This is a genomic window from Mesorhizobium sp. M1423 (assembly GCF_040317575.1).
Classification (GTDB): domain Bacteria; phylum Pseudomonadota; class Alphaproteobacteria; order Rhizobiales; family Rhizobiaceae; genus Mesorhizobium.
This window is the reverse complement of the sequence record NZ_JAMYKU010000012.1, coordinates 1-57671: the sequence shown is the minus strand read 5'-3', so window position 1 is coordinate 57671 and position 57671 is coordinate 1. Positions and strand designations below refer to the sequence as shown.

Annotated in this window: 53 protein-coding genes and 5 pseudogenes (1 of these 58 running past the window's edge); 22 read left to right on the top strand and 36 right to left on the bottom strand. The window is 61.4% G+C overall.

The features are described 5' to 3' along the window. From nodI to NKG95_RS16685, 6 genes and pseudogenes are all read right to left on the bottom strand, one after another. On the bottom strand, positions 1 to 668 hold the 5' portion of the coding sequence (gene nodI / locus NKG95_RS16710; RefSeq protein ID WP_023719311.1) for a nodulation factor ABC transporter ATP-binding protein NodI. The gene continues 244 nt to the left of window position 1, outside the view; only the first 668 of its 912 coding nucleotides appear in the window; the start codon lies at positions 666 to 668; its stop codon lies off the left edge, out of view. Between the two features lie 43 nt (positions 669 to 711). Next, positions 712 to 957 (bottom strand): annotated as a pseudogene (locus NKG95_RS16705) (carbamoyltransferase N-terminal domain-containing protein); the annotation flags it as partial. Between the two features lie 35 nt (positions 958 to 992). Further along, positions 993 to 1589, bottom strand: coding sequence for a nodulation methyltransferase NodS (gene nodS / locus NKG95_RS16700; protein WP_031194123.1), 597 nt, complete (start codon positions 1587 to 1589; stop codon positions 993 to 995). Between the two features lie 80 nt (positions 1590 to 1669). Beyond that, positions 1670 to 2995 carry a chitooligosaccharide synthase NodC gene (gene nodC, locus NKG95_RS16695; protein WP_352683291.1) on the bottom strand — a complete coding sequence of 442 codons (1326 nt, stop codon included), beginning with the start codon at positions 2993 to 2995 and terminating at the stop codon, positions 1670 to 1672. Between the two features lie 14 nt (positions 2996 to 3009). Continuing rightward, the gene (gene nodB, locus NKG95_RS16690) at positions 3010 to 3669 is read right to left on the bottom strand and encodes a chitooligosaccharide deacetylase NodB (RefSeq protein WP_352457035.1); all 660 of its coding nucleotides are present in this window, start codon (positions 3667 to 3669) and stop codon (positions 3010 to 3012) included. Further along, positions 3666 to 4259, bottom strand: coding sequence for a NodA family N-acyltransferase (locus tag NKG95_RS16685; RefSeq protein WP_352483781.1), 594 nt, complete (start codon positions 4257 to 4259; stop codon positions 3666 to 3668). The genes nodB and NKG95_RS16685 overlap by 4 nt, the downstream gene beginning before the upstream one ends. Positions 4260 to 4528: 269 nt before the next feature. Here NKG95_RS16685 and NKG95_RS16680 point away from each other — a divergent pair, with 269 nt between their 5' ends. Then, entirely contained in the window at positions 4529 to 5458 is a 930-nt protein-coding gene (locus NKG95_RS16680; RefSeq protein WP_352457033.1) for a LysR family transcriptional regulator, read from the top strand. Between the two features lie 579 nt (positions 5459 to 6037). Here NKG95_RS16680 and NKG95_RS16675 read toward each other — a convergent pair. The 3 genes from NKG95_RS16675 to NKG95_RS16665 all read right to left on the bottom strand — a co-directional run bounded on the left by NKG95_RS16675 (position 6038) and on the right by NKG95_RS16665 (position 8964). Beyond that, positions 6038 to 7069: a LacI family DNA-binding transcriptional regulator gene (locus NKG95_RS16675; protein ID WP_352466665.1), complete on the bottom strand. Its 1032-nt coding sequence runs from the start codon at positions 7067 to 7069 to the stop codon at positions 6038 to 6040. Between the two features lie 302 nt (positions 7070 to 7371). Continuing rightward, complete coding sequence (locus tag NKG95_RS16670; protein ID WP_352615322.1) at positions 7372 to 8700, bottom strand: dicarboxylate/amino acid:cation symporter; 1329 nt, start codon at positions 8698 to 8700, stop codon at positions 7372 to 7374. Between the two features lie 54 nt (positions 8701 to 8754). Then, positions 8755 to 8964, bottom strand: coding sequence for a hypothetical protein (locus tag NKG95_RS16665; protein ID WP_156937379.1), 210 nt, complete (start codon positions 8962 to 8964; stop codon positions 8755 to 8757). Between the two features lie 736 nt (positions 8965 to 9700). Between NKG95_RS16665 and nifA (NKG95_RS16660) the strand changes: the two genes are divergently transcribed. From nifA (NKG95_RS16660) to NKG95_RS16650, 3 genes are all read left to right on the top strand, one after another. Then, positions 9701 to 11473 carry a nif-specific transcriptional activator NifA gene (gene nifA / locus NKG95_RS16660; protein WP_353041552.1) on the top strand — a complete coding sequence of 591 codons (1773 nt, stop codon included), beginning with the start codon at positions 9701 to 9703 and terminating at the stop codon, positions 11471 to 11473. A 235-nt stretch (positions 11474 to 11708) separates the two neighbouring features. Continuing rightward, positions 11709 to 12848 (top strand): histidinol-phosphate transaminase, encoded by a 1140-nt coding sequence (gene hisC, locus NKG95_RS16655; RefSeq protein WP_023678255.1) that lies wholly within the window; start codon positions 11709 to 11711, stop codon positions 12846 to 12848. Between the two features lie 91 nt (positions 12849 to 12939). After that, positions 12940 to 13980 carry an LLM class flavin-dependent oxidoreductase gene (locus NKG95_RS16650; protein ID WP_023719302.1) on the top strand — a complete coding sequence of 347 codons (1041 nt, stop codon included), beginning with the start codon at positions 12940 to 12942 and terminating at the stop codon, positions 13978 to 13980. Positions 13981 to 14226: 246 nt separating this feature from the next. On the opposite strand, the gene NKG95_RS16645 is transcribed toward NKG95_RS16650, so the two are convergent. The 18 genes from NKG95_RS16645 to NKG95_RS16560 all read right to left on the bottom strand — a co-directional run bounded on the left by NKG95_RS16645 (position 14227) and on the right by NKG95_RS16560 (position 31238). Further along, positions 14227 to 14430 (bottom strand): hypothetical protein, encoded by a 204-nt coding sequence (locus NKG95_RS16645; RefSeq protein ID WP_352457028.1) that lies wholly within the window; start codon positions 14428 to 14430, stop codon positions 14227 to 14229. A 159-nt stretch (positions 14431 to 14589) separates the two neighbouring features. After that, the gene (locus tag NKG95_RS16640; RefSeq protein ID WP_352466661.1) at positions 14590 to 16485 is read right to left on the bottom strand and encodes an ABC transporter ATP-binding protein; all 1896 of its coding nucleotides are present in this window, start codon (positions 16483 to 16485) and stop codon (positions 14590 to 14592) included. Further along, positions 16485 to 18353 carry an ABC transporter ATP-binding protein gene (locus tag NKG95_RS16635; RefSeq protein WP_353041549.1) on the bottom strand — a complete coding sequence of 623 codons (1869 nt, stop codon included), beginning with the start codon at positions 18351 to 18353 and terminating at the stop codon, positions 16485 to 16487. Before NKG95_RS16635 ends, NKG95_RS16640 begins: the two co-directional genes overlap by 1 nt. A gap of 73 nt (positions 18354 to 18426) precedes the next feature. Beyond that, positions 18427 to 19332, bottom strand: coding sequence for an SIR2 family NAD-dependent protein deacylase (locus tag NKG95_RS16630; protein WP_353041547.1), 906 nt, complete (start codon positions 19330 to 19332; stop codon positions 18427 to 18429). Between the two features lie 36 nt (positions 19333 to 19368). Then, positions 19369 to 19581, bottom strand: coding sequence for a putative nitrogen fixation protein NifT (gene nifT, locus NKG95_RS16625; protein WP_023678250.1), 213 nt, complete (start codon positions 19579 to 19581; stop codon positions 19369 to 19371). After that, positions 19578 to 19898, bottom strand: a complete 321-nt coding sequence (locus tag NKG95_RS16620) for a nitrogen fixation protein NifZ (RefSeq protein WP_352772749.1) — start codon at positions 19896 to 19898, stop codon at positions 19578 to 19580. The genes nifT and NKG95_RS16620 overlap by 4 nt, the downstream gene beginning before the upstream one ends. Before the next feature lie 99 nt (positions 19899 to 19997). Beyond that, positions 19998 to 20192, bottom strand: a complete 195-nt coding sequence (locus tag NKG95_RS16615) for a 4Fe-4S dicluster domain-containing protein (RefSeq protein WP_352457023.1) — start codon at positions 20190 to 20192, stop codon at positions 19998 to 20000. A gap of 31 nt (positions 20193 to 20223) precedes the next feature. Beyond that, positions 20224 to 21702, bottom strand: coding sequence for a nitrogenase cofactor biosynthesis protein NifB (gene nifB, locus NKG95_RS16610; RefSeq protein ID WP_353041545.1), 1479 nt, complete (start codon positions 21700 to 21702; stop codon positions 20224 to 20226). A 238-nt stretch (positions 21703 to 21940) separates the two neighbouring features. Then, entirely contained in the window at positions 21941 to 23704 is a 1764-nt protein-coding gene (gene nifA / locus NKG95_RS16605) for a nif-specific transcriptional activator NifA (protein ID WP_353041543.1), read from the bottom strand. A 182-nt stretch (positions 23705 to 23886) separates the two neighbouring features. Continuing rightward, on the bottom strand, positions 23887 to 24186 hold the full coding sequence (locus NKG95_RS16600) for a ferredoxin family protein (RefSeq protein ID WP_352480510.1): 300 nt from the start codon (positions 24184 to 24186) through the stop codon (positions 23887 to 23889). A gap of 11 nt (positions 24187 to 24197) precedes the next feature. Then, positions 24198 to 25505 (bottom strand): FAD-binding protein, encoded by a 1308-nt coding sequence (locus tag NKG95_RS16595; RefSeq protein WP_352646989.1) that lies wholly within the window; start codon positions 25503 to 25505, stop codon positions 24198 to 24200. Positions 25506 to 25514: 9 nt separating this feature from the next. Then, positions 25515 to 26624 (bottom strand): electron transfer flavoprotein subunit alpha/FixB family protein, encoded by a 1110-nt coding sequence (locus NKG95_RS16590; protein ID WP_352646930.1) that lies wholly within the window; start codon positions 26622 to 26624, stop codon positions 25515 to 25517. 18 nt (positions 26625 to 26642) lie between these two features. Next, positions 26643 to 27494 carry an electron transfer flavoprotein subunit beta/FixA family protein gene (locus tag NKG95_RS16585; RefSeq protein WP_352646932.1) on the bottom strand — a complete coding sequence of 284 codons (852 nt, stop codon included), beginning with the start codon at positions 27492 to 27494 and terminating at the stop codon, positions 26643 to 26645. Positions 27495 to 27682: 188 nt separating this feature from the next. Further along, the gene (gene nifW, locus NKG95_RS16580; protein ID WP_352503026.1) at positions 27683 to 28063 is read right to left on the bottom strand and encodes a nitrogenase stabilizing/protective protein NifW; all 381 of its coding nucleotides are present in this window, start codon (positions 28061 to 28063) and stop codon (positions 27683 to 27685) included. Between the two features lie 14 nt (positions 28064 to 28077). Continuing rightward, positions 28078 to 29268: a homocitrate synthase gene (gene nifV / locus NKG95_RS16575; protein WP_353041540.1), complete on the bottom strand. Its 1191-nt coding sequence runs from the start codon at positions 29266 to 29268 to the stop codon at positions 28078 to 28080. Continuing rightward, a complete protein-coding gene (gene nifS / locus NKG95_RS16570) occupies positions 29265 to 30482 on the bottom strand; it encodes a cysteine desulfurase NifS (protein ID WP_353041538.1) in 1218 nt (405 codons plus the stop codon). The genes nifV and nifS overlap by 4 nt, the downstream gene beginning before the upstream one ends. Then, positions 30433 to 30678 (bottom strand): NifU family protein, encoded by a 246-nt coding sequence (locus tag NKG95_RS16565; RefSeq protein ID WP_352850716.1) that lies wholly within the window; start codon positions 30676 to 30678, stop codon positions 30433 to 30435. Before NKG95_RS16565 ends, nifS begins: the two co-directional genes overlap by 50 nt. A 239-nt stretch (positions 30679 to 30917) precedes the next feature. Next, positions 30918 to 31238 (bottom strand): HesB/IscA family protein, encoded by a 321-nt coding sequence (locus NKG95_RS16560; protein WP_023678237.1) that lies wholly within the window; start codon positions 31236 to 31238, stop codon positions 30918 to 30920. A gap of 588 nt (positions 31239 to 31826) precedes the next feature. On the opposite strand from NKG95_RS16560, the gene hemP reads away from it, so the two are divergent. After that, a complete protein-coding gene (gene hemP, locus NKG95_RS16555; RefSeq protein WP_353041536.1) occupies positions 31827 to 31931 on the top strand; it encodes a hemin uptake protein HemP in 105 nt (34 codons plus the stop codon). Positions 31932 to 31963: 32 nt separating this feature from the next. Beyond that, positions 31964 to 33031, top strand: coding sequence for a hemin-degrading factor (locus NKG95_RS16550; RefSeq protein ID WP_353041534.1), 1068 nt, complete (start codon positions 31964 to 31966; stop codon positions 33029 to 33031). A 125-nt stretch (positions 33032 to 33156) separates the two neighbouring features. Here NKG95_RS16550 and NKG95_RS34300 read toward each other — a convergent pair. Continuing rightward, positions 33157 to 33491, bottom strand: a pseudogene (locus tag NKG95_RS34300) (hypothetical protein); the annotation flags it as partial. A gap of 429 nt (positions 33492 to 33920) precedes the next feature. On the opposite strand from NKG95_RS34300, the gene NKG95_RS16545 reads away from it, so the two are divergent. The 4 genes and pseudogenes from NKG95_RS16545 to NKG95_RS16530 all read left to right on the top strand — a co-directional run. Next, positions 33921 to 35138, top strand: coding sequence for a cytochrome P450 (locus NKG95_RS16545; RefSeq protein WP_352905166.1), 1218 nt, complete (start codon positions 33921 to 33923; stop codon positions 35136 to 35138). Positions 35139 to 35178: 40 nt separating this feature from the next. After that, positions 35179 to 35370 (top strand): ferredoxin, encoded by a 192-nt coding sequence (locus tag NKG95_RS16540; protein WP_353041532.1) that lies wholly within the window; start codon positions 35179 to 35181, stop codon positions 35368 to 35370. Between the two features lie 343 nt (positions 35371 to 35713). Then, positions 35714 to 36334: a nitrogen fixation protein NifQ gene (locus NKG95_RS16535; protein ID WP_502912409.1), complete on the top strand. Its 621-nt coding sequence runs from the start codon at positions 35714 to 35716 to the stop codon at positions 36332 to 36334. Positions 36335 to 36600: 266 nt separating this feature from the next. Continuing rightward, positions 36601 to 36708 (top strand): annotated as a pseudogene (locus tag NKG95_RS16530) (ABC transporter permease); the annotation flags it as partial. A gap of 333 nt (positions 36709 to 37041) precedes the next feature. Here the strand turns inward: NKG95_RS16530 and NKG95_RS16525 are convergent. The 8 genes from NKG95_RS16525 to NKG95_RS16490 all read right to left on the bottom strand — a co-directional run bounded on the left by NKG95_RS16525 (position 37042) and on the right by NKG95_RS16490 (position 45569). After that, positions 37042 to 39585, bottom strand: coding sequence for an AAA family ATPase (locus NKG95_RS16525; RefSeq protein WP_353041530.1), 2544 nt, complete (start codon positions 39583 to 39585; stop codon positions 37042 to 37044). A gap of 115 nt (positions 39586 to 39700) precedes the next feature. Continuing rightward, entirely contained in the window at positions 39701 to 40054 is a 354-nt protein-coding gene (locus NKG95_RS34295; RefSeq protein WP_502900099.1) for a hypothetical protein, read from the bottom strand. Next, positions 39943 to 40872: a hypothetical protein gene (locus NKG95_RS16520; RefSeq protein WP_353041528.1), complete on the bottom strand. Its 930-nt coding sequence runs from the start codon at positions 40870 to 40872 to the stop codon at positions 39943 to 39945. The genes NKG95_RS34295 and NKG95_RS16520 overlap by 112 nt, the downstream gene beginning before the upstream one ends. 163 nt (positions 40873 to 41035) lie before the next feature. Then, entirely contained in the window at positions 41036 to 41431 is a 396-nt protein-coding gene (locus NKG95_RS16515) for an XRE family transcriptional regulator (RefSeq protein ID WP_023801991.1), read from the bottom strand. Next, positions 41431 to 41802 carry a type II toxin-antitoxin system RelE/ParE family toxin gene (locus NKG95_RS16510; RefSeq protein ID WP_352554126.1) on the bottom strand — a complete coding sequence of 124 codons (372 nt, stop codon included), beginning with the start codon at positions 41800 to 41802 and terminating at the stop codon, positions 41431 to 41433. The genes NKG95_RS16515 and NKG95_RS16510 overlap by 1 nt, the downstream gene beginning before the upstream one ends. Positions 41803 to 42253: 451 nt before the next feature. Next, a complete protein-coding gene (locus NKG95_RS16500; protein ID WP_353041526.1) occupies positions 42254 to 43471 on the bottom strand; it encodes an MFS transporter in 1218 nt (405 codons plus the stop codon). Positions 43472 to 43528: 57 nt separating this feature from the next. Beyond that, positions 43529 to 44965 (bottom strand): RNA polymerase factor sigma-54, encoded by a 1437-nt coding sequence (gene rpoN / locus NKG95_RS16495; protein ID WP_353041524.1) that lies wholly within the window; start codon positions 44963 to 44965, stop codon positions 43529 to 43531. Positions 44966 to 45035: 70 nt separating this feature from the next. Continuing rightward, positions 45036 to 45569: a peroxiredoxin gene (locus NKG95_RS16490; RefSeq protein ID WP_352466644.1), complete on the bottom strand. Its 534-nt coding sequence runs from the start codon at positions 45567 to 45569 to the stop codon at positions 45036 to 45038. Positions 45570 to 46304: 735 nt separating this feature from the next. On the opposite strand from NKG95_RS16490, the gene NKG95_RS16485 reads away from it, so the two are divergent. The 12 genes and pseudogenes from NKG95_RS16485 to NKG95_RS16430 form a co-directional block, all read left to right on the top strand. Continuing rightward, entirely contained in the window at positions 46305 to 46469 is a 165-nt protein-coding gene (locus NKG95_RS16485; RefSeq protein ID WP_352565982.1) for a hypothetical protein, read from the top strand. A gap of 388 nt (positions 46470 to 46857) precedes the next feature. Beyond that, positions 46858 to 47073, top strand: coding sequence for a hypothetical protein (locus tag NKG95_RS16480; RefSeq protein ID WP_353041522.1), 216 nt, complete (start codon positions 46858 to 46860; stop codon positions 47071 to 47073). 175 nt (positions 47074 to 47248) lie between these two features. Further along, on the top strand, positions 47249 to 48451 hold the full coding sequence (locus NKG95_RS16475) for a cytochrome P450 (protein WP_352509199.1): 1203 nt from the start codon (positions 47249 to 47251) through the stop codon (positions 48449 to 48451). A 94-nt stretch (positions 48452 to 48545) separates the two neighbouring features. After that, positions 48546 to 49835 carry a cytochrome P450 gene (locus NKG95_RS16470; RefSeq protein ID WP_353041520.1) on the top strand — a complete coding sequence of 430 codons (1290 nt, stop codon included), beginning with the start codon at positions 48546 to 48548 and terminating at the stop codon, positions 49833 to 49835. Continuing rightward, positions 49819 to 49962 (top strand): annotated as a pseudogene (locus NKG95_RS16465) (ferredoxin); the annotation flags it as partial. The gene NKG95_RS16470 and the pseudogene NKG95_RS16465, both read left to right, overlap by 17 nt. A 168-nt stretch (positions 49963 to 50130) precedes the next feature. Then, a complete protein-coding gene (locus NKG95_RS16460; protein ID WP_353041650.1) occupies positions 50131 to 50973 on the top strand; it encodes an SDR family oxidoreductase in 843 nt (280 codons plus the stop codon). Next, positions 50973 to 52316 (top strand): cytochrome P450, encoded by a 1344-nt coding sequence (locus NKG95_RS16455; RefSeq protein ID WP_353041518.1) that lies wholly within the window; start codon positions 50973 to 50975, stop codon positions 52314 to 52316. Before NKG95_RS16460 ends, NKG95_RS16455 begins: the two co-directional genes overlap by 1 nt. A 144-nt stretch (positions 52317 to 52460) precedes the next feature. Continuing rightward, a complete protein-coding gene (locus NKG95_RS16450) occupies positions 52461 to 53453 on the top strand; it encodes a polyprenyl synthetase family protein (protein ID WP_353041648.1) in 993 nt (330 codons plus the stop codon). 147 nt (positions 53454 to 53600) lie between these two features. Further along, the gene (locus tag NKG95_RS16445; protein WP_353041516.1) at positions 53601 to 55151 is read left to right on the top strand and encodes a hypothetical protein; all 1551 of its coding nucleotides are present in this window, start codon (positions 53601 to 53603) and stop codon (positions 55149 to 55151) included. Continuing rightward, a complete protein-coding gene (locus NKG95_RS16440) occupies positions 55148 to 56050 on the top strand; it encodes a terpene synthase family protein (protein ID WP_353041514.1) in 903 nt (300 codons plus the stop codon). Before NKG95_RS16445 ends, NKG95_RS16440 begins: the two co-directional genes overlap by 4 nt. Before the next feature lie 79 nt (positions 56051 to 56129). After that, a complete protein-coding gene (gene fni / locus NKG95_RS16435; protein WP_353041646.1) occupies positions 56130 to 57185 on the top strand; it encodes a type 2 isopentenyl-diphosphate Delta-isomerase in 1056 nt (351 codons plus the stop codon). A gap of 54 nt (positions 57186 to 57239) precedes the next feature. Continuing rightward, positions 57240 to 57671 (top strand): annotated as a pseudogene (locus NKG95_RS16430) (FAD-dependent oxidoreductase); the annotation flags it as partial.

Genomic DNA, 57671 nt, shown 5'->3' with positions numbered 1-57671 from the left:
ATGAGTGCGGACGGGCGGCCTTCGGCGATCTTGCGCCCCTCCTCCATAACGCACAGCCGATCGCACAGCCGCTCGGCCTCTTCCATGAAATGGGTAGTCAAAAGAATAGTCTTGCCCCGCGCCAGCAGCGATCGCAGCCGTTCCCAGATCAGGTGGCGGGCCTGCGGATCGAGGCCGGTGGTCGGCTCGTCCATCACCAGCAAGTGCGGGTCATTGATCAGCGCACGCGCGAGCGTCAGGCGCCGCTTCATGCCGCCGGACAGTTCGGCGACGCGCGCATCCGCTTTGTTCTCGAGGCGGGCGAACTCAAGCAGCGATGGTATGACCGCTTCGATCTGGCGTCTGCTCATCCGGAAGTAGCGCCCGAACACCAACAGGTTCTCGCGTACAGTGAACGCGGTATCAAGATTGTCGAACTGCGGGACCACGCCGATGCGCATACGTGCCAAACGCGCGCGCGCCGGCACTGGAGCGCCGAGCACAGTAATCTTCCCCGCATCAGGCGATGTCATGCCGAGGACCATACGCGCAATCGTGCTTTTGCCCGCACCGTTCGGTCCCAGGAGCCCGAAGCATTCCCCCGCCGCAACGCGGAACGACAGTCTGTCGACAACGAGCTTGTCATAAGTTTTGCTTACGTCAGTAAGATCGATCGCTACCATGGACATGGGTTCATTTTACCGAGAGGGACGCCAAGACTGGCGGTTGCTTGGTTGCCTGCCGGACCTGAAACTGTGACTCGTCTTCGCCATCCCAGCCGCCGATAACGAACTGATCGACATCACAAGGATTTAGCCCCTGTTCCGCCAAAGCGGCGACAATTGCGTCGAGATTATCGATGGTTTGATAACGCGGATTGTTGTGCCGCTTTTCCTGCTCAACGCAGAAGACGAGCCGTCCATCCTCGACAAGGGCGATCGCCCCATCATGGGTCAGCTTGGTACCACAGATGCGCATAGTGTCTCCACGTTAACGGCGATAGATTCGATTGATCAGGAAGCGGAAAGCGGGTTCCGGAAACGGACGAGCAAGCAGTCTTCGTTGACCGACTCGCCCCGACACTCAAGACGCTCTACCTCGATCAACGTTTCGTTCAGCATGGCGATGACCGGCTCAGCACCAGCGGCGTGACCCCAGCGACGGCAATTAGCATCCCTTGCCGATCCGAAGATCAGATGCCCGCCTGGCGCAAGCACCCGCACCAGGTTTTTGACGGCCGCGCGCATCTCGGCTATGTCTTCGAGGTAGTATAGGACCTCCGCCACAACGATCAGGTCAAACAACTCGTCGGTCGAAAACTGTTGAACATCGGAGACTATCCAGTTGATGCGCGACGGCTCCTTTATCCGTTGACGTGCTCGAGCAATCGCTTGCGCCACCACATCGATGACGGTGAGCCCTTGGCAGTTGGGAGCTAGTTTTTCCGTGAATGCGCCGGCAGCGCACCCGACTTCGAGGGCATTTGTAATGGAGCCTTGGGCAAGCGCCAGCTGGAGCATTTGCGTGTGGCGCTCCCGCTCGAACGGATTGCCGTCGAGGCGCCACGGATCGTCTGCGGCCAATTCCCGATCGAGCAACTGATGATTCATGTTCTGGGTCAAACTCGTCCACCTCTCGTCCACCTAGGTAATTAGCGATCACTCGTCGCCGCAGATGTTGCTCGACAGCGCTAATCCCGAAGAATCCGCGCAAGATTGAGCCTGCGAAGCGGAGCCGCATGCGGCGAGAATTCTGCCCTGCTTGATCCAGTGATCGGAGTTTGGGTGGGGGTCTGTCTTCCCCCAGTGTTCGATGTAGCGACAGCAGAGCTTCGCGACAGCCAATCGCTATTGCTCAATGTACACAGCGCGTAGGCCTTCAAGGGAAGTAAGAGAAAGATGTTGATGAACGTGTGCAGGGAAAAGCCCAGAAATCGAAACTGTCGAGCACGAAATGCTACCACGCTGCATCGGAGCATGGTCATGGACACAATCATCAGTCCTGTCCACCAAGGCACAGTGCCTGTCAGTGCGAAATGTGCGAGGCCCGTTAGTACCGATAGGGCGAGGAGTAGCGGCCCGAGATTCTGTCCGACCACGTCCAACGTGAGATAGCTATTGAGGCCGGGCAGCAAGCGCAGCCCAAGCAGCGTGTCCCGGAATGTGCTTCGTGCCCAACGGAGTTGTTGGCGCAGATACGGTCCGAGTCTGTTTGGAACGACTGTGGCCGCGATGGCGCCCGGAACGTACTCGGTTCGAAAGCCTGCTTTCAGCATGAGGATAGTGAGATGGCGATCCTCCCCGAAGTCGCTTGGCTTGCCCCGAAAAAATTGCGACTCGTACTGGTCCAGTAACAAAAGGAGCGCAGACCGGCGGTACATGGCACATGGGCCGCAACAGCACATAACGGCACCGAAGCGAGCCTGTGCCGCGCGCTCCTCGTTGCAAGCCAGCCAGTACTCCATGTCTATCAGCCTTGTCAGCCAGCTCTCGCTCCGGTTACTGGCAATCAACTGACCCATGACTGCGCCGACCGCTGGATCTCGCATCTTCGGTACAAGCTTGGTGATGACGTCGGACGCGAGTATCGTGTCTGAATCAACGTTAAGCACCAAATCCCCGGATGAGCGGCGTATCGCGGCGATCTGCGCCTTGCGCTTTCCAACATTCTCGGGAAGCAAAATGATGTCGAACCTAGGGTCGCGCGCGTAGGTTTCGTGGACAGTTCCTACGGCTTCGCGATTTCCAGAACCGTCATCAACCACATAGACCCGAAGTCTTCCGGCGTATTCTTGGTCTGCAATGGACGCCAGGCACTCTGAAAGCGTGCGCGGATCCTCGTTGAAGCAGGGGACGATGACATCCACGCTGGGCAGTTGATCGGAGCCGACGAGATCCTCCAACGCCGATGAGTCGTTTGTCGGCAGAGCATAAATCCCCTGCATGCTCTTATAAGCAGTCGAGAGCAGTGCATAAAGCGAAATGGCCACAGTGCTGGTTGTACCAAGAAGAGTCATGGGATCTCGTTTGTTCAGTGATGTTGAGGAAGTGAGCGGATTACAAATCCGCGCTCATGAAGTGCTGGAATCAGCCGGGACAGCGCCGTGACCGTCTGGTCGCGCAGACCGGCGTGAGCGCCCTGGCTCAACTCGCCGGGAGGGCATCCGTCGTGCAAGAGTACGATTGCGCCCGGCCGGACAGAGGCGAGCACGGTATCGATAATCGCGTCGACCCCAGGGCGAGACCAATCTCGAGGGTCGACGGACCAATGGAGGGCCGTCAGCCCGGCGATCTGTGACGCTGTGAAGACTTCTTCGCTCCAGGCCCCGTAGGGCGCGCGAATATAGCGCACCGAGGCCTGAGGGCACGCCCTCATGATGGCGCCGTTCGCTTCAAAGATCTCACGTTGCACTTCGCCGAAGCCGCATTTGTACAGATCCGGATGAGTCATCGTGTGGTTGCCTAGCTCGTGCCCTTCTGCAAACATTCGTTGGATTAGATCCGGGTGCTCTAAGGCGTAGGCGCCGATGACGAAGAAAGTGGCCGGCACCCGCTGCTCTGCCAGCACATCCAGAATCTCCGGTGTGAAAAGTGGATTGGGACCGTCGTCAAACGTCAGATAAACGCTGCGACGGCCGGTGCCGTCAGAGCACTCACGGCGCACTTCGTACAAGCAATCGGGACGGCTCATAGCTCTGGTCCGTTCCGATCGATCATCGTGCCCGTGGGCCATTCGCTGATCGGCCGTCCAACTGGCAGAACAATGGTGAGTGCGTCATCAATGCGTGTGGGCGGCAGGTCGAGGCGCGCCTCTGGTCGGGTGGAGCGCACGCGAATTCCCGACAAGACGGCCAAAGGGCTGTATCGCCGCCCGAACCTCTCAACATGATTCCGCAGCGCGTGCCGGACGGTTCCGAAAGCGAATGGAACGCCAAGCTCCTGCAGTATTGGAAGCACGACATGGATTGAATGGGCGATTCCGAGACTCTCAAGATCCGGACGTACCCCGTACAGGCCCAGCTCAGCCACCAACAGATCGACCGCGTCAACCTTGATGAAACGGCGCAGTATGCCCATGTGAGCCGCTACACCGTTCGAATCATAGGCGATTGCGCGGAGTTCAGGCCTGGCGCCGGCCCAGCTTCGACTACCTTCGAACGGTTCTGCGTTGGACGCCCCAGTCGGCCCGTAGGTATTACGAAAGAACTGGGCGAGCTCGACGTGGTCCGAGAGCTGCAACTCGTTTTCCCAGCACAATTTCCACTGCACCTGAGGGCGCATTCAGGACCTCTCTTCAAAATAGTTTCTTGCGGGCCGCATTACCCGGCCAAAGCGGCGGCGTTGTTGGCTGCACTCAACCGTTGTCGTTAGCGACGGTGAGCCAGCCGGTGGGGGCTCGCCAATGAGCTCTCTCGATGTTCCCGCCCGTGTGGCGGCGCCGTCGATTTGAGCTTGACGTCGGTCATTTACGTTCCTCTAATGCATGGTTCGTAAATTCGTAAAATTGATTGTTTAGATGATGCCCATCCACACGCTGGATAGATCAGGATATGCGGTTTAAGGGGCTGGATCTGAATCTCCTCGTTGTGCTGGACGCTCTGATCAGGGAGCGTAAAGTCACTGCCGCGGCCAACAGTATTAACCTGAGCCAGCCGGCCATGAGCGCCGCCGTCGCTCGGTTACGCGCCTACTTCAGCAATGAGCTATTTACGATGAACGGCCGCGAGCTCATTTTGACACCGCGCGCGGAGGGGCTTGCCCCAGCAGTCCGGGACGCATTGCTGCACATCCAGCTATCGATTATTTCCTCCGACGCCTTTAACCCAGCCCAATCGGATCGTCTCTTCCGAATCATGCTTTCCGATTACCTCACGCTCGTGCTTTTTAAGAGGATCGTAGAGCGTACTGCGCGGGAAGCTCCCGCCGTCCGCTTCGAATGTCTGCCTATTTGCGACGACCCCGAGGAGCTTCTCCGGCGCGGCGACGTTGATTTTCTGATTATGCCGGAAGTGTTCATGTCGAAACATCCTCGCGCAGCCCTGTTCGAAGATATGCTCGTATGCGTAGGCTGCGGCACGAACAAGCAGCTGTCAGAGCCACTTACATTCGAGCGATACTTGTCGATGGGGCATGTCGTGCTCAAATTCAGGCACACCCGGCAGCCCACCATGGAGGAGTGGTATTTGCTCGAGCACGGTTTCGAGAGACGTATCGAGGTCGTCGTACAGGGCTTTAGCCTGATCGCGCCCGTCCTATCAGGCACCAACCGCATCGGGACCATGCCCTTACGGCTGGCGCAGCATTTCGCAAAAACAACACCCCTGCGGATTGTCGGACTTCCGCCGCCACTTCCTCATCCCGCATTCACGGAGGCCGTCCAATGGCCCGCGCTTCACAATACTGATCCGGCAAGCCTGTGGATGCGGGAAATGATGTTGCAGGAGGCATCTCGCCTGGCGCCTTTGCTTGAAAGCTATTGAGCGTCTCGGGCTTCCTGGAGGCGGTCGCGATCGCGTAGGAGCGGTTGCCATTCGGGCGTCAGGCCTTTGGCTCGGCAGAGCGGCGCAGTTCCTTGCTGAGTACGAGGGCCAGGAACGAGCAGAACACATGCCCGGGTTGGTGCTGAGTTGACTGCCGCCTCCGATTTCGCGTGCGAAGTCCCAGAAGATGTCTAGCCCCACTCAATGCCAACTTTGCCGGCCTTGCCGCGGCTTTTCACGCGCGGCCTGGCGAGGAGATGCCGGTCGACGAGGTCAATCGCAATGGACTGTGCCGGCCTCGCTCGGCTACTGGCGTGAGGCATCCTTGACGACACCGCCCTGCACCGACAACGTCGAGATGTTGGCAATGAAGCCGGTCGCGATTGACGCTGCGGATGTAGGCAATTTACCTCGCGCTTCCGCCTGAACGCGTGGCCGATCCGTTCACCAATTGGCGCTTCATCCTGGGCCGCGGCTGAGGCCTGTGGGGTGCGGCTACCCCGCGTGGATGGGATCATCAATCAACTTTCTCTCATTTATGAAAGGAAACTTCCCCGCTTACGATAGAAGCCATCAGTTTCATATATTTTCCGGCAGATGAATGTCGAACGGCAGAAATGTCTGTCCTGGTGTTTCAGCAGTGCCGGTCTCGATAGCCCGCGTCATCAGCGTTATCAACTCCTGGGAAAGCCGGCGCATTGGCGTGGCGACCGCCATCGTGATGATGTTATCAGCGAGTGCCGCCCGAGATTCCGGCGTGATTTCATTCACGATCGCGACGAGATCGCGACTTTTACCCTCTTCCCGGACCGCGGAGATCGCGCCCTCCATGCCGCCCCCGGCGACATAGAAGCCGACGAGCTCGGGTTCCCGCTGCATGAGATCAAGCGTTGCCTCGTAGGTGACCTGCCGTTTCTCCAGGTTCACAAGCGGATCGAGCACCTCGAACGTCGGCGCGTTCTCACGGCAATAGGAGCGAAAGCCGACGTCACGGAGCTCGTGCCCCTGGAAACGATGGCTACCGACAAACACCGCCACCTTGCCGGGCCGTTTTGCGACCTTGGACACCATCCAAGCGGCCGTGCGCCCCACCTTTCGGTTGTTGAGGCCGATATAGCCCTGTCGCACGCCGGCGGCGAAGTCGGAAAGCAGCGAGAAAACCGGAATGCCTTTGGCCTTGAGGTCCTCAACCGCTGCTGTAATTTTTGGGTGGTCCGGTGCCACCATCGCGATCGCATGGCAGCGTGCGCCCAAATCCTTGAGCGGTGCGATTAGGTCGCTCGGCATATGTGACGGGGCGAATTGGATGAGCGGAATGCCGTGGAAGGACTGGGCCAAATTGACCGACGCTTCGACCTCGCGCGCAAAGTCTTGGTAGAAATGCTGGGCCGGTTTTCTCAAGATGAAGCCCAGACGGTAGCACGGTAGGTCTCGCCGCAAGCGCTGCTTGATGAGCCCGGCAGCATGATAGCCGATCGCGTGGGCGGCGTCGTGGACCCGCCGCGCGGTCTCCTCGCGCACCGGATGGCGGGCGTTCAGAACCCGATCGACCGTTGCTACGCTGACTCGGGCTTCGCGGGCGAGATCGGTAATTGTGGGGCGCTTGGTCATGGGTCCTATTCTGATTGGTTTTTGACGCAGGCTGGCTCTCTGTCACCTAGCGCGATTCGACAATGCTTTCGGGTGGGCAAAGTGAAGACGCCCGCATACTGAATGATCGACAGCGTATTGGACTACTCCAGACGTAGACCGGCCGGGTATAACGGAAGGTTCATTCGCTTAGGGCGGCGATGATTTGCACTCACACATTTAGCGCTTCTGATACATGGTCCGTGAGGCGCCGTTTAGAGCCTGCGAGTCGATCGTTCAGGTCATGTGACCAGCTTGGCGAAACCGGTCGCGGTGCGTCGCCCTTACTCGGCGGAGGATAGCCGGTTTGATGCCTCGGCAAGCTGATGACCGCAGAAGGCGGCTTTCATCTGCGCTTGGTCCAATTCTCCTTCCCAGCGGGCGACGACGAGGGATGCCACTGCGTTACCAACGCAATTCGTCAACGCCCGGCATTCGGACATGAAGCGGTCGATGCCGAGTATCAGGGCCATCCCAGCAACGGGAACACTCGGAACTACGGCGAGCGTAGCAGCCAGGGTGATGAAGCCCGCACCTGTCACACCTGCAGCGCCCTTGGAGGAAAGCATCGCAACGAGCAGCAGCAGCACCTGATCGCCGATTGACAGATCGGTGTTCGTCGCCTGCGCGATGAAGAGGGCCGCCAGGGTCATGTAGATATTCGTGCCGTCCAGATTGAACGAATATCCGGCCGGGATGACGAGACCCACAACCGAACGCCTGGCGCCCGCCTTCTCCATCTTCTGCATGAGCGAGGGGAGCGCGGCCTCCGAGGAGGACGTTGCGAGGACAAGCAGCAGCTCTTCCTTGATGTAGCGAATAAGAGAACAGATCGAAAAGCCGTTGTAGCGGCAGACCGCGCCGAGAACCCCGAACACGAAGAGGAAGGCGGTGAAATAAAACGTCGCGACCAGCATCGCGAGGTTGACGACCGAACCGATGCCATATCTTCCGATGGTGAAGGCCATTGCGCCGAAAGCGCCGATCGGCGCGGCTTTCATCAGAATGCCGACGAGCTTGAAGACAGGCGCGATGAGCGCCTGAAGGAAGGAAACGACAGGCTTGCCCGTCTCTCCGGCCATCGCGAGCGCCATGCCGAACAGAACCGAGAAGAACAGCACCTGCAGGATGTCGCCTTCCGCGAAGGCACCGACAATCGTTGGCGGGATGATGTTCATCAGGAAGCCGGTGACCGACTGCTCGTGGGCCTTTGCGGCATAGGTATTCACGGCCTGGACATCGAGCGAGGCCGGATCGATGTTGAGACCGGCGCCAGGCTGGACGACATTGGCGACGATGAGGCCGACGATCAGCGCCAGCGTCGAGAAGGTGAGGAAATAGACCATTGCCTTGCCGGCGACCCGGCCGACCTTGTGAAGATCGTTCATGCCGGCAATGCCGGTCGCAATTGTCAGGAAGATGACAGGCGCGATGATCATCTTGACCAGCTTGATGAAGGCATCACCCAGCGGCTTCAGGCTCTCGCCGGTCCCCGGATAGAAATAGCCAATTGCGACGCCTAGGGCGATGGCGGCAAGCACCTGCGCGTAAAGCTTGGCATAGAAGGGTTTGCGGGGCGCGGGACTCGCGCCGCGGACTTGTGCAGCTGACACTGTTTCTCTCTCCCTGACCGGATCGAGGTGGCGTGACTTCTCCCGGGCTTCTCCCTATCGCGGCGCTCCGGTCGAACGCTGCACCAACGCCGCCGCAATACCCATGCCAAATGGATCCGCATGACCTGAACTGACGTTGGGCTCGCCAATGATGGGATGAATGCGGTGGCACAAGACGGGAATGACAAGGCCGCCGTCCAGCACGCGCTTGATGTTCTCCGGCAGATTGCCGGTCGATCTCTCTGGCTTGCGGTTTTGCTGCACATCGTGGCGGGCTCCTCGGTTTGCCGACTTTGGGAAGGGCCGCATCGCTGGCACCAGGGCGCAGAATTGCCGTGTTCTTTGCCGCGCTCCCGCTGCAGCGACAGCTTGAAAGCGACGTCGAGACGTAGGGATTGACGCCGCTGGTGCTGACCGCGACGATGCGGTTCAGAAGTTCCGAGCACCGCCGAGAAAGCCGCGCTTCGACCGCCACCTTCGCGCCTTCACACGCGACGCCGCCGCCTTATCTGCGTCATCAATATCGAGGAAATGGCGGTTGCCGCGACCGACCAGTGTCGTCGGCAGTGATTATCGCTCCCGCCCCTGGTTCGCAGGCGCTGGTGACTGGCACGGCCCGGCAACTCGGCGCGGTCAGCCGCTCGGGCACCGCATCGCCGGCGCCGTATTTCTCTCGTTCAACATCGCCGACAAAAATTAGAACTGATGAATTCTATCATAGGCCGCGAGGTTTCCTTTCACGAATGAAAGAAAGCTCGATTGACTATCCCGCCTCGCTCCAGTCTTTTGAAAATCAACGTGTGGTTGCCCCCGTGCAAGCCGAGAACGTGGCCAAGCTTCGTGGAGGGAGAGCCAAGCGATGCGTCAGGGGTCGACCCGCTTTGTACTCGACCACACGGCGGTGGCACGAGTTCACGTCAGAGCATTTTCGCGCTTGCCCGCGACGTCGCGGGCGCACATGCCGCCGGCATGCATTTCATGGCGCGAGATCGAGGATCACATGCACCACAACATTCCCAAATCAGAACAAAATGCCAGCGAGTGCCGCATTTCGCTTCCGGATGCGAAAAGGGCTTACCCAAAGTCCGAGACGAACACCGCGGTCCCTTTTGTGCCATCGCACGAGCACGCGCTTATCGGCATCTTCGAAATATCGAAAGTACTCACCGACCCCGCCCGGCTCGAAGTCACGTTGGCCAAGGTCGTCGATCTCCTGCCCTCGTTTGTGCAGATGCGGCACGGCATCATCGCTCTCTTCGACGCTGAGGGCGCACTGGACATCACCGTAGTCACCGGCTGCGACGAGAACAGCGATGAGCGCTCCCGGATGCGCCTGCCGCGCAAGGCAATCGATCTGATTGTGACGACGGACACGCCGCTCGTCGCCGAGAACATAGCGGTGCATTCGGCCTTCACTGCCGCTGACATAGAGGTGCTTGGGGCCTCCGACCCCGTGTCGTTCATTGGCGTTCCCATTCGTGTTGATGGGAACGCCGTAGGCACGCTGACTATCGACCGCGCCTTGGACAGCAGGTCAACGTATCGGCTCGATTATGATGTCCGGCTGCTCACCATGATCGCCAACATGGTGGGACAGACAGTCAAGTTGCACCGCTTCTCCGCGGGCGACCGCGAACGACCGACAGAGGTGGAAGATCGGCTGCAAACGCAATTCTCTGGTGTCAAGCACCCTGCACCGCCGCGCAAGAAGGTTCACGTCAAGGGGATGATTGGCGATAGTCCGGCGCTAAGCGCGCTGCTCGAGAAGATCGCAGTGGTAGCTAAGGCAAAGACCACGGTTCTGTTGCGAGGCGAATCCGGTACCGGGAAGGAGCTGGTCGCCAAGGCAATTCACGAGTTGTCGCCGCGCGCCAAGCGGCCCTTCATCAAACTCAATTGTGCAGCGCTGCCAGAGACAGTCCTGGAATCCGAATTGTTCGGTCATGAGAAGGGTGCCTTCACAAGCGCGTTCAATTCCCGCAAGGGTCGCTTTGAGCTCGCCGACAAGGGGACGTTGTTTCTGGATGAGATCGGCGAGATCTCGGCCTCCTTCCAGGCAAAGCTACTGCGCGTGCTGCAGGAGCAGGAGTTTGAGCGCGTCGGCAGCAACCAGACCATCAAGGTCGACGTTCGCGTGATTGCCGCCACGAACAGGAACCTTGAAGAGGCGGTTGCAAGGAATGAGTTCCGTGCCGACCTATATTATCGCATCAACGTGGTTCCCTTGCTGGTGCCGGCATTACGCCAAAGGCGCAGCGATATTCCGCTCCTCGCAGCTGAGTTTCTCAAGAATTTCAACGATGAGAACGGCCGTACGCTGACCTTCGATGCGCGTGCGATTGAAGTACTGATGAAATGTGAATTTCCCGGCAACATTCGCGAGCTTGAAAATTGCGTGCACCGGACAGCGATCCTGGCGGAGGGACGATCAATCGGGAGAAACGACTTTGCGTGCTCCCACGACCAATGCTTTGCCGAGGCGCTGCGGAAGAGCAGATCGGGCAAGGCCGCGCTGCAACCAGCGCCAATCCTCCCAGAGGCAGTGAATCCGGCCACGCCGCCGGATGCGGCCGCTCGTTCGGCCGCCACCACAGTCCCGCCTGCCGGAGCAACCCACTCATTGGGCGCGAGGACCACCGACGCCGAGCGCGTCATTGCTGCCATGGAAAGATGTGGCTGGGTGCAGGCAAAGGCGGCGCGCCTGCTTGGACTGACCCCGCGCCAGATTGGCTACGTGCTGAGGAAATACGGCATCGAGGTCAAGCGTCTGTGAAAGCATGACTCAGGCGGATTAGCTGAGACCGCTTAGCGGCTTGGCCCGCGCAGGGATGCAGATCCGCGTCCGCGTCAAGTCGATTCGACCGAGGACAGCCTGGCCGAATTCCCGTGGCAGCCGGCGTTGCGACCATCTTGTGAAAGGCGACGCTGCCATCGTCAATCCGTCCGCCATGTTGCTCTCGTTGCGAGCTCATACGGATGCCCCTGTGCGACTGAAACGGAGATAAAATATGTCCGATGCAAAACTGCAAGCTGTGCTTTCGTCTCTTCCGCAAGGGACGCGACAGTTAGATGCTCTGCCGTCCAACGGACCAGCGCCGGACAAAAGTTTTGTCAAGCTGAATACGAATGAGAACCCGTTTCCGTTGCCGCCAATCATAATGCAAAGTGCAGTGGCGGCCCTCAATCGCCAGTATCTGTATCCGGACGACGATAACATCAGCTTGAGGGAAGCAGCGTCCAATACCTATGGCGTATCCACGGATCAGGTCATCGCAGGCAACGGGTCGTCTGAACTGCTCGGACTCATCTACAGAGCTTTCCTCGCCCCTGGCGACAAGGTGGCGATGATATCGCCAGGGTTTTCGTTCAACCGCAAACTTGCCATGTTGCATGGTGCTGAGTTTCTCGAGATCGGATGTCAAACTCATTCGCTGCCAATGGAGCAATTGCTTTCCGGTCCGGCAAAAGACGCCAAGTTCATTCTGGTGGCCAATCCAAACAATCCGACCGGAACATTCCTCTCGATAAGCAATATCGAACGCCTCGTGGCACAATCGGATCGCCTGGTCGTCCTTGATGAGGCCTATGTCGACTTTGCACCCGATCACGGGCTGCGCCTCATCAACCGTTATTCGAACCTTCTGATCTTGAGAACATTTTCGAAGAGCTATGCCGCCGCCGGCATTCGCGTCGGTTTCGGTTTCGGTCACCCTGAGATTATTGGCAGGCTGCGCAACATCCAGAACGTCTTCAACATGAACGTGATCGGGCATGCGGTTGGTATCAGCGTGCTTGCGCATCGCGGCGCCTACGCAGAGAACCACAAGCACATCAGACATGAACGACAGCGAGTGACAGCCGCACTGTCGCAACTTGGATTTTCCGTAACGCCCTCCCACGCAAATTTCTTGCTAGCCCGTGTGCCAGCGGGACAGGACGGCTCATGGTGGCAAGCAGCCTTGGAAAGGCAAAAGATACTCGTTGCCTACTTTCCGGACAATGGTTTGGAACATTGCATCCGCGTCAGCATCGGCACAAAAGAGCAATTGGATGCATTTCTTGCTGCCGCTCGCGATATAGTTGGAAGCTTAAACATACCAAGCACCACGGGCAGGGGAGCGTCAGGCTCTGCTCGTTCGGTACGCTGACGCTAATCCGATATCACACATTGCTATGTTTAGACTTGCTTGGTCACCCAAGCACGACAACATTTTTCTTTAAAATCGGGGACAATATCGAGTGACAAACGTCTTTCCTTCAAACCTAGCCTTCGGCATCTTCGATCATCTGGACGAGGACGGCCTCGATATCGCCCGGCAGTACGAAGATCGCCTGATATTAGCAGAGGCGTGCGATCAGCTAGGGTTCTATGCCTATCATCTCGCAGAGCACCACTGTACCCCCCATGGGAGAGGTCCATCGCCGAATCTGTTCTTATCGAGCGTCGCCCAGCGCACCCGGCGCCTGCGTCTCGGACCCTTGGTGATGCTGCTTGCGCTTTATCATCCGCTGCGTGCGTTCGAAGAGATCTGTATGCTGGACCAGTTGAGCGGTGGCAGGCTCGAACTGGGCATAGGGCGCGGTGCTCTCCCGATCGAATTGGGTTACTTCGGGATTGGTGCGGACGCGGTGCCGGGCCGCTATGCGGAAGCCAGCGAAATTCTTGTTGAAATACTTGTTAATGCCATGAAGGTTGGCACGCTGTGCTATCAAGGCCGCCATTTTGAGCTCAATGACGTTCCTTTGACGCTAAGACCTCATCAGCGTCCACATCCGCCGACATGGGTCGCCGCCAATCGACCCGAGTCCGCAGCCTGGGCCGCTGCGAATGGAGCAAATATCGCGTGTGTAGGACCTTCCTCTTCTGTTCGCAAAACTACTGATGCGTTCCGCGCCTATCAAGAGGACAACACTGGCGCGGGCGATCGAGCGCCATTTATTGGATTGCTCCGCATGGTCGTGGTTGGGCGTTGTGACACACATGCCTATTCGCTCGCGGCACCTGCTTACGAACGATGGCTCAAGAGCTTCCAATTCCTTTACGAGCTTAACACTATCCCCACTCCACCCAACCTGCCGCTGACCTTCGATGCGGCAGTCGAGAGTGAATTGTGCGTGGTAGGATCAGCAGCGTCTGTGCGAGAAGCTCTGCTCAGTCAGTTGGAAGAGGCAGGTGCTAACTACCTTCTTTGTCAACTGGCATTTGGGAATCTGCCGCTAGATGCTTCCCTATACACCGCGACGACCATTCAATCCGAAATCATGGCTCGACTTGGCTGACCATGAAATTCGCGGTCTGATCCGAAGGTAAATCGTTGTAACAGCGCTCCCTCACATTGCTCGAGCGTGCACGTGGTGGGGATTGGGAAATCGTGAGGGAGGCCAAACTGACGACGAGCCGGCGGCACAGATTACCAGGTTTGTGCGTTGGCCGGCATCTGGGCACGGTGTGAGACTGCACGATCCTAAGGAGATGATGGCCGAGCGCGTCACGATGCCGGCACGCATCTGCTCGTCGCGCTCGCGCTAGTCGTTGCCCATAGCCCGCCGCAAGAGGTTCTTCTCGACCGGGGCGGCGCCGGTGGCGGCTCCCGCATCCAGCTTCATCAGCGGCTCGGCGGTAGCAAAGCCGTCACTCGCTACGGCGCTGTTGAGGGCGCGCTCGCGAGCGGCTTTGCTACGCCGAGCGACACCACCTGGAGCGAGTTCGCCCGATGTCGCGGCGTGCACCGCGGTCGGATAACGACGCTGGAGGAAATCGTTCGCAGCCGGTCTTCACGATCCGCGCGAGTGCTTTGCATGAATGCTGCCTGCTTCCTCGTCTGCGGCGGCCTGAGTGTCCGCCGGCACGCCCGAGGTCAATGTCAGTACCACAAGGCCGCCAAGACGTCAGGTCTGGGAGCCGGCTTGTACGGTCGTATCGTGTTCTGGAATATCGTCAAAGGAGGCGTAGTTGAGATTGTAGAGTTTGGAATACAGGCCCCCCATGGCTAATAGCTGATCGTGGTTGCCAGTCGCAATAACTTGGCCATTCTGAAGCACGATGATGCGGTCGGCACCCCGGATCGTGGCAAGACGGTGGGCGATGACGAGGCCAGTGCGCCCTTCAAGCAGCTTTATCAGAGCCTTCTGAATCTGCATTTCCGTGTAGCTGTCGATGTTGGCGGTAGCTTCGTCGAGCACGAGGATCTTGGCGTCGGCGACGAGGGCGCGGGCGAAACTGATAAGCTGGCGCTGGCCGAGAGATAAGTTGTCGCCGCGTTCGCCAAGTTGGGTCTCATACCCGTCGGCGAGGCTCATTATGAAGTCGTGGGCGCCGACCGCCTTGGCGGCCTCGATCACCTTGTCGCGCGTGGCTTCCGTCTTGTGGTATCGAATGTTCTCGAAGACCGTCCCGGTGAACAGGAACGGCTCCTGCAGCACCATGGCGACCTGGCGGCCGAGCGATTCCTGGGTGAGATCGCGCACATCATGTCCGCCGACCAGCACTTGGCCCTGCTGAACATCATAGAAGCGGTGGACCAGGGCCATCGCGCTCGATTTGCCAGAACCGCTCGGCCCGACCAGTGCGACCGTCTCGCCGGGATTGACCCGGAAGGAGACATTTTTCAGAACCGAACGGTTCGGATCGTAGCCGAAGGTGACGTCCCTAAACTCGACCGAGCCGTCCATTTCGGGCGAAAGCACCTCGGCATTGGGTTTGTCCTGAACATCGATCTTGACGTCGAGCACATCGGTCAGGCGCTTGCCTGAGGCCATGGCGCGCTGCATGATCGAATATTGCAGGGTGAGTGAGCGGATCGGGTCAAAGAAGCGCTGGATGTAAAACAGGTAGGCAACCAAAACCCCCACATCTATGCGGCTATTCACGACCATCGAGCCGCCGACCACAATAACGGCGGCCAAGGCGAGGCCGGTGAGGCCATCGACGATGGGCAATATCGCCAGTGCATATCTGGCAGCGATCAGTTGGGTCCTGAGGTTGGCATGGGCCCGGTCGTCAAAAAGAATGAAATTCACCTGCTGGCGATCCATTGACTGTATGGTCCGCACGCCGTGAATGGCTTCGGCCAGCGCGCCATTGACGACGGAATTGGTTTCGTGTGCAGCCATGAAGGCGTCGCGGGCACGTGGCAGCCAGACAATGCGGACGATCACCAGGATCGGCAGAACCGAGAGCGTCAGGAGGCCGAGGCGGAAGTCGAGCCACAGCATTACGAAAACGATGCCGAAGAGAAGCGCAACATCGCCTACGGAATATACCGAGGTTTCGAGGAATTCCTGTATGGAGTTAACGTCGCCTTGCAGGCGCGACATGAGGCGCCCGACCTCGGTCTTGTCCATGAAGGAGAGCGAAACCTTCTGCAGATGGCCAAACATGGCGCGGCGGATGTCGAACAGGACAGTTTCGGCCACTTTCCCAACGACGGTTTCCTGCATGTAGCCGGCAGCGAAATTGACCAAAATCGCCAAAACGAACGCCCCGACGGCCGCAAGCTGGGCTGAGCGATCGGTCCTTGCCGGGTTCATGCCCTGGTCGATCGCGTAGCGGATGATCAACGGGATGAGAAGCTGCGTCCCGGTGAAGATCAGCATTGCTGCAATCGTGATGACTACCCTGGCCCGATAGGGACGGACGAAGGCCCAGATGCGCCGGAGGATGCTCTTGTCGAAAGCCCGGCCGAACATCTCCTCCTCGATGCGGTGCGAGCCGACAACCGCGCGCGGAGGGCGTCTGCCGTCGTCACGTTCGGCTTCGAGTTCGCCGGCGCGGCGCTGCGCCATCAGCGGGCGCCCCCATACTGGGTCATAATGCTATCACCCGGGCGCGTCTGGAGATCGTAAAGGGCCCTGTAGCGTCCCCGCTTCGCCAGAAGCTCTTCATGGGTGCCGCGTTCTACGATTTCGCCGTTATCGACAAAAAGGATTTGATCGGCATGCATAAGCGCACTCAGCCGGTGCGCGATGATGATCGTCACCCGATCCTTGGCGAACCGCCGCATCGCCGCGCGAATGCGCTGCTCGGTGCCGGCATCGATCGCGGCCATTGAGTCGTCGAAAACGACGACAGAGGGGCGCAGCATCATGGTGCGAGCAATCGTGAGACGCTGGCGCTGGCCGCCAGAGAGAGAAACGCCGCGTTCGCCCACGACCGTCTCATACCCTGCTGGGAGCCCGAGAATGTAGTCGTGGAGCTGGGCGAATTCGCCAGCGTGTTCAATTCGCTGTCTCTTCGCCCAAGGATCGCCATAAGCGATGTTGTTCTCGATCGTGGTGGTGAACAGGAACGCATCCTGCTGTACAACCGCGACCGCCTTGCGAAGGCTCTCGAGGGTGACATTGCGTATGTCCTGGCCGTCCAAAGTGATGGCGCCACCGGTCACGTCGTAAAAGCGGGGGACCAGATGAGCCATCGTCGATTTGCCGGAACCCGGCGGACCGACGATCGCGATCGTCTCGCCTCTGCGGGCCTCAAAGCTGAGGTTCTTCAGAATGGCGCGGTTTTCGGCGTTGGGGTACGCAAATGAGACATTGTGGAAGCGCAGAGTGCCGTCGCTTATCTCAAGCGGTCTGGCCTCGAGAGCATCCCTGATTGTGATCTCCTGATCGAGGAGACCGAAAAGCCGCGAACCGCAGCTAGAAGCGCGGGCAAAGGCATTGACCATGAGGCCGATCTGGCGGACTGGCATTTGCAGGATGGTCATGAAGGTCAGGAAGGTCGCCATGGTTCCGACGCTGATCTCGCCAGCGACGAGCTTGTTGCCACCGATCCAAAGCACCAATCCCATTGCGAAAAAGAAGGACAAGGTCATCGCCGACGTGCTGGGTACGTAGATGTCAACGAGATCGTTGGCGAGGCCGAGCGCGTTCTTGGAAGCGCGGTCGAACTTCAGCATCTCATAGGATTGAGCCGCAAAAGCGCGGACCACGCGGATGCCTGCGAGATTTTCCTTCATCACGCGGCTTAGTACCGAAAGGCGCTCATAGAGGTCGAGCCAGGTGGCGCGCAGCCTAAGCTGTGTGGTCGATGAGCGCCAGGCGACAAAAGGCACGAAGCTCAGCGCGACCAGGCCGAGCATGGGATCGGTCGAGATCATCATGTAGGCGCCGATCCCGATCAGCATGGTGAGCAGGACCACGCGAACAAGCGCGGTGGAAAAATACATCCGCACGCCTTGGAGATCGAGCATTCCGATGGTGATCAGATCGCCTGAATGGACCCGGTCGTGAAAGGAAAAGCTGAGACGCTGGATCTTGTCGTAGTAGGCGAGCCGCAGTTCGTACGCGACATGATGCCCGACGGCTTCGGCAAAAAAGTTCTGCGCCATCGTGAAAACGCCGCGCAGCGCGCTGACGGCGAGCAGCAGGAGAGCCGGGGCCCAGAGCGCTTGTCCTGCCGCGCTCCCCGCGACACCGCCCCCGATAACTGTCTGGGTCTGGTCGACAGCCCGGCCGAGAAGCTGGGGAATGAGCAACTGGAGGATTGCCGCCATGATCGTCGAGCCCATAGCGAGGGCAACCTGCCACGGATGGCGCAAATTCATACGCGTGATGCGCAACAGCGTACTCAAATCCCGGCCCCAGCGCGCCGCTTCCACATCGGTCAACGAATTCAGAGCGTTCGTTGCGCTGTCGATAGCATCACTGCTCACGGGTGTATTCCCGACTGCATTTTTCGCCTTCGAGGCAAGCCGAAGGACCAATCATCAAAGGGGCCCGCCATTGTTAATCCTGTCCACCACCTGCAGCAGTGCCCGTTCCTATAAGCCGAGCCGCGGCTTCACTTACTGGCATGTCGATCACCGTGATTGCGCATGCCGCAAAGAAACGCGATTCGTTTCTGGTCAGCGTTTCCGCGTCCATTACCGCGCAATGTGGACCTCGGGAGCGCTTCATGATCTGCCTGGCGTAGGTGCGCAGCATCTGATCGTTGAAGCGGCAGCCAACGAAGAAAAATCCACGGGTGATGCGCCGTTCCTTCACCACGTCTGGGATCGGTGTCTGGATATCGATTTCGGTCAGGACTTCGACATAATCGGAATCTGCGACGAGAAAGTTTTGCGCCGGCCTAATACTCCCGTGAGGTGTATAGAGAACCGTCTTCGCCCCCGATCGGGGGTCGAGTTCCCTCCCGGACAAATCGTAGGTTTTCGTCCAAATGTTACCGATTTCGTTCGCGCGCGTGACGCCTTGTATCTCAACGACGTCCGTTCGGCCGGTCTCTACGAGAGCCGTGCGCATCGCGCCGTCGTACCAGCTGTCGACGATGAGGGAGAGCGGCAGCCTTGCGAGCCAGGCGTGGAGGAGGGTGGGCGCCACCGGCGCTGCGAATATGTCGGTCATCCAAGCTTGAAGCGTCCGGCGATGCCGGCGCTGTTCGATGAACTGCGCAACCGACCACATATTGGTGCGGATCCTGGAAGGGGCTGGCGCCCGTGCATTGAGTGCCGCGGCAACGACCTCGGGCGTATGCGGCACAGGCGGTTCCGAACAGTTGAACCCAAGAAGACCCGGACCGAGATAGGGGATCACCTCATCGGCGGCGAGCGCTTCCTTCGCCAGGTCAAGCAGCTTTTCGGCAAAACTGTCCCGCACGATGACGAGGTGGCCCGATGTCAGGATCGTGTTCATGCTCGTTCCTCGCGACGCACCTATCAAGGGGCAGCATCAGTCCTCTTCGGAAACCTTCCTTGCCTCGACGGTGATCGGCAGACGCGTATCCCGTGGAAGATCGGGGAGAAGGAGCCGCCACCCGTTCCTGAGCGTCACAGTTCCGCCCCACAACTCTTCCTTCTCGAGCTTGATGATCGGCTCTTCGAGGTCCTTCTTCGGGACATACGCCGACAAGCCAGCATCGGTCCTGCGGATCATGACTTTCATCTGGCTGTCCCTTCATTGGTATTGCAATCAGCACTGCAGGGCGCCTCGGCTTTGTCGAGGCTCATCAGTTCACGCGCTCGCATCCCGACGACGGTGCCACGGTCGATCCATTCGACCGCATAGATGAAGAACTGCTGGAGAAAGGTGCCAATGTCGCGCACATATCCCTCGTCGCCCTTCCGCACGAGATTTTCGCCGATCTCCCTTCCAGGATAGGTGCCGTCATTCTTTATGTGGCGAGTGGCACGTACCCGCTCTCCCGGCATGAATCGTGGAGGCCTGCGGATTTCGACCTCCTCTTCGCGTCCGAGCGACATGTCCGTTCCCTGATTTCTCTTGAGGCTGCAGATTATGAACAAAGGCGTTCCAGGCGTCCTGCGGAGGCAGCCCCGACCATGTCGGCAGCCCAATGTCCGTCACGCAGGAACGCAGGTCTTCGGCACCGGGCATACCGAGGCACATTGCTGCGCATCGAATACCCCCTCGCACTCGGTGCACTTGTGCGGCTCGATCACGTAGCTCTCGCCTTTGAACTTGATCGCGCCGGAGGGACATTCGAATTCGCAGGCGCCGCATTGGGTGCATTGGGATGCGATGATCTTGAAAGCCATTTTAACTCCTGGTCCGAATGAATGAGACAGCTCAGGCCGTCGCCGCGAGTGCGGGGGTCCCACACGCGGCGGCGTAAATCGCGCTGATTGCGGTCTCGATATAGTCATGGGCATAAGCGTCGGTGGCTCGGATTCCAGCGTCCGCGAGCTGATCCTGCGGGCAATTTCCGATCTTGGCGCACAGCACGATGTCTATGCCTTCAAGCGCTGCGATGACGCCATCGAGGGCGGCTTCTCCGCCCCAGCCGCCGAGGCAATATTGCTCCACCTTCCGATGCCCGACAAAGCTGATCCCTCTCGGCGAGGCTTGATAAACCTGGAATTCCTTCGCATGGCCGAAATGTTCATTGACGCGGCCGCCGCCCTTGGTCGCCACCGCGAAGAGAAGGGACTTGCCGGGGCTCGCTGCCTTGACCAATCCGATCGCTTCTCTCCTAGCCGCCACGTAATCACGACGCTCCTCCGCGACCAGCTCCCGATAGGCCTTGCGATTGCTGGCATCGTAGGTGACCTCGCCGGGAATCCGGTCGACTGTGAATTCCTGGCCACGATCCTCTCCGAGCAGGCCGACGGCATCTGCCCGGCACTGCCGGCAGTGGCGCATCAACTGGGCGCCGCCTTCGACACGATCCTGAAGAGCCTTCATCTCCATTGCGTTTGGGCCGCGTTGCCCGCTCAGTCCGTAGTGCGTGCCGTGCGCCGGGTCCGAAATCAGCGGCATGAGGTTGTGCAGGAACGCGCCTCGCTCCTTGACCCATCTATTCACCTCGACCAGATGCTCATCGTTCACGCCGGGGATCATCACCGAATTGATTTTGGTGAGGATGCCGCGCGCAGTCAGCATCTCCAGACCCAACATCTGCCGCTCGTGCAGGATCCGGGCGGCTTCGATGCCGACGTAGCGGCGATGGTCGTAAAAGATCCAAGGATAGATCTTTGCACCGATCTCAGGGTCGACCATGTTGATGGTGATCGTCACGTGATCGACATTCATGTCGGCAAGCTCATCGACATGGTCCGGCAGCGCGAGCCCATTCGTGGAGATGCAAAACTTGATGTCTGGGATTTCCCTGGCAACTCGTTCGAACGTTGCCTTCGTCTTCTTCCAGTCGTAACAGGCATCGCCCGGTCCGGCGATGCCGAGCACGGAGAGCTGCGGCACCTCGTTGGCGACCGCGACCACCTTGCGTAGCGCCTGGTCGGGCGTCAGCTTTTCGGAGACCACCCCAGGCCGGCTTTCGTTGGCGCAGTCATATTTGCGATTGCAGTAGTTGCACTGGATATTGCAGCCGGGCGCGACCGCGATGTGCATGCGCGCGAAATAGTGATGCGCCTCTTCTGAAAAGCAGGGGTGATCCTTGATCTTCTCCCGGATAGCCGGATCAGTGTCGTCCGGCTTTATCGCCGAGCCGCAGGACGAAGACGCGCAGCCCCCGGCTTTCACGGTGGCAATCAACTGGTCACCCAATGTCGTGCTGAGGCTCTCAAGCGAAATTGCCGGTGCGGACATCGAACGGCTCCGTTGCTGGGTGAATGTCGCAGTTCAAACCGCAAGAGCTATGCCAGCTCAAAGAGCGGTTTTGGTTCACGAATTGGCTTTCGTGTCGGATTCCGTCGGATTGCTCCGACACACCTTTGTCGTGCTTCCGACAGTGGACAAGCAAATCGGGTCGCGAAGGCTACCAGCCTTGGGCGCGCAGAGTGTGAGGGAGACTACTCCGTGCTTACGTTTGACGTCATCACAACGTCTAGAATTTCTTCACCTCGATACCATGCCGGCGCAGCGCGTAGCCGATTTGCCGCGGCGTGAGGCCGAGGATACGAGCCGCCCTGGCCTGAACCCAACCGGCCTTGTCCATCGCGTCGATCAGCCGGTCGCGTTCCGTCAGACGCGGGGGACAAGCGGGATCGTTCGGATCGCCGGCCGCAAGGGGAGATACGTTGCCTGCGGAGGCACCGATGCGACTGGCCGGCAGCCGCAATCCGACCGGCACTGCGTTGACCCGTGCGAGATCGTCGATGGTATTGCCGCCATTCGAGCGGTCGGCTCGCTTCCAGAGGAGCCAGGAAAGGCACTGGCTCTTCTTACAGGCGAAATCGGATGGCGTGATCGTCCTTGAACGCGCAAGTGTCGCCGTCCTTTGGACGCAGTTCTCCAGCTCGCGGACATTACCAGGGAAGTAGCATTGCGAGATCAGGTCAAGCGCCGACGGCGCGAAGGCGAGTGCGCGATCGTTCTCCTTGTTGAATCGGTTGAGGAACGCGTTCGCAAGGCGTGGAATATCGCCGGGTCGCTCTCTGAGCGGAGGCAGGATAATTGGCACCACATTGATGCGGTAATAAAGGTCGGCCCTGAACTCCCCTTTTATGACGGCCGTCTCGAGGTCCTTGTTGGTGGCGCATATGAGGCGCACGTCGACCTGTAGCGTTTTGGTGCCGCCGACTCGCTCCAACTCGCCTTCCTGCAAGACACGCAACAACTTGGCTTGAAAGGCCGGCGAAATCTCGCCGATTTCATCAAGTAGCAGCGTTCCCTCATTTGCCAATTCAAAACGACCGGCGCGCTGGGAGATAGCACCCGTGAAAGCGCCCTTTTCATGCCCAAACAGTTCTGACTCCAGAACGCTTTCAGACAGTGCGGCGCAGTTCAATTTGACGAAAGACTTCTTCCTCCGACGTGAGAGCTTATGGATGGCTTGCGCAAAGAATTCCTTGCCGGTGCCGCTTTCACCCCGCAGTAGCACGGTGGAATTGGTCCCTGCTACGACGGAGACGGTTTCGAGCACCTGCTTGAGTGCGGGGCTTTCCCCGATGATCCCGTCGATTTTGACATCCGCATGCCGGGCAGGGTCGTAGGTCCTCCCCTCGTTGGGCGATTTCTCCGGTCTCCATTGCTCATGGACAGACCGCTGACGATCTGTACTCAGGATGCGATGGAGACGGATCGTCCGGCCGACAAGGTTGGCGACCATCGTCAGGAAGTATGTGTCCTCGTCGTCGCGAAAGTCGGTGGCGCCGTCTCCGGCGCGGTCGATCGACAATGTCCCAAGGATTTTATGATCAGCCTTTAGCGGGATACCGATAAAGGCAATTGGGATGGTGCCGCTGCTCGAAGATGTTTGAAGGTCAGCCTGAAATAGTTGGGACTTGCGGACGTCCGGTATGAAGAGCGGCGTCCCCGTAGCGACGATCTGATCTGTTATGGCCTGTGGTATGACGCGGCGAGTGCCTGATTGAGGTGCGTGGGTATTGCCGGCAGTTGCGGCAATCTCCGGCTCTCCTTCAGCGTCCACGACGACGATTGCTCCGTGACGCATCTGCAGAAACGAAGGCAGGATGTTCACGACATTGGCGAGCGTAATCTCCAGCTCGCTGGGGGCGGTCAGCACCTTCGATATCTCGTAGAGTCCCCTGAGCGCGATATCTGCTTGGGGCATGCTTTTGATGGGCGGTTCAGGGCGGGTATCCCGAGGTGCTACCTCGTCGACCCGATCTTGCGGTACGTGAGCCATGGAAACACCTCAGCGGTTGTCGTCCAGAGTGCTCCTCCTTTTGTGTCTGAGTCTGAATTCTGAAAGCACAGTATTCACGAGCTTCTCTTCGTGGCGCGGCAATTCAAGCAAAGATAGACTTGGCGTTGGTCCCGACCTCAGGTGTACCAAGATTGACCCTGTTGATACGGTGCGTGCCTCGGTCATCCGAATTTGAAGAGGACTCCGAAGCCGCCGCGTGGATAGTTCCACTCGATCTCGCCACTGGTCTCGCACAAAATCCGGCAGGTGCCGCACTCCATGCAGCCGTCGGCGGTGATCTCCACTTGACCTTTGTCGTTCAACTCATAACATTTCGCGGGGCAGACGTGGGTCAGCGCGAGCAAGTTCGCGCTTGGCCTCTCGTGCGGTAGCACTTTGATATGCGGACGGCCGGAATCCACCAAGTAGCGGTTCTGGTAAAGCTTGTCCTCGACACGTGACTTCGTCACTGCGATCGTCATTTCGTCTCCCCTCAGCGCCACGCCAATGCAAGGCGGACCGCGTCGCTGACCAGCCCCCAGCGCGAGCGCGCCTTGATGAAGGCCGCCGTGGTCGCCTTTTCCTTCTCGATCTTCGGCGTGCCGTCGACACGCATGAAATTCTGCGCGGCTTGCGACATCAACCGCGGATAAGTCGTGAAGTAATTGCAGGAATTGGTGTGGAGCAGGGCCGGCATGTCTTTGTATTTCCTTAGGTCCTTGACCACGAAGGACTTGTCCAGCATGGCTTTGTAAAGGGCGAGATTCCGGTTGGTCATAGGACCGTTGCGGCTCTTGACCTCGATGATTGCCTCAGCCGCGATGCGGCCGGAGGTCATGGCGAGGTTCGAACCCTCGCGGTGAATGGCGTTGTTCAGTTGCGCGGCATCGCCGACCACGACCCAACCGTCGCCAAAGAGCTGCGGAATAGCCTTGTAGCCGCCTTCGGGAATGAGATGCGCGGAATATTCTTTCACTTCCGAGCCGGCGATCAGCGGCCGGATCGAAGGATGGCTTTTTAAGGCGTCGAGGAGGACGTAAGGGCTCTCGGCCATCGCGGCGAAATCGGAGACGAGGCAGCCAATGCCCAGTGAGATCGACTCCTTGTTGGTGTAGAGGAAGCCGAGCCCGGCCATGCTGCGGGAGGTCGTGCCCACCGCCTCGATCACGCAGCCTTCATCGCCTTTGAGGCCGAACCGCTGCTCAATGACCTCTTCGGGCAGGAAATGCATTTCCTTGACGGCGAGCGCCACGGTTTGCGGCTTCGGCATCTCGCGCAGGCCGGCCCGAGTGCCAAGCAGTCCGCAGACACCTTCTGCGAGGACGACCACGTCCGCGTAGATGGCTCCGCCGGCCCGGTCTGTGCGGACGCCGATCACCCTGTCCTTGGCGTCACGGATGAGTTCCGTCACGGTCGTCTCGCACAGAACCGTCGCGCCCGCCTCGCGCACCTTACGCGAAAACCATTTATCGAACTGGGCACGGATGATCGTGTAGCGGTTGGGCTTCGCCTCATTGAAGTCGTCCGACCGATAGTGAATCCCGGTGTGGGACGTGTCGTCCATCACCCAAAGCCGCTGTTCAACCAAATGCCGCTCGAGAGGCGCATCGTCCCGGAAATCCGGGATGATCTTCTCCAGCATGTTCGCGTACATGATGGCACCCTGGACATTCTTGGACCCCGGATATTCACCCCGCTCCAACTGCAGCACCTTCAGGCCGTGGCTGGCCATGGTGTAAGCAGCTGCGTTTCCGGACATGCCGGCCCCAATAACAATGGCGTCGAATTGTTCCTCAATCATGTCCATCCCTTAGCTCGCAAGCTTATCGCGACTGTGGGGCGACAGCCGCCGGGTGAAGGCTTCCGTCAGTGCGGGCAGGAAGCGGATCGCGTCGGTGACGATCCCGAGGTGAGCGAAATCGAAAATCGGCGCGTTCGGGTCGGTGTTGATGGCCACGATGAGATCCGCCCCCTCCACGCCAACCCGATGCTGGACGGCGCCGGAAATCCCGGCCGCTATGTAAAGCTTCGGCCGGATGGTCTTGCCAGTTTGGCCGATCTGCCGATCAGCTGGCATCCAGCTCTTCTGGACCAACGGGCGCGAACAGCCGTGCTCGGCGCCGATTGCTCGCGCGAGATTCTTCACAAGCTGCAGGTTCTCCGCCGCGCCTAGACCGAGGCCTCCCGCAACCACGACGTCGGCATAGGCAAGATTTGCCTTTGCCGACTGACTATCCGGCAGGAAGCCGAGGATTTTGGTAACGATCTCGTCCTCGACTACCGAGAGCTTGTGCCGGATGACACGCCCGACCGGTTTGTCCGCCCGCTGCGGCATGGGCATGACCCTCGGTCGCACTGTCGCCATCTGGGGGCGGAAATTGAGCGTATAGATCGTGCACAACAAGGAACCGCCGAAAGTCGGACGGGTGGCGGCGAGCGATCCGTCGGTATCCACATCAAGTTCGGTGCAGTCGGCCGTGAGCCCTGTCTGCAAGGTCGTCGCCACGGAGCCGGCAAGATCCCTGCCGAGTGTGGTGGCGCCGAGAAGAAGGATCTCGGGTTTGTGGGCATCGACCAGATCCGTCATCGCCTTGGTGAATGGCTCGTTCCGATAGTCGGCGAGCAGCGGCGCCTCGACGATGTAGACAAGGTCGGCGCCATAAGCGAACGCTTCGGCAACGGCATTCCCGATGGCCTCTCCCGGCGGTCCAAGCACGACGCCCGCAAGCTGGACCTGAAGCTTGTCTGCTAACTTGCGGCCTTCGCCGAGCAGTTCGAATGATACGGGATGGACCTGGCCGCGTTCGAGCTCGATGAAAACCCAAACGTGCCGGTAGTCTTTGAAATGCGCGGGCAGCTCCTTCTTTATGCCGGCACGGCCGGCGGCAGGGCGAGGGGTTTCTCGGTTCGCGGTCGACATCGTCTGCTCCTTGCCCTCTCACGCGCCGCCGTTGAAGGCGAGCTCATGTTCCAATGCCGGCTGGCGGGTGAAAATTGCCGTGATGAGTTCGTCAGCGACATCGCGCAAGGCCATCTCGGCGGTGTCGATTTTTGCCGCCTTTTCCGCCCGCGCAGGAGGGGCGAAAACGCGCTTGACGACCGTCGGTGAACCGCGCAGGCCGCATTTGGTGAGATCCTCAATGCCGGCGTCGGCGGCACTCCATTTCAAGACCTGGCTGCGCGCGGCGCACAGGGCGTCCTGGATAGAGCCCCGGCGGATCTCGTTTGTGCCTTCCAGCATGGTGATCAGGCAAGGGAGCTTGCTCTTCAGCATCTGTGTGCCGCCTTCGGAGCGGCGCTCGACCTTGATCTCGCGTGCAGCAAGGTCAATAGAGGCGATCTTCGCGACATAGGTCAGTTGCAGGAGATCGAGGCGCTTGGCGATGCCGGGTCCGACCTGGGCGGTGTCGCCATCGATCGTCTGCTTGCCGGTGAAGACGAGGTCTGGCGTGCCGAACGTCTCGCCAACCTTCGCGATTGCCTGGGAAAGGGCGAACGAGGTCGCCAGCGTGTCGGAGCCGGCAAAATAGCGGTCGGTCAAGAGCACCGCTCGGTCGGCGCCGTAACCGAGCGCCTTGCGCAGCGCGTCCTCTGCCATGGGCGGACCCATAGTGAGCACGGTGACTTCGCCACCATGGGCGTCGCGCAGTCTGAGGGCTTCTTCGAGGGCGAACAGGTCGTAAGGGTTGATGATAGTCGGAACACCTTGGCGCATGATCGTGTTCGTCACCGGATGGACCCTTATCTGTGCCGAGTCCGGCACCTGCTTGATGCAGATTACGATGTGCATTGGCGGTTTCTCTAGGCTCCTGTCCGGATGCGGGCTTGGCGGTTATCTCTTTGGTGCGCATCATTCGTGCCAACTGTTTTGCGCTGCCCCCTATTCCTAGAACTTCGCTTGGTTGCTTCTGAGGCCGCCGTGGTGATGACCGGATTTGTCGGCTTCTCGACATTGTCGCGTCGCAACCCGTGTCGCGGTCATTCCTGTCCGAACCGCTTCAGTACGGAGTCGAACGGGACAAAGGTGCGGCCCGGCGTGGCAGGTTTGTTCGGATCGTGGTCTTTGAGCACCTTGAAGACCCGATGGGTGAGCGGCGAGGAAACCGCGAAGTCCTCGTAAGCGCGTTCGAGCGTCGCGCGCACCCGCGCGGCAATCACCTGGTCGGGCAGACCGGAGAAATCTTCTTCGGCAAGGTATTGGCCCACGCGCTTCATGATATGGAGCCGCGAGACATTCAGCACCTTCGGATCATAGGAGACGCCAAGGACTGCGAAGAACTCCTCCGCAGCCGACAGGCGCTTCAGTCGTGCGAGGATGTCGGTGACATCGATGGGGCGGCTGTCAGCGGAACAATTCATTGCATTCTCCCTGGTCAGAAAACTGTGGTGTCGGTGCGCTCGCGCACGGCTGACCTGGACCCGCACAGCTCCGCGAGGGATGCCTCGCTGCACATTCCATCGTAGAGCTCGACCAGTTGAGTTGCAGTGACGGTCGATTTGGTCTCGGCCGCCTCGCGCCGGACGCGGGCCACCATCGCGGCTGCCAGATCCGGGTCGAGATCGCGACCGCTTTCGCTCAGCACATGGGCAATCGCAGTGGCGCCGGAATGCTTGCCGATGACGATACGCCGGCAGCGGCCCACGAGAGCCGGATCGAGCCCTTGATAAGTACGCGAGTCCTTCAGCAGCCCTGCGACGTGAATGCCGGATTCGTGCGTGAAAACATCGGCGCCGACGACCGGTTTAATGGCCGCGGTCTGCCGGCGGGCGGCCCAAGCCACCTGGGCGGCGAGGTCGGGCAATGCGGTCAGCTCCATGCCGGTATCCGCGCCGTCGAGGACCGCCATCGCGGCGGCCACCTCTTCCAGCGCGGCATTGCCCGCACGCTCGCCGAGCCCCAGGACGGTGACGGACGCATGGCGCGCGCCTGCGCGGATCGCGGCCAGCGTGTTGGCGGCAGCAAGTCCGAGATCGTTGTGCGCATGAAATTCAAGGTCGATTGGAGACTGCGCCACGAGCTGGGCGACAAGTTCGAAGGTCGAAAACGGGTCGAGAACGCCGACTGTGTCGGCTAGCCTGACGCGGCTTGCGCCGGCGCGTGCAGCCGTCTCGATGACGCGGGCGAGATGATCCCGATTGGCCCGCGAGGCATCCTCGCAGCCCACCGCGACGAAGAAGCCGGCGGCGGCTGCGCGCCTGACCATATGTTCGATGACCTGGAGCGCTCCCGCCTTATCGAGGCCGAGCTTGGCGGCAAGTTGGATGTCCGACGCAGGCAGCGATAGATTGACGGCGTGGACGCCGCTCTCGATCGCTGCATCGAGATCCAGCGACGTCATCCGGCACCAGGCCATGAGCCGAACCGGGAGACACCGCGCGACCACGGCGCGAATTGTTTCGATCTCGTCGGCGCCCATGACCGGCGTGCCGATCTCGATCTCTGCGACGCCGGCCGCCGCAAGAGACTCGGCGATCTCCAGCTTTTCCGTCGTGGTAAAGGCGACGCCGGGCGCCTGCTCGCCATCGCGCAAGGTCGTATCGTTGAGAAAGACATGACGGGTCATGAACGGTAGCCGGTTCTGCTGCCGCTCAGGCATAGACCGGATTGAACGTCTTCGGAGCTTCGCTTACCCGGCCCAGAACTGGGAAAGCCACGCAGCTTCTCCACGATTGCCGGCATGACCTCGAGCACCCGGTCGACGTCCGCTTCGCCGTTGTCCCGCGCCAAGGAGAAGCGGACTGCCGCGTGTGGCGTTTTCATCGCGCTCAGGACATGGCTCGGTTCCAGAGAGCCGGAGGTGCAGGCGGAGCCGGAGGAACACGCGATGCCCACGCGGCTGAGGAGGAGTGGAATTCCATCACTTTCGACATGTTCGAAGGAGATGTTTGCGGTGTTGGGCAACCGTTCCAGGGGATCACCAGTGACACAGGTGCTTGGGATGCGCTGGAGAATTCCGTCCTCTAAACGGTCGCGGAGCGACTTTACCCGTGTGATCTCGTCGTCCATGAATTTCAAGGCGAGTTCGGCCGCCATGCCGAGCCCGACTATGCCGGGCGTATTCTCGGTGCCAGCACGCCGGTTGTGTTCTTGGTGGCCCCCCTTGATCAGCGAGTGGAAATTGACGCCACGTTTTACGAAAAGCGCGCCGATCCCTTTCGGCCCGTGCAGCTTGTGGCCGGAGAGCGACAGCATGTCGATTGCGGTCGACTTCAGGTCCATCGGAAGCTTGCCGACCGCCTGCACAGCATCGGTATGGAAAAGGGCGCCCACTTCCTTGGCCAACTCGGCAAGCCTGGCCACGGGGAAGATCACACCAGTCTCATTGTTCGCCCACATTATCGAGACGATTGCCACCTGTGGGGTGAGGGCGGCCATATAGGCGTCGAGGTCGAGCCCGCCACGGCAATCCACCGGGATCCTGTGCACCTTGACGCGGCGGGTCTTCTCAAGATGCGCGCAGAGCGTCAGCACGGCGGGATGCTCGACCGCGGACGTCACGATCTCGGTTCGGTTGGGCGCCGCCTCGAGCGCCGAAAGAAGCGCTGCATTGTCGCTTTCTGTCCCACCCGAGGTGAAGGTGATCTCATCGTCGAACTCCGCGCCGATCAGAGCTTGCAACTGCCTCCGCGCCTTTCTCACCGCCGCACTGACTGAGGCGCCAAGAGCGTGCGCCGACGAAGGGTTGCCGAATTGATCCCTAAAGAACGGCAACATCGCTTGCACGACCTCAGGATCGACCCGTGTGGTTGCGTTGTTGTCGAGGTAGACAAGTTTCATGTGCGATCCTCAGTTGACCGGAATGACGCGAGCGCGCGACCGCCTCATTGAGCCTCTGGCGTATGCCGTTGATGATGATGGGCCCGAACTGGCAGCCGCCGCAGACGCCCGAGAGTTTGACGTAGACCGGATCGGCGTCGACATGGACAAGTCCGCAGTCGCCGCCGTCAGCCCGCAGGCAAGGACACCCGAACACGACAACGCTATCGATAAGCCGAATTTGGCGCAGCGGCGCGATTTGGCCGCCAGCAGCTTGGGTGCCACCAGGAACCGAACTGTTTCGGGAGGCGACGTTCTTTGCATCCTACCGGAAGCGAATGGCGGTCCCGAGATCCGTTTTCCTTGTTCTTTAGGACGGGGACATCTGTCGTGCCGGCCATATAAGTCTCCTCTGCCGCAAAATGAGTCCGTCGGCCGCATAGGCGCTTCGGGCGTTTAACTGAAGGACTTGCCGCAGCCGCACTTCTCGCGCGCATTGGGGTTATCGAAGACAAAGCCGGAAGATTCGAGCCCGGTGAGGAAGTCAACGGTCATGCCGGCGACATGCGGTTGGGAGCCCGCGTCCACGAACAGCTTGATCCCATCTGTCTCGGTGATCGCGTCGCCCTCGCGCGACACGCTCTCCAGGCCCATTAAGTATTTGAAGCCGGCGCAGCCGCCGGCCTGGACCATGATGCGAAAGCCTTCCGCCGGCTCGCTGGCGCGGGAAAGAGCAGTCTTGATGGCGGCAACAGCGTTGTCGGTGAGCGTAATCATGGCTCCATTCTCCTCAGTCCGGGACCTGCTTGCGCATCACGTTGCATGCACCGTGCCAAAGCGAAAAAATGTTTCAACACAGCGCGGCATCTCTGACACTGCGGTGGTTCTTGTGAGTCCATTGCTGCGAAGGTGTCGGCCAACCGACACGTACTGTCGGGTTTGTCGGGTCCGCCACGCGGGATGTTGGGCCTGAGTTGTTGGCTGAACTCACATTAAACCAATGACCATTACAGAAGACTTCTTCTGAGCTTGCTACGGCGCAATTGGCACGGTTTTTGAAGCTCCACTGGCGAGGCGGCAAGAGACTGCCGATCCACAATCGTGTCGTGGGTGCCCTCGCGATCGATGGGGCGAAGCAAGGGAGCAACATGTCAGGACTGGGTCAGATACGCTTTGTTTGGCGAAGCAGCGCCGCCCGTGGCATCCGAATGCCCGCTTGGCCGATTGCGACAACACCCACAATCGCTCACCACCGCCTAGTGGCCACCGACCGGCTCGACGTGATTCCATCGGCATGTGCCTGCTCGTGTCACTCGGGTCTCGCCGCTCCGATAGCACCCCCGGTTTTCGCGCGGGTGCGACGACGTGCGCACGCTGTCCAGCGACACTTTGTTCACGGGCCAGCAGCAGATCAGGGTCGAGCATTTCGGCGCGCCCTATCGGCTGAAGATTCACCGGCAGGGCAGCTGATCCTCACACGTAGGTCGAAGCAGGGGTAAGACATGGACCAGCGCGAGAAACCGTCGCCGGACGAAATCCGGCGGGCGTGCGAAGACAATCCGAAAATCCGGGAGCATGATCTCGCCGCTCGATTGGGCATTTCGGAAGCCGAATTGGTCGCGGCGCATTGTGGTCACGGCGCGGTGCGCATCGAGCCGCGTGTCGATGATCTGCTGACCGGCCTCGGAGCGGTCGGCGAGGTGATGGCGGTCACCCGCAACCAAAGTGCCGTGCACCAAAAGATCGGCGTCTACGACAAAGTGGTCACCGGCAACCCGCATGCCATGGTGCTCGGCGACGAGATCGACCTGCGCATCTTCCCGAAAGCGTGGGCGTATGGCTTCGCCGTCGAGAAGCGCGAGGGAGCCGAGATCCGCCGCAGCCTGCAATTCTTTGATACCACCGGCGAGGCGATGCACAAAGTACATCTCAGGCCCGCCTCGAACCTGCACGCCTATCAGAATCTGGCGGCAGAGCTCGTATCCTCCGACCAGGAGCCGATCATATCGGTCGAGGCGAGCGGGGCGCGCGATAACGCAGTGAGTCCAGACCAAGCCGCCACGGTCGACGACCTACGCGAGCACTGGAGCCGGCTGAGCGACGTGCATCAGTTCTACCATATGTTGAAGACCCTGAAGCTCAGCCGCTGCCAGGCGATGCGTATGGCCGACGAGGATTACGCCTGGCTGCTCGACAATGATGCCGTTGGCGCCCTGTTCCAACAGGCGGCCGAAGACGAGATGCCGATCATGTGCTTTGTCGGCAATCGTGGTTGCATCCAGATCCATTCCGGCCCGATCAAGTCGATCAAGCAAATCGGGCCGCGGATCAATGTGCTCGACGAGAACTTCCATCTCCATCTTAGGACTCATCACATCCGCGAGGTCTGGGCCGTGCGCAAGCCGACGAGGGACGGTCACGTCACGTCCATTGAAGCCTATGGCGCCGACGGCAAGATGATCATCCAGTTCTTCGGCACGCCCAAGGAAGGCGAACGCGAGCGCAGCGACTGGCGGTTTCTGGCCGAGAGTCTGCCACGCGTTCCCGGTCCGACCGACAGGGATGTGTGAGCCGACAGGCCCTCGGATTGAACCGGCCGCCATAGGACTCGGCACCACGTTCCGACAGCGGCTCGCGAGGAAATATAGGTCCATGTGCGATAGAGCTTGCCGTCGTAGCGCATACGGCCGTCAGGGTGCACGCCGGAATTGACCGCAGCGATACAGTCAAGCTCGTCGTCGGCCGGACCGCTGCGCACGAGTGCATCGCCGTCTAGCCGAAAATCCTTGCAGCGCCTGCGAGCGATAAAACGCATACGCCATCAGGGCCGAACCGAAGCGCGGCTCGACCTTGTTGATATTTCCGATCATCGCGCGCAAGCGCCGACGGGTCTTGTCGGACCGCACCCGATCCTTGCGCTGGATCGCGTCGTTGCTCAGTCCGGGCCGTGCGAGCGATCTCCTCGCTCGTCGACCGGAAGGCTGTGCAGCAGCAGCCAAGCCGAACAGCCCGATGTCGCGGACACGACAAAACCGACCACGGATGTCGGTTGTCGGACGTTGTCCTAAGAATGATGGACAGGTGATCATCAGCGGCGGGCCCAGTGCAGGCTGGCATCGATTGGTGCAGCGCCATGGGTACGCCTATCCGGCACGCGACTTGCTTCGACAATTTGATCAGCAGGGCATCAGCAGTGCGTCACGGTGCTCAGAGGTGATTAACCAGCCTCTCAACCCTAACGGGGATAAGCGGCGGCTTTGCTTCATGACCGCAGCGCGGCGGAGATGCCCCTTCTGATCGACTTCGCAACCGATCTCATCCGCGCTGGTGCAGGTGGGCTGTATCAGGCGACAGAATCTAGAAGGCGCCCGACAAGAGACGTGCCCATGCTGGAAATCGACTTTATGAACAGCGGTGCAATCTCAATCGAGCCATGAACGCCAATGTAGAGAAAATAAAATGGCGACCAACCCCGTTCCAGATCATGTCCCGCCCGAAATGGTGAGGGACTTCAGCCTGTTTACATCGCCAGGGATGCCACCAACACCCAACGGGGATCCACACGCAGCTGTCGCTTGCGTACATGACGGGCCTCCGATCTTTTACTCCCGCTACAACACGCAAGATGGCCGGGGTACCTGGGTCATCACCCGTGCCGCGGACCAGCGGAAGGTGCTGCAGGACGCAGAGACTTTTTCCAGCCATCGCAGCATCTTCTCCTCCATACTGGGTGAAAACTGGCCGACGATCCCGCTTGAGCTCGATCCACCGGCCCATGGCGTCTTTCGCTCACTGCTCAATCCGCTGCTTTCGCCAAAGCGGGTGAGGGTGTTGGAGCCGGCTGTCCGCGAGCAAGCGATCATGCTGATCGATAGAATTGTCGCATCGGGCACAAGCTGCGACGCGATGAAGGATTTTGCCTTTCCTTTCGCGGTGAGCACCTTTCTTCGCTTTCTGGGGTTGCCCGATGACCGACTCGATACATTCGTCGGCTGGGGGAAAGATCTGCTCCACGGCGACGATAAGGAACGACCTGTGGCTGCCCGGACGATCGTGGCATTCATCGACGAACTTGCAGCCATGCGCCGCCAGGAGGCGGTTGACGATTTCATGACCTTTATCGTGCAGGCACAGGTCGAGGGCCGCCGGCTGACGGACACCCAAGTCCGCGGAATCGGCGTGCTTGTCTTCGTCGCTGGGCTCGACACGGTCGCAGCAGCTATAGGCTTTGACTTGGCGTACCTCGCGCGCAACCTCAAAGATCAGCAATTGCTGCGGAGCGAACCGGACCGCATCCCGCTCGCAACCGAAGAATTGCTGCGGGCCTATCCGCCCATTCAGTTGATCCGCGTGGCTACGAAAGATATCGACTTCGAAGGCGCGCCGATCCGGAAGGGGGACTATGTTTCCTGCGCCACGATGATTGCCAATCGTGACCCGGCGGAATTCGAATGCCCCAACACGATCGATTTGGAGCGGGAGGACAACCGCCACGCCGCGTTTGGCTATGGTCCCCACCGTTGCCTTGGCTCACACCTTGCCCGGCGGGAGATTGTCATTGGGCTGGAGGAGTGGCTGGCGCGCATCCCGGCTTTCAGGATCAAGCAGGGTACGGCACCGATAACCTCGGGCGGCCATGTGTTCGGGATCGAAAATTTGATCCTGGACTGGTCTTAGGCCCGCCCCGAGTCGGGGCACAGACAATGGAGGCAGCGCCATGCGCATCATCGTCCAAAAGGCCAAATGCCAGGGTCACGCGCGATGTGCGGCGCAAGCGCCGGACATCTTCAAGCTTGATGACGAGGGCTACATCCTGCCTGGTGACGTTGAAGTTGCGGAAGGGGAGGAGCTGCCTGCATCGCGAGGCGCGCGATGCTGTCCTGAACGTGCGCTGGAACTCACCCGCTGACGCTTTGAATCAAACGTCATTCAACCGAGAGTCTGGCGGGCTTGAATGGGGCCGACCATGTGGCTCAGCACGCGACGTTTGTCCTGCACGGTCCACCTCCAACTCTGCGAGGGCATTTCCGGCGCCAGTGTTCCCCATCAGGCGCAAACGGCAGGGCGGGGGCTCGCGAAACGCCTCTTCCAATCACAGAATTTGCGACAGAGCCGATGGACCAGACGAAAATTGCCGAACAACTCGACCGCGAGGCGATCCGCGACTGCGTATACTCGAAGAACTGCCCGACCCATGTTGCGGCAGGCCGGGTCTCTGCATGATTTGATAGGACAAACCAGGAGAACGCACCATATTTGCCCAACATTATGCCCGGCTCAGCACCGGCCAGTGGCCGCAGATCGAGCTGGAGAGGAGGTTCGACCAGCATGTGCTTGCCTGTGTGCTTTCACGTGCGCTCGAGGAGATCGAGGCCGGCGAGGCGACGGCGACGGAGGCAACCGGACTTTCGCGCGCCGAGCTGCGCGATGTCCTGTCCCGCTGTTTCCCTGCTATTCCTATCAACGCGTTTGCCTTGAAAGAGGTGAGCGAGCCCGAGCCGGATCTGGAGGAAGAACTTCTGCATGGACTGCTGCTGGCGCATGCCCGACCTGGCGACCCGACGAGCGCCCGCTTCGCCAGGATCATCGCCCGGCGTGCCATGCGCAATGACCACCTCTGGCAGGACCTTGGCCTTTTTAATCGAACCGACCTCGGCCGCCTGCTCGCCTCGCATTTTCCGACGCTGGCGGCCGGCAACACCCAAAACATGAAATGGAAGAAATACTTTTACCGCAAGCTCTGCGAGGCCGAAGGTTTTTCGCTGTGCAGCGCGCCCAGTTGCCGGGAATGCAATGATTTCGAAAGCTGCTTCGGCCCGGAGGAAGGCGAAAGCCGCCTCACGCGGATCAAGAACGGCATCGCCTCGGATTGAGAGCCGCTTTCGTCAGTCGTACAGCCCCAGCGCTCGCGCCGCGCCATGTGTCTCTTGTCGAATGTCGACGGACGCCTTCGAGGATTTGAATGCTGTGCCTGCTGTCCGATTGCTCGCGATGCTCGCTTCGGCGGGCGCCGTCATCATGGCGGTGCAGGATGCGACCCGCACCACCGCCGCCGCGCAACTGGTGTTCTCCGGGCCGTTGCTGCTCGCCTGCCTCGCGGTTGCGGCGCCTGGGCGGCCGCGGTTCACCGCCGTCATTGTTCGCCCTAGTGCACAGTTTCGCCTCGCTCACCCATTGGGGCGGCCAGATTGTCTCCGGCGTGGCCATCAATTTCGTTGCTGCCGGCTCCGCCATCATTCTCGGCCAGGTTCCGGCAGGGCGCGCGCTGGGGTTCCTGGAAGCTTTTCGAACTTTCTGGATCACGCCTCAACCCGAATTGCGTGTGCTTGTTGGACAAATTAGGTCACTAGATTCGGATTTAGGATAGATTCAGGAGGCTTCGAATTTCTAACGCTCGCGACCTCGCAGGTCGTTCACGTCAGCACGAAGGCGTTTAACTCTACGTGTCTTATTGGCAGCTATGCGCCCAATCTCGGACGCTGGACTCGCCAACCCCGGATCCGGAAACCTGACGTTTTTTCAGTTCAGTCCGACGCACGAGCCATGCTGAACAGCAGCGCCTCTCGATCTGACGGGCGAGTCAGGCAGCCGTCGAAGCGGGCGGAGCCTGCCCGGCAGCAGCCTTTTTTGTAGCAGTCGCCGGCGGCTGGACCAATTCAGAAGGGCTAGTTTCGGCTAAGAGTTCAACTGCCTCAGTTGAGGCGGCCTCGCCCTTGAATAGGCTCGATATGGATGCGGCCACTTTGGTCTTGCTCGTCGTGTCAGGCTCGACAACCTCCTGCATGGGCAATCTGAGATTCGCTAGACTCTCCACAAACGCCTCGAAGTGAGGTATCGCCGCTGAAGGATCCTCGTCCAGGGCGAACTCGCGGCGGATGACCTGGATGCGGATGCGGACGTCGTCGGACTGCGGCGTGTCGTCGAGCTGGCTCTGGATCTCCTCGAGGATCTCGGCACCCTGCTCGCAAGTCCCGCTGCTCTTGTGATCGCGGATGAAGATCCTGTGATAGCGCATGATCATTGCCCCGAGGCGTTCGCGGTTCGCTTCCCGCTGTGCCTGCCGCCTCGCCTTGTTTACAGCCTTGAAGAGGCTGGACATGCGCTCGAGAAAGATGTCGATAGGCCCCTGGAGCTCACCCTTATCTCGCTCGATTGTCTCAACGACGGCGCGTGCGAAGCCGAGCTTCTCGATATGTCCGCTCTCTGCCTTGGCGACCGCCTGAATGGCGGCGAACATCGACTTGCCGGTTTCAATCTGGGCCTGAATGCTTTGCAGGGAGATGGTAGGAGCTTCCGTATCGCGAAACCGCGTGATCTCGCCGATGCACGCGTTCATCGCGGCGGTGGCGAGTTCAACGGGGATCAGGTCCTCAATCTCCTTCACCTCGACGCCGTCTGCGAGTTCAAGTGCTCCCAGCTGCAAGACATGTTGGCTGTCGATCAGGCGCTTCGCCTTCTTGTCCGTCCGCATATGGTTGGCCGCATCGTTGCCTGCGGGGTCAGAGTCGAGGAGGGCGACAACAGGCGGCTTGTCGGTATCCCGACCTCTGATCAGGTAGAGCATGTAAGGGATCTCGCTCGCCGATCCGCAGGGCACAATTACTAGATTGTTGAGGTCGAGGGTCTCGGCCGTTACGCCAGGCCGCCTCTGCCGCATGATTCGGGCGGCTCCGGCGAGAAGCACCTGCTCCGTGATCCCCTCGACGAGCAAGTTGACTGACCCCACGAAGGCCGTCTCGCCGACGAACGCACCGAAGGCAGAGCGAAGGGGCTCATAGTGGTTTCGCGAAACGTTTCGAACAACCCGGGTGCCATCATAGCCGCGCCCCTTCTCGAGCACTCGGATACGCTCGGCGTAGTTTTTGTCCAGCAGGAACGGCGAGTGCGTGACGTAGATCACCTGCACCGGTGGGCGGCCGTCCTGAGGGTCGGCAAGATCCTGGAGGACTTTCATGAGGTCCTGCTGAGCCTCGGCGGAGAGGTAGGTATCTGGTTCGTCCATTAGTAAGAGGCTTTCGCGCTCAGTCTGTGGACGGTGCGACTGGGCTTGGATGAGATATGAGAGGAAGTATTTGAGGCCGCTGCTGCGCTCGTCAAAGGTATACTCGGTCCCCGTACGGTCCCTGATCGTGAATACCAACTCGTGTTCGCGCGGTGTGACCTTCAGCGAGAAATCACGGTCCTGGACCCACCACTTTTTGAAGTTGAGGTAGCGCTCCAGTTGTTCGTTAATGGCTTCCACTAGCGCGTTGGCGTAGCCCTCCTTGCCGTCCGCGATCGCCTCCCGCAGATCCTTCAGCCTGGCCGGCTCGACGTTGCCGAGCTTCAAGAGCAAATCGCGCGCGAGAGCGAGCGACTTCTCCGCGCCATCTACGCGGCGAGCCTCGCGGAGGGCGTTCGCGATTGGTGACAGCGCCAGCCGTATATTGGGAGCGTTGGCGGCGAATATCTTATCATCTCCCAGCATCTCCGCGAAGCTGCCGGCGACTTCGAGCAGCGTTGTGCGCTGTCTGCGGTCGGAGATGCTGCTGGGCTGGGCGTCCCCATTCGCCAGCCAGTGCAGGGGGACCGCTGCGGGTAAGGCGACGTCCGGCATGATACGGAAGGGCTTCGGCAGGATGTCGGCGAGCGGTTGTGCCACTGAGGACGCCTCGACCACGTGCTTCTTCCACCCTTTATCGGGGTCTGGGATCCAAATGTCGAGCGCCTCGGGCGTCTCCCTGAACATCATGAAGCGGTCGAACTTTACATCTTTTGCGCCGGCGACGTTGGCGATCGCTTCCGCCTCATCCGACTCGACCATACTCCAACCGAGGCCAAGGTGCGGCCAGCAGGTCGCCTCCCGCTCCACGCTGAAGAAAGGCGAGTAGCGGCAGAGATCGCGCTGCTCGAAGCCAATCCCTGACACGGCCTTCTCGACCGCACTCAGAAGGTGACTCTTCCCAGATTCGTTCGCGCCGACGATGGTCGTAATCCGACTGTCGAACTCGACCTCAACGTAGGGATACCAGGCGTCACGAAACATTTCCCAATCGCCCTTGGGCTGGGCATGGGGCGTCGCCTTGCGGATATGGTCGAAGTTAAACGACTTGTAGAAGCGCGCATAGACGGTTGAAAGTCTCATGGTCAATCCATGTAAAGATGGTGTCAGCCGCAGTAATCTGCGAACGCCGGAAGCGCGAACGAATGGAGTACTTTGCATGCCTGAACCAAGCGCACAAGATAGGCCGCGCCATCGGCTAGGGAGCTTGAATCGTTTTCAACATCAATAATTGCAGATTCGTGGCCGAATATACGGCAGAGTCCGAGACGAGGCAGTTCTTCCAAGACGATCGCTGCCGAAGGAGCCTCCAGCGAACGGCGGCTACCCTAACGGTTGCTGCTGAAAGCTGCGGGTCACCGTCCGGCCCTAGGCCGAATGTCAGGAACGCGCCGCATCGCTGCCGTTGTGGTCGGGTAGCGGTGAGCGGCGAAAGGCCGTTCACAATACTGAGACTTGAACTGGCGACGACAGGCCACGGCAAACCAGACGAGATGTCCGGGTGACGGGGCCCGGCGTCAAAACCGCCTTCCGCGTCCCCCTCGGCGTCAATTCGCTCAAGGTAGTCAGAGAAGGATAGCGCGTCACGAGACCTCGCAGCAACTCGATCCGCTGGGCCTCCTCGAGATAGCGCGCGCTGCCCAACAAATTGCGTACATTCCATTTGTTGAAATCGAATTTTGTCCCGAGCATATCCAGCCCCACGAAGAAGGCCGTTGGTCGGTCCGACATCGGCAGCAACTCGACCCAAGCGAAAAGTGCGGGCAGCTCGTGGTCTCGTATCCATTTACGATCGCCATATTCGGCCATCACCGCTTCAAGCCCACTCAAGATTGTGTCGGCAGGAACAACGAGGCCACCAACGACCATGCGTTGCGCTAGCTCGCGCCTTTTAATGTTTCCAATCAGAATTTCATTGAACTCTGCGGCTCGATCGCCATGAGGCATGAGGACGGCACATCCAACAAACCGCGCGACGCGTACCAGGTCATTAGGGGAACCTTCCTCCTTGACTGTGTGGGCAGCCGCTATGAGAACTTCGGCAATATCGCGCGTCTGGGCTCGGTCTCTGGAGCGGTTTGTAGCAGCGCGCGCAAAGTGGGGCCAATTGCCGAACTTGCCCTCCGGCATCGGCTCGTGCCGCTGCTGCCAGATCACTTGCAGCCCGACGGCAGCTTCGGCACCAAACTCCCGGTCAAGGAGGCAACGTTTTAAAACGGCCTCGGCGTCTTCGGTGCCAATGGTCGTAAGTACGACGCGGTACTCGTGGACATGCGAGATCCGCATTTCGTCCAGGGCGTGTCCGTTGGACTTGTTGGCCGCAAACGCAACCTTGGCAGCATGAACGCCTGCCAGATCGGCTCCGAGCATATCGTCCAGAATCGGCCCTTGACTGGCGTCAGGAACCCGCCGCATTGCCCAAGTAAGCCGTGCCATGTGATGGCGCGAAGCTGATTGAGCGATGAGCTGCCGCCCCTTGCATCGACGAGACCATCTCGCACCGTCGGTAGTCTTTAGCCGAAACAGAGTGCGGTCAGCCGGCGCGTGCGGCCTTTGTGCGATTACGTCCACCTGCCGCTCTTTTAACGCTACGCACGGAGACGGCTTTGGGAGCCACGACGTCGCCGAGCCGCTCTATACGGAGGGGCGCGCGCGAGGGAAGGCGAACGACGAGTTCGAGTTGCCCCCCGATCGCCTCGACGTAGCTTTTAAGAGTAGACAAGTACATGTCGGCTTGTTTCTCGATCTTCGAGACCGAAGGCTGCTTGATCTTGAGGACCGAAGCGATTTCGGCCTGGGCCTTTCCAGCGGCACGCCGCAAATCGCCGAGACTCTCGACTTCTCCCCTTAACTCTTCGAAACGCGCGTCGACCCGCTCCCGACGATCCTCGGGGAGCGCAGCGATTAGGTCATCAAGCTTGCGTCCCATCACTTCTTCTCCTTCTTCGCCGCCGCCAAACGGTCGAGATGCCCTTGATAGCGCTTGTCCGCCTTGGCGATCAGACTTTTATAGAAGCGCTTCTCACTCACGCCCGACTTATCGCCGGCGACGAGCAGGATCGCCTTCCGCTTCCGATCGAATGCGAACGCAACCCGCCAGACACCATCATCAGCGTCGAAGCGAAGTTCTTTCATGTTCGCGAACGACGAGTCATTCAAGGTATCCGCATGCGGTCGCCCCAGCTGGGGCCCGAACACACCGAGCAGCTTAGCCGAAGCCAATAGCTCATCTTGGACTGTCTGGGGCAACGCCTCGAACTCCCCATCGAACTCATCGCCAAAAACGACTTCCCAAGTCATATATAGCTCCTAGGCTATGTAGTCAACATCATCAAGCTGCCGAACGATAGTCTGCGGCCGAAACAAGGTACGCGCGGTCGACGATAATCCGGCCGCCGTTGACACGACTGGCAATTCGCGACCTGTCTGCGCTATCGAGCGGCATCGTCACCGGCGTTCTGACGGGCATGGCCGGCGCGTATCTGTCGCTTGCCCAGAATCCCGGCTTGTCGTGAAGGATATGACCGCCAGCAAGGGTTCCATCGCGCCGGCAGCGCTCACCGTCGCCAAATATGGAAACCGGTGCCGGCGAGGTTCGCGTGTCTGGCGGGGAAGGTCCCTGGCCCGGAGGTGAAGCCGGCGAGGCGTTTGCGCTGGTCCATGCGTAATCGTGCGGAGGACCGCGCCGCGCCGCGCTGTGCATCGCATCTCTCGTCCCGCTGCGCTGCTGAGGCCTCTTCTGTCAGGCGGTCTAGGTTTCGCGCTTCGGGCCGAGCAGGAACACTGTCAGGGCGGCGGCGAACGTGGCAACAGCACTGTAGGCAATGGCACTGGCAATCCCGGCATTGTCCACCAATACTCCGCCGAAAATCGCGCCGGCTGCGATTGCCACTTGGAATGCTACGACCATCAGCACACCGGCGCTTTCGGCCTGCTCGGGAACGGCCCGCCGCACCATCCACGTCTGTAATCCCACCGGCACCGCGCCGAAGGCAAAGCCCCACGCTGCAACCGCAATCGCCGAGGCGAAGGCCGATGCTCCCGTCGTCAGCAGCGAAACAGCGGCTATCGCTATGAGCAGCGGTGCAAGGGCCGCGACTGCCTTGAGACTGTACTCCGCTAGAAGCCCGCCGGCCAAATTGCCGAAGAATCCGCCGATGCCAAAAGCAAGCAACACAAGCGAGATCGTCTCGACGTCAAGCGCGGGAATCTTCTCGAGGAAGGCGCGGATATAAGTGATTCCGGCGAAGTGGCCGGAAGCGACCAGCAGGACGACCACAAGCGCGACCTTGACCATCGGAATCTTAGCCACATCCATCAGGCTGCGGAAGCTAGCCACTCCAATCGGAGGCAGTCTCGGAATGGTTATGAGTTGCACCAGCAGTGTAGCCGCGCCGCCGACTGCGGCGAGCATGAAGGCGCTTCGCCATCCCCAGATATCGCCGACATAAGCGCCGATTGGAGCTGCGCAAACGGTAGCCACGGAAACGCCGGTGAGGATGATCGACATAGCGCGCGGCAGGAGGTGGCTTGGAACGAGCCGCATCGCCAGTGTTGCCGACATCGACCAGAAGCCTCCGAGCGCTATGCCGAGCACGACGCGTGCAGTCAGGAGAACCGCCAGCGACCACGCGCCGGCCGCCAGAACGTCCGACAGGATCAGCAGCAGCGTCATCGCCCACATGACGATCCTGCGGTCCAGGCGCTTTGTGATGATGGCCACCGTCGGCGCCGAGATCGCCCCGACGATAGCGGTCGCCGTCATCGCTTGTCCAGCCGCTCCCTCGGTGATACCGAGATCATGTGCGAGCGGCGTGAGCAGGCTAACAGGCAGAAACTCTGCCGTGACCAGCCCGAAGGTGCCCAAGGAAAGCGAAATGACCGCACCCCATGCGGGACCAGACGGTGGGACGGGCTTTTCTGGGTCGTGCAGAACAGCGTCCATGACGCCTGCTGCGGATTGGGTCATGAACGAAGTCTCCACTTTGATGCAATGCAACGTGATGTTGGCTGCCTTGACCCAAATCTAAAAACACAAGCGCATTTCCCGGCGGCGTTGCACGGAGGAGGGGATGTTCATTGCTTCGCGATATTTTGTGACGGTGCGGCGCGCAACATCGATGCCGGTTTCCTTCAGCCGGACAGCGATGTCCTCATCGGAAAGCACGTCGCCGGGAGATTCTGCGGCAATGATCGCTTTGATCCGATGCCGGACAGCTTCGGCGGAGTGCGCATCGCCGCCTTGGCAGGACGCGATCGCAACGGTGAAAAAATACTTCAGTTCAAAGACTCCGCGCGGGGTAAGCATGTACTTGTTCGAGGTCACCCGGCTTACCGTCGACTCGTGCACGCCGATCGCGTCAGCGACGGTTCTAAGATTGAGAGGCCGCAGGTGGGCGACGCCATGTTCCAAAAAGGCATCCTGCTGACGCACGATTTCAGCCGCAACCTTAACAATGGTCTTGGCGCGCTGATCGAGGCTGCGGATTAGCCAGTTCGCGCTTTGCAAGCATTCGTCGAGAAATGCTTGATCTTTCGAATTTTGGGCAGTTTGACGCGAGACTTCGGCATAGTAGCTTTGGTTGATCAGCAGCTTTGGCAGCGTGGCGGGATCAAGTTCGATCTGCCACCCGCCTTGCGGTGAGGGCGTGACCCAGACATCGGGTATGATTGATTCAGACGCACCGGATTGGAATCGGTTCCCAGGCTTGGGATCGAGCGCCCGAATCTCATGCATCATGTCGAGAAGGTCTTCTTCATCGACGCCGCAATGCTGCTTCAGTGCCTCAAAATCCCGTCGCGCAAGCTTTTCAAGATGGGCAACCAAAGCTGCCATTGCCGGGTCGAGCCGGTTTCGCTGGCGCAACTGGATCTCGAGGCATTCTCTGAGACTTCGCGCAAAAACTCCCGGTGGATCAAATTGCTGCAAGGTTCCGAGAACCCGTTCCACAACAGCCTCACGGACATTCAGGCTCTCGGCCAGCTCCAAAAGGTTTGCCCGAATATAGCCAGTGTCTTCCAGATCGGCGGCAAGCTGGCCAGCGATCAGCCGCTCCTGTGGTGTGAACGCAGTGAGGGCGATCTGACGAGCGACATGGTCGTGCAATGTTTCGGCGAGGGTGGCAAACTCGTCGAGGGAAGGGCCATTGCCCGGCGGGTTGTTGGTCGTGTTGCCAAGTGATTTCCATTGCCCGAGCCGTTCAGGCGACCCTGCCCCGGTCGGTCCTTCAACGGCGTTTGCGCCAGGGCCGACAGGCTGATCCGCTCCCGAAATCGAAACATCGCCAAAAGGCCCGCCATCGTTTGACGCAGATTCCAAGAGCGGGTTCTTCTCGATTTCCCGCTCCACGAACTGATGCAGTTCAGTATGCGCCAGTTGCAGCAAGCGAATCGACTCAATGAGTTGAGGCGATGCGACCATGGATTGCTTCTGGCGCTGAAGCAGGCTTGCTGAGGATTGCATGGTGAGCGCGATAATCCTGTCGAGGGAGCCTCTTGGGGCGGGCAATGGCACCAGTGAGACGTTTTCTAGGTCATGCGGCGGCTTTCAGCGTTTCGAGAACGTTTTGCGGGGATGAGACGCCATAGGGGTCGGCCTCGCAGTTGTCGGAGAAACCTTCCTCCTCAAACCACTGCTCCACCACGCCATTGTTGATCAGGGCGGCGTAGCGCCAGGAGCGCATCCCGAAGCCGAGATTGTCCTTGGCGACCAGCATGCCCATCTTGCGTGTGAACTCGCCTGAGCCATCGGGGATGAGCTCGACCTTCTGCAGGCCCAAGGACTTCCCCCACGCATTCATGACGAAGGCATCGTTGACGGAGACGCAGTAAATCGCGTCAATTCCCTCCTTCTCAAACTCATCATAGAGCTCTTCGAAATTGGGCAGTTGGTAGGTCGAGCAGGTCGGAGTGAAGGCGCCAGGCAGCGAGAACAGGATGACGCGCTTGCCGGCAAAGTAGTCGTCAGATGTCTTTTCTTCCCAGCGATATGGATTTGGGCCCTGGACTGACTCATCGCGAACACGCGTGAGAAAGGTGACGAAGGGAACCTTCTTTTGAACGGTCATCAACTTGCTCCTCAGGAAAAAACTGGCGCGCCGGATTCTGGCAGAGGCTGGCGCAATACCGAGCAAAGGCTCGTATGCCGGGCATGAAATGAGGCCCTCGCGGCTCGCACCCTCCTTTTTCCATCCCGATGTAGGGGAACGTCTTGGCTGCTGGTCTTCGTCACCCGAACGCCATCGATCTGAGCAAGTGGAGGCTGTCGAGCCGCTGGGGCAATCTTTCCACGGCTATGGCGCCGGAAGCGGCATCCATCGCTCGCGCTCGTGCCCGGGACAAAGTGATAGCGGGCCCGAAGTAGCCAATATCGAACGCGTGTGGAGGCCTCAAATGTGACTTCACGCAAGAGACCCGCGTTACTGAGCTGGTTCGGCGTATTGTCGAAGTTTGCCAGTGACCCGCCGACCTTGGCTTCGGTGGCTCTTTGATGGGGCTGTTGGGCACTCACATGCTGATCAGAACCGGTAGACGGCAATTGCGCGAGCGCCATGTGTTGGCGTGCCGGCATCGGACCAGCCGTGCGCAAAGCGGCTACCGAGGAGGGACCTCCGAAGGAGATGATGTACCGATGTTCAGCGGGAACAGGCACCGTCTCCTCAGGCCACGGTCTAGAGCTTCGCGTGTCGGGCATGGCGCAAGTCGCTTTCATCGTGTTTTGATGGGCTCTGACCAGGAGCAGCAAGCGGCGTGCCATTTCAAATAGAGATGCTTTTGGAGCGATCCTTTTTCTTGGGAGGACCGTGTCTTCAAGACCGGGCGCGCCCTATAACCGCCTCGTCAGCACGCTCGACAAGGGTGCTGTATGGTGCGGATATGCGGCGCTTCCGCACCGGCTGGACAAAGACGAACCGAAAGCCGAGCCGATGCCCTACCTCACACCGGCGAGCACTGCAGCGATTTCGTAGCGTCTGCCGCAAACGTGTTCTTGCGTGCGCAGGCTCGGCTTTCGCGAACATGCGCCGTCGCAGCAACCATGAGCGCGCGCTTCGGCAAGCGCCTGACTCCGTGAGGATCGAATTCCCCAATCGTGTCTATTTGCCACCCTCTTATGTTCGAAACTGGACCAGAATGTCGCAAGCCCGACCTAAAGGTCGCCGAGGCGTACTATCCGACACGGTTCTGTCCCCTTTGTTGGCCCGCGACACCGGCCTATTTCGCCGAGCTCTTGTCTGGCCTCAGGCTAACCCGGTGAAAAGCAACCACAATTTTTTTCTTCTGCTGGGTCGGCCAAATTGGCACGAGTTTTGAAGCTCCTTCGTTGCGGGCCGGGAGCTGCCGACCGACCTTCCTTTCGTGGATGGCACCGCGATCGATGGAACGAAGAAAGAAAAGCAAAATGTCAAATCCGCATCAGATAGCATTCTATGGGAAGGGGGCCTCGGCGAAACCGCCCCCTACCAAACAGGCTCGCCGCCCTTGTCGACCCTTGCGCAGGAAATCTTGATGGCCGGCTGCGACTCAAAGGCCCGCCACACTCGCCTTAATCCTGAACTCGAAGGCGCAGGATAACGTTCTGCGTCTCGCCCCGCGGTATGCCTAGGCAGTTACACGTTGGCCGACCTTGATAATCGAATCGGGCTACGCTGCGGAGGACGTCGTCTACATGCCTTCCTAAGCCATTCGCTGCCCGCAGCGCCTGCCGGTCACCTCCCGCCCTTCCATCGCTTAGAGATCAAGTGCCACCATGTCCGAACAACCCTTGCCGACGCTGCCGATGTGGCGCGTCGATCACATCGAGCCCTCGCCCGAGATGTTGGCGCAACGCGCCAACGGTCCGATCCACCGCGTGCGCTTCCCGTCCGGGCACGAAGGCTGGTGGGTGACAGGCTACGATGAAGCCAAGGCGGTGCTGTCCGACGCGGCGTTCCGGCCCTCGGGAATGCCGCCGGCGACATTCACCCCGGATTCGGTGATTCTCGGATCGCCGGGGTGGTTGGTCTCGCACGAGGGGGGCGAGCATGCCCGGTTACGCACGATCGTGGCGCCGGCCTTCAGCAACCGCAGGGTGAAGCTGCTCGCGCAGCAAGTCGAGGTGATCGCCGCGCAGTTGTTCGAGACACTGGCGGCCCAGCCCCAGCCCGCCGACCTGCGGCGCCACCTCTCCTTTCCACTTCCGGCCATGGTCATCAGCGCGCTGATGGGCGTGCTCTACGAGGATCACGCCTTTTTCGCCGGGCTGTCCGACGAGGTGATGACGCACCAGCATGAAAGCGGCCCGCGCAGCGCGTCGCGTTTGGCCTGGGAAGAACTGCGCGCCTACATTCGCGGCAAGATGCGGGACAAGCGCCAGGATCCTGGCGACAACCTGCTGACGGATCTGCTCGCGGCGGTCGACCAGGGCAAGGCGACCGAGGAAGAGGCGATCGGCCTGGCGACGGGCATGCTGGTGGCGGGGCACGAGAGCACCGTCGCGCAGATCGAATTCGGCCTGCTGGCCATGTTCCGCCATCCGCAACAGCGCGAACGCCTGGTCGGCGATCCATCCCTGGTGGACAAGGCGGTGGAGGAAATCCTGCGCATGTACCCGCCGGGCGCGGGCTGGGACGGCATCATGCGCTATCCGAGGACCGACGTGACCATCGCGGGCGTGGATATTCCTGCGGAGAGCAAGGTGCTTGTCGGCCTGCCGGCGACGTCGTTCGATGCGCGCCATTTCGACGACCCGGAAATCTTCGACATCGGACGCGACGAAAACCCGCACCTGGCGTTCTCCCATGGGCCGCACTACTGCATCGGCGCGGCGCTGGCCAGGCTGGAACTCAAGGTGGTGTTCGGTTCGATCTTCCAGCGCTTTCCCGCGCTGCGCCTGGCCGTGGCGCCCGAAGAACTGAAGTTGCGCAAGGAGATCATCACTGGCGGGTTCGAGGAATTCCCGGTGCTCTGGTGATGCGCGGACGCCGCCGGGAATCGCGATCTTCTCCGCAATTTGCCGGCGCGCCTGGCGCGCGCCGGTCAGATCAGCCAGCCAACAGGTAACCAAGATGGACGTGCAAGAAACCACGGCAGCATGCCGGGACGCCTTCGCCGAACTGGCGTCGCGAGCGTGCATCCACGACCCGTATCCGTTCATGCGGTGGTTGCGCGAGCACGATCCGGTGCATCGCGCGGCGTCGGGCCTCTTTCTGTTGAGCCGCCACGCCGACATCTACTGGGCGCTCAAGGCCACGGGCGATGCTTTTCGGGGACCGGCACCAGGCGAACTGGCGCGCTATTTCCCGCGTGCGGCGACCAGCCTGTCGCTAAGTTTGCTGGCGTCCACTTTAGCGATGAAGGAACCTCCAACGCATACGCGTCTGCGCCGGCTGATCTCGCGCGATTTCACCATCGGCCAGATCGACAAGCTGAGGCCGACCATCGCTGGCATTGTCGCAGCGCGCCTGGACGGCATGGCGCCCGCACTGGAGCGCGGGGAGGCAGTGGACCTGCATCGGGAATTCGCGCTGGCCTTGCCCATGCTTGTTTTCGGCGAACTGTTCGGCATGCCCCCGGACGACATTCTCGGGCTCGTCACCGGCATCAGCGCCATTCTGGAAGGCCTGAGCCCGCACGCCAGCGATCCCCAACTCGCTGCGGGGGACGTGGCCAGCGCCAGGGTGCAGGCCTACTTCGGCGACCTCATACAGCGCAAGCGCACCGATTCCCGCCACGACATCGTGTCAATGCTGGTCGGCGCACACGACGACGATGCCGAGATGCTGTCGGATGCGGAATTGATCAGCATGCTCTGGGGCATGCTGCTGGGCGGCTTCGCCACCACTGCCGCGGCCATCGGCCATGCGGTCCTGGCGATGCTGGCGTATCCCGAACAGCGGCACTGGCTGAAGGGAGATGCCGTGGGGGTGAAGGCATTCGTCGAAGAAGCCCTGCGCTACGACGCGCCCGCCATGTTCAGCTCCATTCCACGTATCGCCCAGCGCGACATCGAACTGGGCGGCGTGGTGATCCCGAAGAACGCGGACGTGCGCGTGCTGATCGCGGCCGGCAATCGCGACCCGGACGCCTTCGCCGATCCCGACCGCTTCGATCCCGTGCGGTTCTACGGCACCAGTCCTGGCATGTCGATCGACGGGAAGATCATGCTGACCTTCGGCCATGGCATCCACTTCTGCCTTGGTGCGCAACTGGCGCGGGTGCAGTTGGCCGAGAGCCTGCCGCGGATCCAGGCGCGCTTCCCCACGCTGGCATTGGCCGAGCAGCCGACCCGGGAGCCCTCCGCGTTCCTTAGGACGTTCCGCGCGCTGCCGGTGCGGCTGCATGGGCAGGAGGGCTGAGATGCGCGTCGTGGTCGATCAGGATCTGTGCGGAACGACCGGGCAGTGCGTGCTGACGCTGCCGGGCGCCTTTCGCCAGCGCGAACCGGACGGGGTGGCCGAAGTGTGCGTGGCGACGGTCCCGCAGGCGCTGCACGCCGCCGTGCGGCTTGCGGCCAACCAGTGCCCGGTCGCCGCCATTCGGGTCATCGAAAGCGACGCTGGCCATGACGAGCGCGCCAGCGCCGACCCTGCGCCTTCTCCGGCGGAGGCCGAGCGGCATGCTGCGAAAGACCAATGCAATTCAGGAGACACGATGGGACGGTTTGAAGGCAAGGTGGCCGTGGTGACCGGCGCCGGCGCCGGCATCGGGAAGGCATGCGCTCTCGCCATCGCGCGCGGGGGCGGCAGAGTGGTGGTGGCCGACATTGATGGCTCGGCTACCATCGCCTGCACCGCGCAGATCGCGGCCGAAGCAGGCCATGCGCTGCCCATAGCCATGGATATCGCCGATGAGCAGGCCGTGGCAGCGCTGTTCGAGACGGCGGAGCGGCACTTCGGGGGGGTCGACCTGCTGGTGAACAATGCGAGCGCCATGCATCTGACCCCGCGCGACCGCGCGATCCTCGACCTGGACCTGGCAGTCTGGGACCAGACCATGGCGACCAATCTGCGCGGCACGCTGCTCTGCTGCCGGCAGGCCATCCCACGGATGATCGCCCGCGGCGGTGGCGCGATCGTCAACATGTCGTCGTGCCAGGGGCTCAGCGGTGACACGGCGCAGACGTCCTACGCCGCGTCGAAGGCGGCGATGAACATGCTCTCGGCTTCGCTCGCCACCCAATACGGTCATGCGCAGATCCGCTGCAACGCCGTTGCGCCGGGTCTCGTCATGACCGAGCGTCTCCTCGCCAAGCTGGACGAGTGCATGCAACGGCATCTGCGCCGGCACCAGCTCCTGCAGCGCGTCGGCCGCCCCGAGGACGTGGCCGCGCTCGTGGCGTTCCTGCTCTCCGACGATGCTGCGTTCATCACCGGCCAGGTCGTGTGCATCGACGGCGGCATGCTGGCGCATGTGCCGACATACGCCGACGGTGGCAACAGCTGCGCCGCGCCCCCTGCCGGCGCCACCGAATCGGCGGCGGCGGCGCGCTGCTGATGGACATGCTGCTCAACCCACTCAACCGTCGGCACCGGCTGCGATGCGACATCCCGGTCATGCCTGGCGCTTTCCCCCTGGTCGGGCATCTTCCCGCCATTGTCTGCGACCTGCCGCGCCTGCTGCAGCGCGCAGAACGGACGCTGGGCAGCCACTTCTGGCTGGATTTCGGCCCTGCCGGACACCTGATGACCTGCGTGGATCCGGAAGCGTTCGCACTGCTCCGGCACAAGGACGTGTCCTCGGCGCTGATCGAAGAGATCGCGCCCGAATTGCTTGGCGGAACGTTGGTTGCCCAGGACGGCGGCGCGCACCGGCAGGCGCGCGATGCGATCAAGGCGGCGTTCCTGCCCAAGGGGCTGACCCAGGCCGGCATCGGCGACCTGTTCGCGCCCGTCATCCGGGCGCGGGTGCAGGCGTGGCGGGACCGCGGCGAGGCAACCATCCTGCGCGAAACCGGCGACCTGATGCTCAAGCTCATCTTCAGCCTCATGGGCATCCCCGCGCAGGACCTGCCGGGATGGCATCGCAAGTACCGGCAACTGCTGCAGTTGATCGTCGCGCCCCCGGTCGACCTGCCCGGACTGCCCTTGCGGCGCGGCCGCGCCGCCCGCGACTGGATCGACGCGCAGTTGCGCCAGTTCGTTCGCGACGCGCGCGCGCATGCTGCGCGCACCGGGTTGATCAACGACATGGTGAGCGTCTTCGACCGCAGCGACGATAGGCTCTCCGATGACGTCCTGGTCGCCAATATCCGCTTGCTGCTGCTTGCCGGTCACGACACCACTGCCTCGACGATGGCCTGGATGGTGATCGAGCTGGCGCGGCAGCCTGTGCTGTGGGACGCCCTGGTCGAGGAGGCGCAACGCGTGGGCGCGGTGCCGACCCGGCACGCGGACCTGGCGCAGTGTCCGGTCGCCGAGGCGCTGTTCCGCGAGACGCTGCGCCTGCATCCGGCGACCACGCTCCTGCCGCGTCGCGCGCTGCAGGAATTGCAACTCGGCCAACGGCGCATTCCCGCGGGCACCCATCTGTGCATCCCGCTGCTGCATTTCTCGACCTCGGCGCTGCTGCACGAGGCGCCTGATCAGTTCCGCCTGGCGCGGTGGCTGCATCGCACGGAGCCGATCCGGCCGGTGGACATGCTGCAGTTCGGTACCGGCCCACACGTCTGCATCGGCTACCACCTGGTATGGCTGGAAATGGTGCAGTTCTGCATCGCCTTGGCGCTGACCATGCACCAGGCCGGGGTGCGGCCGCGGTTGCTGAGCGGCGTCGAAAGAGGCCGGCGCTATTACCCGACCGCACATCCTTCCATGACAATCCGCATCGGATTCTCATGAGCTGGCATCGCATGGTGTGGCGGGCAGCGGCGCCGGCGACGCGCGGCATTGCTGCACTCAGCGCGCGCGCTCGGTGCGACGCCGGCAACACCGCGGCGGCTCGGCGCTCGCCATGGCCGTGTCAGGTACAAGGACATGAACAACATGCAAACCGGTTCCACGCTACACGACGACCGAACTGGCGTTTCCGCGCTCGGCGGATTGGGCGCGCAGGCGCGCGGCGCATCCGGCAGGCTGCTGCCGGAGATCTGGATGCAGGACGGCGCAAAGCGGGTCGAACAGGCGCTGGCGCGTCTTCTCTGCGCCAAAGACGACGGTGAGACCGAGCTGATGGCGGCGATGCGCTACGCCACCTTGCATGGCGGGAAGCGCACCCGCGCCTTGCTCTGTCTGGCTGCCGGCGCACTGGCCGACACGCCGGCGCACATGCTCGACGACGTCGGCGCCGCCATTGAGATGATGCACGCCTGTACCCTGGTCCACGACGACCTGCCCGCGATGGACGACGACGTGCTTCGCCGCGGCCTTCCGACCGTGCACGTCAAGTTCGGCGAAGCCACTGCGATCCTGGTCGGCGATGCGCTGCAGGCGCACGCCTTCCTGACCCTGGCGAGCCTGGATGCGCCGGGCGACAACCGTATCGCGCTCGTGCGCGAACTGGCGCAGGCCGTGTCCGCCGAGGGTGCCGCAGGCGGGCAGGCCATGGATCTGTCGCTGGTCGGAAAGCACGCCGAGCTGGACAGGATCTTGGCGATGCACCGGATGAAGAGCGGAGCGCTAGTGCGCGCGTCCGTTCGCATGGGCGCGCTATGCTCCATCGCGGAGGATGCCGCGCACGCTACGCTGTACTGTGCGCTCGATCGCTACACCGCCTGTTTCGGGCTGGCGTTGCAGGTGGTCGACGACATTCTCGACGCGACAGCGGATACTGCGACGCTGGGCAAGACCCCCGGCAAGGACGCGGCGGCGCAGAAGCCGACCTGCGCGTCGATCATGGGGCTGCAGGCAGCGCGCCAGTTCGCGCTGGATTTGTTGCGCGACGCCGCGGAGGCCATCGCCCCGCTGGGGCCGCGTGCGGAACGGTTGGCGCAGATGCTGCAGCGGGCCAACGTGTATCTGTCCGCGCCATACGCATGAGCGCGCCTGTCCGCATAGACTCGCCCCTGTGCTGCTGCGATCGGCCGGCGGGCGGTGCATGCTGCTCTTTGTCCGAGTCCGCGGCGCCGATCGCAGCGATTGCCCGATCCTGGTCCTCGTCAACCGTCTGCAGAAGGAACATCCCGCGTGAACGCGCTGTCCCAACAGATCCTTTCCGAATTGCGCCACCTGCTGAGCGAGATGAGCGACGGCGGCAGCGTCGGTCCGTCCGTCTACGACACGGCGCGAGCTCTGCAGTTCCACGGCAACGTCTCCGGTCGGCAGGACGCATACGCGTGGCTCATCGCGCAGCAACAGGCCGATGGCGGATGGGGAAGTGCGGACTTCCCGCTGTTCCGCCATGCGCCCACGTGGGCGGCGTTGCTGGCATTGCAGCGTGCCGATCCGCTTCCCGGCGCTGCCGACGCAGTCCAGGCTGCAACCCGGTTCCTCGAGCGCCAGCCCGATCCCTACGCGCATGCGGTGCCGGAAGACGCGCCGATCGGCGCGGAGCTGATCCTGCCGCAGTTGTGCGGCGAGGCCGCATCCTTGCTGGGCGGCGTGGCGTTTCCGCGCCACCCGGCGCTGTTGCCGTTGCGGCAAGCGTGCCTGGTCAAGCTGGGGGCGGTGGCGACGTTGCCGAGCGGCCATCCGTTGCTGCACTCCTGGGAAGCCTGGGGGACGTCGCCGACCACCGCGTGCCCGGATGACGACGGCAGCATCGGCATCAGTCCGGCGGCCACCGCCGCGTGGCGTGCGCACGCCGTGACACCGGGGAGCACGCCGCAGGTCGGGCGCGCCGACGCGTATCTGCAGGCGGCATCGCGGGCGACGCGCAGCGGCATCGAAGGTGTCTTTCCCAACGTCTGGCCGATCAATGTATTCGAGCCATGCTGGTCGCTGTACACCCTGCATCTGGCCGGTCTGTTCGCGCATCCCGCGCTCGCGGAGGCGGTGCTAGTGATCGTCGCGCAGCTCGACGCGCGCCTGGGCGAGCGCGGTCTGGGCCCGGCCTTGCACTTCGCGGCCGATGCGGACGACACCGCCGTTGCGTTATGCGTCCTGCGCCTTGCAGGCCGCGACCCATCGGTCGATGCGTTGCGCCATTTCGAAATCGGCGAGCTGTTCGTCACCTTCCCCGGCGAGCGCAATGCCTCGGTGTCGACCAACATCCATGCCCTGCATGCGTTGCGGATGTTGGGAAAGCCCGCGGCCGGCACCAGCGCCTACGTCGAGGCCAATCGCAACCCGGACGGTCTATGGGACAACGAAAAATGGCACGTTTCGTGGCTGTATCCCACCGCGCATGCGGTCGCTGCGCTGGCGCAAGGCAAGCACCAGTGGCGCGACGAGCGCGCGCTGGCGGCGCTGCTGCAGGCGCAGCGCGAGGACGGCGGCTGGGGCGCCGGTCGCGCGTCCACATTCGAGGAAACCGCCTATGCACTGTTCGCGTTGCACGTGATGGACGGGAGCGAAGAGCCGACAGGGCGCCGGCGCATCGCGCAGGCGGTGGCGCGTGCGCTGGAGTGGATGCTCGCCCGCCATGCGGCGCATGCATTGCCGCAGACGCCGCTGTGGATCGGCAAGGAACTGTATTGCCCCACCCGGGTCGTGCGCGTGGCCGAACTCGCTGGGTTGTGGCTGGCGCTTCGTTGGGGGCGGCGCGTCCTGGCCGAGGGAGCAGGAGCGGCGCCATGATCCAGAACGCACGCGCGCTGCAGCAGGTGCTGGAGTGGGGGCATTCGCTGACCGGGTTCGCCGACGAGCATGCCGTGGAAGCGGTCAGGGGCGGCCAGTACATCCTGCAGCGCATCCACCCGAGCCTGCGCGACACCAGCGCCCGCACCGGCCGCGATCCGCAGGACGAAACGCTGATCGTGGCGTTCTATCGCGAACTGGCGCTGCTGTTCTGGCTCGACGATTGCAACGACCTTGGCCTGATCGCGCCGGAGCAGCTCGCCGCGGTGGAGCAGGCGCTGGGGCAGGGCGTGCCGTGCGCGCTCCCCGGATTCGAGGGCTGCGCTGTGCTGCGCGCTTCGCTGGCCGCGCTCGCCTACGATCGTCGCGACTATGCTCAGCTTCTCGACGATACCCGGTGCTACTGCGCGGCGCTGCGCGCCGGACACGCGCAGGCGGCAGGGGCGGAACGCTGGTCCTACGCCGAGTACCTGCACAACGGCATCGATTCGATCGCCTACACGAACGTGTTCTGTTGCCTGTCGTTGCTGTGGGGGCTGGACATGGCGACCTTGCGCGCGCGTCCGGCGTTTCGCCAGGTCCTGCGGCTCATCTCCGCGATAGGGCGCCTGCAGAACGATCTCCATGGACGCGAAAAGGACAGGTCGGCCGGCGAGGGAGACAACGCGGCGATCCTGCTGCTGCAGCGCTATCCGGCTATGCCTGTGGTGGAGTTCCTCAAGGACGAGCTGGCCGGCCATATGCGCATGCTGCACGGGGTGATGGCGCAACAACGCTTTCCCCCGCCGTGGGCACCGTTGATCGAGGCCATGGCGGCCATCCGCGCGCAGTACTACCAGACCTCGACTAGCCGCTACCGCAGCGACGCTGCGGGGGGAGGCCAGCGTGCGCCGGCCTGAACGCGCGGGAGGCGGGGGCGTGCGCGCGCTGCCGTCGGTCCGATCCGACGCAATGCCGCCGCCCGATGCGACGGACGGAGTGAGCGTGAGCGACACCGCCCTGAGCCGGCGCAAGGACGACCATCTGGACATCGTGCTGGATCGGCGAACGGCGTCGGCCACGGTCGCCGCCGGCTGGGAGTACATCCGTTTCGAACACTGCGCATTGCCCGAGTTGGACCTGACGCAGATCGACCTGCGCGCCTCGCTGCTGGGCAAGACCATGCGCGCGCCGCTGCTGATCAGCTCAATGACCGGCGGCATGCCACGCGCCGAGGCCATTAACCGGCATCTGGGCGAGGCAGCGCAAGCCTTGGGGATAGCCATGTGCGTCGGTTCGCAGCGCGTGAGCCTGCAATCCCGCAACTCCCAGGGGCTGACGCGCGCGCTGCGCCGCCTGGCGCCAGACATTCCATTGCTTGCCAATATCGGCGCCGCGCAACTGCGCGAGGCTGACGGCCTGGACCTTGCGCGCCGGGCGGTGGATGCGCTGGAGGCCGACGGACTCATCGTCCATCTCAATCCGCTGCAGGAAGCGGTACAGCCGGAGGGCGACCGCGACTGGCGCGGCGTCCTGGCGCAGATCGCTCGCGCCGCGCGCAGCGTGGGCGTGCCGATCGTGGCCAAGGAAGTGGGGTCGGGCCTGTCCGCCTCGGTGGCCTGTGCGCTCGTTCAGGCGGGCGTGGCGGTGATCGATGTCGCCGGCGCCGGCGGCACCAGCTGGGCCGCGGTGGAGGGCGAGCGGGCCCGCGATGCCGCCGACCGTGCAGTGGCGATGGCGTTCGCCGGTTGGGGCATTCCGACCCCGGCCAGCGTGCAGGCGGTACGTAGGGCGCTGCCAGCGGTGAAGCTGATCGCGTCGGGCGGGGTCCGCGACGGCGTCGACGTGGCCAAGGCTATCCGCCTGGGCGCGGATATCGCCGGGCAGGCGGCCGGCGTGCTGCGCGCGGCTACGCTATCCACCGAGGCGGTTGTCGCGCATTTCGAGATCGTCATCCGCCAGTTGGCCGTCGCCTGCTTCTGCACCGGCTCGGCTGATCTGGCGGCGTTGCGTCAGGCGCGCTTGTTGCCCTCGGCGCATCTGCCCGCCGGTTGATGCCGGCGTCGCCCGCACGTGGCGGCGGGCGCCTAGAACTGGAGAAGCGAAAAAGTGCGCTACGACATCATCATCATCGGTGGAGCCATCGTCGGCTCGTCGGTGGCCTATTACCTGCGCGAGGAAGGGTTTTCGGGCTCGATTGCACTTGTCGAGCGCGACCCGCAATTTTCTCATGCGGCGACCACACTGTCCTGCGCCTCCATCCGCCAGCAGTTCTCGATCCCGGAAAACATCCGTCTGTCGCAGTTCACGCTGAAACTGTTCCGGCGGCTCAGGGAAGAGTTTTTGGCGCGGATGCCGATATCGGCTTTCGCGAAGGCGGTTATCTCATCCTTGCCGGCGAAAACGGGCTGCCTATCCTGCAGGCCAACCACGAGGCGCAGATGGCCGAGGGCGCGGACATCGTGCTCGAGGATGCCGAGGCGCTTGTTCGTCGGTTTCCGTGGCTATCGGCCGAGGGTATCACTGCCGGGGCCTACGGCC

Bases quoted from the DNA above. Each gene is read 5' to 3' on its own strand.
- nodS (WP_031194123.1), bottom strand. From the start codon at position 1,589: ATGAATCATCAGTTGCTCGATCGGGAATTGGCCGCAGACGATCCGTGG.
- nodC (WP_352683291.1), bottom strand. From the start codon at position 2,995: ATGACTCTTCTTGGTACAACCAGCACTGTGGCCATTTCGCTTTATGCA.
- nodB (WP_352457035.1), bottom strand. From the start codon at position 3,669: ATGAGCCGTCCCGATTGCTTGTACGAAGTGCGCCGTGAGTGCTCTGAC.
- NKG95_RS16685 (WP_352483781.1), bottom strand. From the start codon at position 4,259: ATGCGCCCTCAGGTGCAGTGGAAATTGTGCTGGGAAAACGAGTTGCAG.
- NKG95_RS16680 (WP_352457033.1), top strand. From the start codon at position 4,529: ATGCGGTTTAAGGGGCTGGATCTGAATCTCCTCGTTGTGCTGGACGCT.
- NKG95_RS16675 (WP_352466665.1), bottom strand. From the start codon at position 7,069: ATGACCAAGCGCCCCACAATTACCGATCTCGCCCGCGAAGCCCGAGTC.
- nifA (WP_353041552.1), top strand. From the start codon at position 9,701: ATGCACCACAACATTCCCAAATCAGAACAAAATGCCAGCGAGTGCCGC.
- hisC (WP_023678255.1), top strand. From the start codon at position 11,709: ATGTCCGATGCAAAACTGCAAGCTGTGCTTTCGTCTCTTCCGCAAGGG.
- NKG95_RS16640 (WP_352466661.1), bottom strand. From the start codon at position 16,485: ATGGCGCAGCGCCGCGCCGGCGAACTCGAAGCCGAACGTGACGACGGC.
- NKG95_RS16630 (WP_353041547.1), bottom strand. From the start codon at position 19,332: ATGAACACGATCCTGACATCGGGCCACCTCGTCATCGTGCGGGACAGT.
- nifT (WP_023678250.1), bottom strand. From the start codon at position 19,581: ATGAAAGTCATGATCCGCAGGACCGATGCTGGCTTGTCGGCGTATGTC.
- NKG95_RS16620 (WP_352772749.1), bottom strand. From the start codon at position 19,898: ATGTCGCTCGGACGCGAAGAGGAGGTCGAAATCCGCAGGCCTCCACGA.
- NKG95_RS16615 (WP_352457023.1), bottom strand. From the start codon at position 20,192: ATGGCTTTCAAGATCATCGCATCCCAATGCACCCAATGCGGCGCCTGC.
- nifB (WP_353041545.1), bottom strand. From the start codon at position 21,702: ATGTCCGCACCGGCAATTTCGCTTGAGAGCCTCAGCACGACATTGGGT.
- nifA (WP_353041543.1), bottom strand. From the start codon at position 23,704: ATGGCTCACGTACCGCAAGATCGGGTCGACGAGGTAGCACCTCGGGAT.
- NKG95_RS16600 (WP_352480510.1), bottom strand. From the start codon at position 24,186: ATGACGATCGCAGTGACGAAGTCACGTGTCGAGGACAAGCTTTACCAG.
- NKG95_RS16595 (WP_352646989.1), bottom strand. From the start codon at position 25,505: ATGATTGAGGAACAATTCGACGCCATTGTTATTGGGGCCGGCATGTCC.
- NKG95_RS16590 (WP_352646930.1), bottom strand. From the start codon at position 26,624: ATGTCGACCGCGAACCGAGAAACCCCTCGCCCTGCCGCCGGCCGTGCC.
- NKG95_RS16585 (WP_352646932.1), bottom strand. From the start codon at position 27,494: ATGCACATCGTAATCTGCATCAAGCAGGTGCCGGACTCGGCACAGATA.
- nifW (WP_352503026.1), bottom strand. From the start codon at position 28,063: ATGAATTGTTCCGCTGACAGCCGCCCCATCGATGTCACCGACATCCTC.
- nifV (WP_353041540.1), bottom strand. From the start codon at position 29,268: ATGACCCGTCATGTCTTTCTCAACGATACGACCTTGCGCGATGGCGAG.
- nifS (WP_353041538.1), bottom strand. From the start codon at position 30,482: ATGAAACTTGTCTACCTCGACAACAACGCAACCACACGGGTCGATCCT.
- NKG95_RS16560 (WP_023678237.1), bottom strand. From the start codon at position 31,238: ATGATTACGCTCACCGACAACGCTGTTGCCGCCATCAAGACTGCTCTT.
- NKG95_RS16550 (WP_353041534.1), top strand. From the start codon at position 31,964: ATGGACCAGCGCGAGAAACCGTCGCCGGACGAAATCCGGCGGGCGTGC.
- NKG95_RS16545 (WP_352905166.1), top strand. From the start codon at position 33,921: ATGGCGACCAACCCCGTTCCAGATCATGTCCCGCCCGAAATGGTGAGG.
- NKG95_RS16540 (WP_353041532.1), top strand. From the start codon at position 35,179: ATGCGCATCATCGTCCAAAAGGCCAAATGCCAGGGTCACGCGCGATGT.
- NKG95_RS16525 (WP_353041530.1), bottom strand. From the start codon at position 39,585: ATGAGACTTTCAACCGTCTATGCGCGCTTCTACAAGTCGTTTAACTTC.
- NKG95_RS16520 (WP_353041528.1), bottom strand. From the start codon at position 40,872: ATGCTCGGAGCCGATCTGGCAGGCGTTCATGCTGCCAAGGTTGCGTTT.
- NKG95_RS16515 (WP_023801991.1), bottom strand. From the start codon at position 41,431: ATGGGACGCAAGCTTGATGACCTAATCGCTGCGCTCCCCGAGGATCGT.
- NKG95_RS16510 (WP_352554126.1), bottom strand. From the start codon at position 41,802: ATGACTTGGGAAGTCGTTTTTGGCGATGAGTTCGATGGGGAGTTCGAG.
- NKG95_RS16500 (WP_353041526.1), bottom strand. From the start codon at position 43,471: ATGACCCAATCCGCAGCAGGCGTCATGGACGCTGTTCTGCACGACCCA.
- rpoN (WP_353041524.1), bottom strand. From the start codon at position 44,965: ATGCAATCCTCAGCAAGCCTGCTTCAGCGCCAGAAGCAATCCATGGTC.
- NKG95_RS16490 (WP_352466644.1), bottom strand. From the start codon at position 45,569: ATGACCGTTCAAAAGAAGGTTCCCTTCGTCACCTTTCTCACGCGTGTT.
- NKG95_RS16475 (WP_352509199.1), top strand. From the start codon at position 47,249: ATGTCCGAACAACCCTTGCCGACGCTGCCGATGTGGCGCGTCGATCAC.
- NKG95_RS16470 (WP_353041520.1), top strand. From the start codon at position 48,546: ATGGACGTGCAAGAAACCACGGCAGCATGCCGGGACGCCTTCGCCGAA.
- NKG95_RS16460 (WP_353041650.1), top strand. From the start codon at position 50,131: ATGGGACGGTTTGAAGGCAAGGTGGCCGTGGTGACCGGCGCCGGCGCC.
- NKG95_RS16455 (WP_353041518.1), top strand. From the start codon at position 50,973: ATGGACATGCTGCTCAACCCACTCAACCGTCGGCACCGGCTGCGATGC.
- NKG95_RS16450 (WP_353041648.1), top strand. From the start codon at position 52,461: ATGCAAACCGGTTCCACGCTACACGACGACCGAACTGGCGTTTCCGCG.
- NKG95_RS16440 (WP_353041514.1), top strand. From the start codon at position 55,148: ATGATCCAGAACGCACGCGCGCTGCAGCAGGTGCTGGAGTGGGGGCAT.